56 protein-coding genes, 2 pseudogenes and 1 riboswitch (2 of these 59 running past the window's edge) are annotated in these 57,671 nt (G+C 37.5%); of the genes and pseudogenes, 13 read left to right on the top strand and 45 right to left on the bottom strand.

Features of this window, described 5'->3' with window-relative positions:
• Positions 1–627 carry the 5' portion of a sugar kinase gene (locus J2Z23_RS06750; protein WP_209973537.1) on the bottom strand. Its footprint begins 390 nt before the window's first position, so only the first 627 of its 1,017 coding nucleotides appear in the window; its start codon is at positions 625–627; the stop codon falls past the left edge of the window.
• Positions 628–1,260: 633 nt separating this feature from the next.
• On the opposite strand from J2Z23_RS06750, the gene J2Z23_RS06745 reads away from it, so the two are divergent.
• Positions 1,261–1,863, top strand: coding sequence for a class D sortase (locus J2Z23_RS06745; protein ID WP_209973535.1), 603 nt, complete (start codon positions 1,261–1,263; stop codon positions 1,861–1,863).
• A gap of 427 nt (positions 1,864–2,290) precedes the next feature.
• Here the strand turns inward: J2Z23_RS06745 and murQ are convergent, their stop codons facing one another.
• The 5 genes from murQ to J2Z23_RS06720 form a co-directional block, all read right to left on the bottom strand.
• Positions 2,291–3,190, bottom strand: coding sequence for an N-acetylmuramic acid 6-phosphate etherase (gene murQ / locus J2Z23_RS06740; RefSeq protein ID WP_057985652.1), 900 nt, complete (start codon positions 3,188–3,190; stop codon positions 2,291–2,293).
• A 26-nt stretch (positions 3,191–3,216) separates the two neighbouring features.
• Complete coding sequence (locus J2Z23_RS06735; protein WP_057985650.1) at positions 3,217–3,942, bottom strand: GntR family transcriptional regulator; 726 nt, start codon at positions 3,940–3,942, stop codon at positions 3,217–3,219.
• A gap of 388 nt (positions 3,943–4,330) precedes the next feature.
• Positions 4,331–5,986 carry an extracellular solute-binding protein gene (locus tag J2Z23_RS06730; protein ID WP_057985666.1) on the bottom strand — a complete coding sequence of 552 codons (1,656 nt, stop codon included), beginning with the start codon at positions 5,984–5,986 and terminating at the stop codon, positions 4,331–4,333.
• Between the two features lie 69 nt (positions 5,987–6,055).
• Positions 6,056–6,952, bottom strand: a complete 897-nt coding sequence (locus tag J2Z23_RS06725) for a carbohydrate ABC transporter permease (RefSeq protein WP_057985648.1) — start codon at positions 6,950–6,952, stop codon at positions 6,056–6,058.
• 24 nt (positions 6,953–6,976) lie between these two features.
• Positions 6,977–7,840, bottom strand: a complete 864-nt coding sequence (locus J2Z23_RS06720) for an ABC transporter permease (protein ID WP_082881176.1) — start codon at positions 7,838–7,840, stop codon at positions 6,977–6,979.
• A 572-nt stretch (positions 7,841–8,412) separates the two neighbouring features.
• On the opposite strand from J2Z23_RS06720, the gene J2Z23_RS06715 reads away from it, so the two are divergent.
• Entirely contained in the window at positions 8,413–9,375 is a 963-nt protein-coding gene (locus J2Z23_RS06715) for a lytic polysaccharide monooxygenase (protein WP_057985647.1), read from the top strand.
• A gap of 84 nt (positions 9,376–9,459) precedes the next feature.
• Here the strand turns inward: J2Z23_RS06715 and J2Z23_RS06710 are convergent, their stop codons facing one another.
• The 7 genes from J2Z23_RS06710 to mgtE all read right to left on the bottom strand — a co-directional run bounded on the left by J2Z23_RS06710 (position 9,460) and on the right by mgtE (position 17,616).
• A complete protein-coding gene (locus tag J2Z23_RS06710; RefSeq protein WP_057985645.1) occupies positions 9,460–10,497 on the bottom strand; it encodes a lactonase family protein in 1,038 nt (345 codons plus the stop codon).
• Between the two features lie 149 nt (positions 10,498–10,646).
• Positions 10,647–12,554, bottom strand: coding sequence for a beta-N-acetylhexosaminidase (locus tag J2Z23_RS06705; RefSeq protein ID WP_057985643.1), 1,908 nt, complete (start codon positions 12,552–12,554; stop codon positions 10,647–10,649).
• A 39-nt stretch (positions 12,555–12,593) separates the two neighbouring features.
• A complete protein-coding gene (locus tag J2Z23_RS22245; protein WP_238482644.1) occupies positions 12,594–13,142 on the bottom strand; it encodes a carbohydrate ABC transporter permease in 549 nt (182 codons plus the stop codon).
• A 12-nt stretch (positions 13,143–13,154) separates the two neighbouring features.
• On the bottom strand, positions 13,155–13,475 hold the full coding sequence (locus J2Z23_RS22240; protein ID WP_238482643.1) for an ABC transporter permease family protein: 321 nt from the start codon (positions 13,473–13,475) through the stop codon (positions 13,155–13,157).
• Positions 13,476–13,497: 22 nt separating this feature from the next.
• Complete coding sequence (locus tag J2Z23_RS06695) at positions 13,498–14,370, bottom strand: carbohydrate ABC transporter permease (protein ID WP_238456048.1); 873 nt, start codon at positions 14,368–14,370, stop codon at positions 13,498–13,500.
• Between the two features lie 143 nt (positions 14,371–14,513).
• Complete coding sequence (locus J2Z23_RS06690; protein WP_209973532.1) at positions 14,514–15,791, bottom strand: ABC transporter substrate-binding protein; 1,278 nt, start codon at positions 15,789–15,791, stop codon at positions 14,514–14,516.
• Positions 15,792–16,257: 466 nt separating this feature from the next.
• The gene (gene mgtE, locus J2Z23_RS06685) at positions 16,258–17,616 is read right to left on the bottom strand and encodes a magnesium transporter (RefSeq protein WP_057985638.1); all 1,359 of its coding nucleotides are present in this window, start codon (positions 17,614–17,616) and stop codon (positions 16,258–16,260) included.
• A gap of 231 nt (positions 17,617–17,847) precedes the next feature.
• Here mgtE and J2Z23_RS06680 point away from each other — a divergent pair, with 231 nt between their 5' ends.
• The 3 genes from J2Z23_RS06680 to J2Z23_RS06670 all read left to right on the top strand — a co-directional run bounded on the left by J2Z23_RS06680 (position 17,848) and on the right by J2Z23_RS06670 (position 19,690).
• Positions 17,848–18,135 carry a hypothetical protein gene (locus J2Z23_RS06680; protein WP_057985636.1) on the top strand — a complete coding sequence of 96 codons (288 nt, stop codon included), beginning with the start codon at positions 17,848–17,850 and terminating at the stop codon, positions 18,133–18,135.
• 171 nt (positions 18,136–18,306) lie between these two features.
• Positions 18,307–18,409, top strand: a riboswitch (TPP riboswitch).
• A gap of 111 nt (positions 18,410–18,520) precedes the next feature.
• Positions 18,521–19,210 (top strand): thiaminase II, encoded by a 690-nt coding sequence (tenA, locus tag J2Z23_RS06675; protein ID WP_057985632.1) that lies wholly within the window; start codon positions 18,521–18,523, stop codon positions 19,208–19,210.
• Between the two features lie 108 nt (positions 19,211–19,318).
• Positions 19,319–19,690, top strand: coding sequence for a YxeA family protein (locus J2Z23_RS06670; RefSeq protein ID WP_057995614.1), 372 nt, complete (start codon positions 19,319–19,321; stop codon positions 19,688–19,690).
• A gap of 18 nt (positions 19,691–19,708) precedes the next feature.
• On the opposite strand, the gene tnpA is transcribed toward J2Z23_RS06670, so the two are convergent.
• Both tnpA and J2Z23_RS06660 read right to left on the bottom strand, forming a co-directional pair.
• Positions 19,709–20,119: an IS200/IS605 family transposase gene (gene tnpA / locus J2Z23_RS06665; protein WP_057985628.1), complete on the bottom strand. Its 411-nt coding sequence runs from the start codon at positions 20,117–20,119 to the stop codon at positions 19,709–19,711.
• A gap of 314 nt (positions 20,120–20,433) precedes the next feature.
• Positions 20,434–21,534: a hypothetical protein gene (locus J2Z23_RS06660; RefSeq protein WP_057985626.1), complete on the bottom strand. Its 1,101-nt coding sequence runs from the start codon at positions 21,532–21,534 to the stop codon at positions 20,434–20,436.
• 179 nt (positions 21,535–21,713) lie between these two features.
• On the opposite strand from J2Z23_RS06660, the gene J2Z23_RS06655 reads away from it, so the two are divergent.
• On the top strand, positions 21,714–22,541 hold the full coding sequence (locus J2Z23_RS06655; protein WP_209973530.1) for a sugar phosphate isomerase/epimerase family protein: 828 nt from the start codon (positions 21,714–21,716) through the stop codon (positions 22,539–22,541).
• Between the two features lie 440 nt (positions 22,542–22,981).
• Here the strand turns inward: J2Z23_RS06655 and J2Z23_RS06650 are convergent, their stop codons facing one another.
• The 5 genes from J2Z23_RS06650 to J2Z23_RS06630 form a co-directional block, all read right to left on the bottom strand.
• The gene (locus tag J2Z23_RS06650) at positions 22,982–23,311 is read right to left on the bottom strand and encodes a hypothetical protein (RefSeq protein WP_209973528.1); all 330 of its coding nucleotides are present in this window, start codon (positions 23,309–23,311) and stop codon (positions 22,982–22,984) included.
• Positions 23,312–23,341: 30 nt separating this feature from the next.
• The gene (locus J2Z23_RS06645; protein ID WP_057985619.1) at positions 23,342–24,013 is read right to left on the bottom strand and encodes a hypothetical protein; all 672 of its coding nucleotides are present in this window, start codon (positions 24,011–24,013) and stop codon (positions 23,342–23,344) included.
• A gap of 388 nt (positions 24,014–24,401) precedes the next feature.
• Positions 24,402–25,394 (bottom strand): LLM class flavin-dependent oxidoreductase, encoded by a 993-nt coding sequence (locus J2Z23_RS06640; RefSeq protein ID WP_057985617.1) that lies wholly within the window; start codon positions 25,392–25,394, stop codon positions 24,402–24,404.
• A 255-nt stretch (positions 25,395–25,649) separates the two neighbouring features.
• Complete coding sequence (locus J2Z23_RS06635) at positions 25,650–26,291, bottom strand: SDR family oxidoreductase (protein ID WP_057985616.1); 642 nt, start codon at positions 26,289–26,291, stop codon at positions 25,650–25,652.
• Between the two features lie 91 nt (positions 26,292–26,382).
• Positions 26,383–26,799 (bottom strand): MarR family winged helix-turn-helix transcriptional regulator, encoded by a 417-nt coding sequence (locus J2Z23_RS06630; protein WP_057985614.1) that lies wholly within the window; start codon positions 26,797–26,799, stop codon positions 26,383–26,385.
• 444 nt (positions 26,800–27,243) lie between these two features.
• Here J2Z23_RS06630 and J2Z23_RS06625 point away from each other — a divergent pair, with 444 nt between their 5' ends.
• On the top strand, positions 27,244–28,251 hold the full coding sequence (locus J2Z23_RS06625) for an AI-2E family transporter (RefSeq protein ID WP_057985612.1): 1,008 nt from the start codon (positions 27,244–27,246) through the stop codon (positions 28,249–28,251).
• 254 nt (positions 28,252–28,505) lie between these two features.
• Here J2Z23_RS06625 and J2Z23_RS06620 read toward each other — a convergent pair whose 3' ends face one another.
• The 7 genes from J2Z23_RS06620 to J2Z23_RS06595 all read right to left on the bottom strand — a co-directional run bounded on the left by J2Z23_RS06620 (position 28,506) and on the right by J2Z23_RS06595 (position 35,349).
• Entirely contained in the window at positions 28,506–29,531 is a 1,026-nt protein-coding gene (locus J2Z23_RS06620; RefSeq protein ID WP_209973526.1) for an ROK family transcriptional regulator, read from the bottom strand.
• An 84-nt stretch (positions 29,532–29,615) separates the two neighbouring features.
• A complete protein-coding gene (locus J2Z23_RS22235) occupies positions 29,616–30,134 on the bottom strand; it encodes an MFS transporter (RefSeq protein WP_238482642.1) in 519 nt (172 codons plus the stop codon).
• Positions 30,100–30,822 (bottom strand): MFS transporter, encoded by a 723-nt coding sequence (locus J2Z23_RS22230; protein WP_238456046.1) that lies wholly within the window; start codon positions 30,820–30,822, stop codon positions 30,100–30,102. Before J2Z23_RS22230 ends, J2Z23_RS22235 begins: the two co-directional genes overlap by 35 nt.
• A 595-nt stretch (positions 30,823–31,417) precedes the next feature.
• Complete coding sequence (locus tag J2Z23_RS06610) at positions 31,418–32,230, bottom strand: ABC transporter ATP-binding protein (protein ID WP_064467498.1); 813 nt, start codon at positions 32,228–32,230, stop codon at positions 31,418–31,420.
• The gene (locus J2Z23_RS06605; RefSeq protein WP_064467497.1) at positions 32,230–33,261 is read right to left on the bottom strand and encodes a FecCD family ABC transporter permease; all 1,032 of its coding nucleotides are present in this window, start codon (positions 33,259–33,261) and stop codon (positions 32,230–32,232) included. The genes J2Z23_RS06610 and J2Z23_RS06605 overlap by 1 nt, the downstream gene beginning before the upstream one ends.
• Positions 33,258–34,298, bottom strand: a complete 1,041-nt coding sequence (locus J2Z23_RS06600; RefSeq protein ID WP_082881172.1) for a FecCD family ABC transporter permease — start codon at positions 34,296–34,298, stop codon at positions 33,258–33,260. Before J2Z23_RS06600 ends, J2Z23_RS06605 begins: the two co-directional genes overlap by 4 nt.
• Positions 34,291–35,349 carry an iron-siderophore ABC transporter substrate-binding protein gene (locus J2Z23_RS06595; protein WP_209973524.1) on the bottom strand — a complete coding sequence of 353 codons (1,059 nt, stop codon included), beginning with the start codon at positions 35,347–35,349 and terminating at the stop codon, positions 34,291–34,293. Before J2Z23_RS06595 ends, J2Z23_RS06600 begins: the two co-directional genes overlap by 8 nt.
• 908 nt (positions 35,350–36,257) lie before the next feature.
• Between J2Z23_RS06595 and J2Z23_RS06590 the strand changes: the two genes are divergently transcribed.
• On the top strand, positions 36,258–37,310 hold the full coding sequence (locus J2Z23_RS06590) for an NAD(P)/FAD-dependent oxidoreductase (RefSeq protein WP_064467495.1): 1,053 nt from the start codon (positions 36,258–36,260) through the stop codon (positions 37,308–37,310).
• Between the two features lie 3 nt (positions 37,311–37,313).
• A complete protein-coding gene (locus J2Z23_RS06585; protein WP_165602773.1) occupies positions 37,314–37,481 on the top strand; it encodes a hypothetical protein in 168 nt (55 codons plus the stop codon).
• A 216-nt stretch (positions 37,482–37,697) separates the two neighbouring features.
• Here the strand turns inward: J2Z23_RS06585 and J2Z23_RS06580 are convergent, their stop codons facing one another.
• Positions 37,698–38,069, bottom strand: coding sequence for a winged helix-turn-helix transcriptional regulator (locus J2Z23_RS06580; protein ID WP_064467494.1), 372 nt, complete (start codon positions 38,067–38,069; stop codon positions 37,698–37,700).
• 525 nt (positions 38,070–38,594) lie between these two features.
• Here J2Z23_RS06580 and J2Z23_RS06575 point away from each other — a divergent pair.
• A pseudogene (locus J2Z23_RS06575) lies at positions 38,595–39,438 on the top strand (aldo/keto reductase).
• A 99-nt stretch (positions 39,439–39,537) separates the two neighbouring features.
• A complete protein-coding gene (locus J2Z23_RS06570; protein WP_209973522.1) occupies positions 39,538–40,332 on the top strand; it encodes an SDR family NAD(P)-dependent oxidoreductase in 795 nt (264 codons plus the stop codon).
• A 276-nt stretch (positions 40,333–40,608) separates the two neighbouring features.
• Here J2Z23_RS06570 and J2Z23_RS06565 read toward each other — a convergent pair whose 3' ends face one another.
• The 9 genes from J2Z23_RS06565 to J2Z23_RS06525 all read right to left on the bottom strand — a co-directional run bounded on the left by J2Z23_RS06565 (position 40,609) and on the right by J2Z23_RS06525 (position 47,311).
• On the bottom strand, positions 40,609–40,884 hold the full coding sequence (locus J2Z23_RS06565) for a hypothetical protein (RefSeq protein ID WP_064467492.1): 276 nt from the start codon (positions 40,882–40,884) through the stop codon (positions 40,609–40,611).
• 156 nt (positions 40,885–41,040) lie between these two features.
• Positions 41,041–41,763: a cytochrome c biogenesis CcdA family protein gene (locus tag J2Z23_RS06560; RefSeq protein ID WP_209973590.1), complete on the bottom strand. Its 723-nt coding sequence runs from the start codon at positions 41,761–41,763 to the stop codon at positions 41,041–41,043.
• 177 nt (positions 41,764–41,940) lie between these two features.
• Complete coding sequence (gene mnmA / locus J2Z23_RS06555) at positions 41,941–43,056, bottom strand: tRNA 2-thiouridine(34) synthase MnmA (protein ID WP_064467490.1); 1,116 nt, start codon at positions 43,054–43,056, stop codon at positions 41,941–41,943.
• 90 nt (positions 43,057–43,146) lie between these two features.
• Positions 43,147–43,365: a DUF896 domain-containing protein gene (locus tag J2Z23_RS06550; protein WP_064467489.1), complete on the bottom strand. Its 219-nt coding sequence runs from the start codon at positions 43,363–43,365 to the stop codon at positions 43,147–43,149.
• A 172-nt stretch (positions 43,366–43,537) separates the two neighbouring features.
• A complete protein-coding gene (locus J2Z23_RS06545) occupies positions 43,538–44,998 on the bottom strand; it encodes a nicotinate phosphoribosyltransferase (protein WP_209973520.1) in 1,461 nt (486 codons plus the stop codon).
• 223 nt (positions 44,999–45,221) lie between these two features.
• Positions 45,222–45,599, bottom strand: coding sequence for a hypothetical protein (locus J2Z23_RS06540; RefSeq protein ID WP_209973518.1), 378 nt, complete (start codon positions 45,597–45,599; stop codon positions 45,222–45,224).
• Positions 45,600–45,780: 181 nt separating this feature from the next.
• Positions 45,781–46,320: a Sir2 family NAD-dependent protein deacetylase gene (locus J2Z23_RS06535; RefSeq protein WP_209973515.1), complete on the bottom strand. Its 540-nt coding sequence runs from the start codon at positions 46,318–46,320 to the stop codon at positions 45,781–45,783.
• Positions 46,321–46,424: 104 nt separating this feature from the next.
• Positions 46,425–46,766 (bottom strand): hypothetical protein, encoded by a 342-nt coding sequence (locus J2Z23_RS06530; RefSeq protein WP_209973514.1) that lies wholly within the window; start codon positions 46,764–46,766, stop codon positions 46,425–46,427.
• The gene (locus tag J2Z23_RS06525; protein WP_209973512.1) at positions 46,733–47,311 is read right to left on the bottom strand and encodes a hypothetical protein; all 579 of its coding nucleotides are present in this window, start codon (positions 47,309–47,311) and stop codon (positions 46,733–46,735) included. The genes J2Z23_RS06530 and J2Z23_RS06525 overlap by 34 nt, the downstream gene beginning before the upstream one ends.
• Positions 47,312–47,638: 327 nt before the next feature.
• Between J2Z23_RS06525 and J2Z23_RS06520 the strand changes: the two genes are divergently transcribed.
• The gene (locus J2Z23_RS06520; RefSeq protein ID WP_274387258.1) at positions 47,639–47,977 is read left to right on the top strand and encodes a winged helix-turn-helix transcriptional regulator; all 339 of its coding nucleotides are present in this window, start codon (positions 47,639–47,641) and stop codon (positions 47,975–47,977) included.
• 84 nt (positions 47,978–48,061) lie between these two features.
• Here J2Z23_RS06520 and J2Z23_RS06515 read toward each other — a convergent pair whose 3' ends face one another.
• A complete protein-coding gene (locus tag J2Z23_RS06515; protein ID WP_064467502.1) occupies positions 48,062–48,502 on the bottom strand; it encodes an Lrp/AsnC family transcriptional regulator in 441 nt (146 codons plus the stop codon).
• Between the two features lie 119 nt (positions 48,503–48,621).
• Between J2Z23_RS06515 and J2Z23_RS06510 the strand changes: the two genes are divergently transcribed.
• Positions 48,622–49,176 carry a cysteine hydrolase family protein gene (locus tag J2Z23_RS06510; RefSeq protein WP_064467483.1) on the top strand — a complete coding sequence of 185 codons (555 nt, stop codon included), beginning with the start codon at positions 48,622–48,624 and terminating at the stop codon, positions 49,174–49,176.
• A gap of 231 nt (positions 49,177–49,407) precedes the next feature.
• On the opposite strand, the pseudogene glsA reads toward J2Z23_RS06510, so the two are convergent.
• The 7 genes and pseudogenes from glsA to J2Z23_RS06475 all read right to left on the bottom strand — a co-directional run.
• A pseudogene (gene glsA / locus J2Z23_RS06505) lies at positions 49,408–50,326 on the bottom strand (glutaminase A).
• A gap of 262 nt (positions 50,327–50,588) precedes the next feature.
• Positions 50,589–52,172: a SagB family peptide dehydrogenase gene (locus tag J2Z23_RS06500; protein ID WP_209973510.1), complete on the bottom strand. Its 1,584-nt coding sequence runs from the start codon at positions 52,170–52,172 to the stop codon at positions 50,589–50,591.
• A gap of 21 nt (positions 52,173–52,193) precedes the next feature.
• Entirely contained in the window at positions 52,194–54,134 is a 1,941-nt protein-coding gene (locus J2Z23_RS06495; protein ID WP_209973508.1) for a TOMM precursor leader peptide-binding protein, read from the bottom strand.
• Complete coding sequence (locus J2Z23_RS06490) at positions 54,134–56,086, bottom strand: putative thiazole-containing bacteriocin maturation protein (RefSeq protein WP_209973506.1); 1,953 nt, start codon at positions 56,084–56,086, stop codon at positions 54,134–54,136. The genes J2Z23_RS06495 and J2Z23_RS06490 overlap by 1 nt, the downstream gene beginning before the upstream one ends.
• Before the next feature lie 285 nt (positions 56,087–56,371).
• Positions 56,372–56,584 (bottom strand): heterocycloanthracin/sonorensin family bacteriocin, encoded by a 213-nt coding sequence (locus tag J2Z23_RS06485; protein WP_209973505.1) that lies wholly within the window; start codon positions 56,582–56,584, stop codon positions 56,372–56,374.
• A 428-nt stretch (positions 56,585–57,012) separates the two neighbouring features.
• Complete coding sequence (locus J2Z23_RS06480) at positions 57,013–57,267, bottom strand: hypothetical protein (RefSeq protein ID WP_057985609.1); 255 nt, start codon at positions 57,265–57,267, stop codon at positions 57,013–57,015.
• 287 nt (positions 57,268–57,554) lie between these two features.
• Positions 57,555–57,671, bottom strand: the 3' end of a protein-coding gene (locus J2Z23_RS06475) for a YwqG family protein (protein WP_057995606.1). The gene runs 624 nt beyond the window's last position; 117 of the gene's 741 nt are visible here — the last part of the coding sequence; the start codon falls outside the window, past its right edge — the gene reads right to left on this strand; its stop codon occupies positions 57,555–57,557.

Genomic DNA, 57,671 nt, shown 5'->3' with positions numbered 1-57,671 from the left:
CCCAAGTATCAACATAGCATCTTTTTCATTCATCATCGCGATATCTGCTAATTCCAACATTTCTTCATAATGGGGTTTTGCTATTTGATACCCATTATTTCCCCATAACGAAGGGCGATAATTACAATCAAACACTACTTTCCCTCCAGCAGCCTTTACATTTCTAGCTAACTCTTTCATTTGAACACGGGCTTCATCATTCACAGATAATGTAATTCCACAAAAGTGAACAAAATCAATTGAATTAGCTATATCTTTAAATGAATAAAATGATCGTGGGGCTGTATTAAAACTACTCTCCTGTCGATTAGTGTAGGTCACACGACTTGATCGACTGCCAAAGCCGCTTTCTAAAAAGTACATTCCAATATAAGAACCACACCGATAAACAAAATCAGTTTCAATTCCTAACTTTCTAATATAACTATAAGCAGCCTCTCCTAATGCATTCTCTGGTAAAGTGGAAATAAGATATCCTTTATGTCCCATTTTTGCTAGCGCTGCAGCAATATTCACGCCTGTACCCGAAAATGAATACTGTAAAGTGTTTGCTTGAGTTAGTAATTCAGAGTTTGGTACTTGCAACCGCATCATAACTTCACCGAACGCTGCTATTCTTTTATTCATCGTCAGCCACAAACCCTTCTATATATAATTAGAATCTTTCATATTTTGAAAGAATCCCTAGTCTGAACAGCTAAAAGAAAAGTTATGATTTTTTTCAGCTCTTTTTCTATATAAAGTTTGTCAGTTCCTGCATTCCAGACTATTTCTACAAATTGAATGATAGCGTTCCCATATACAAATAAAAAGCTCCACGCAAATTTTAAATCTTTATGTGATTTGATCTTTTTCTAAGTACTATCTAATCCAAAAGACAAGCTTATCCTTTGTTATTCATTCCACTATTTCTATTTTATCACTTCTTAAGTGAATGACCCCTCCTTATATCTAACTCCATTATAGAACATTCGTTCCATGAACGAAAGCCCTTTCTAAAGCTTGCGCCAACCGACATTTATCTCCCCTTTATCGTTGGGCTGCGCCCTTCATACGATTGAAAGGGAGACTGCTTTCGGAAGTACGTTAAAGGAAAATAGCTTTGACAAGAATTTTCTTAAGGGCTCTGAAAAATGCGACAAATGGCGGGGATTGCCCTCCCAAAAGGAATAAAAACATGTATAATATAAGATACTTACATATCATCCCTATAATCAAGATTTTGCTTTTATTATTTTAAATGAAAAGGAAGGTCATGAGATGAAAAAAATCTTTCCACTTCTCCTTATTGTAGGAGGTGGCCTTTTAATTCTATTTAGTGTTTGGCGGATTTGGCAAGCTGATCAATTACAAAAGAGTGCGATTCAGGAAGCAAAGGAGAAACTCACTTCCCCCGTTCAAAAACAAGAATATTCACAAGAAGGTGAATTAGTGAATGTTGACTTCCAAGCAGACCAGGGAGATGTAATTGGAATTTTAAAGATTCCTTCTCTTGATAGAGAGTTACCAATTATAGCAGGGGTTGAAGAAGAAGATCTAGAACGTGGAGTTGGTCATTATACAGGTACTTCTTATCCTGGACAAGAAAGTCAAGTAGTATTATCTGGTCATCGGGATACCGTATTTCGCCAATTTGGCGAGTTAGAAATTGGCGACAGTTTTATTGTTGAAATGCCCTATGGTTCATTTGAGTATACAATTCGAAATTCCGAGATTGTTCCGGAAGATGATCTTACTGTAATCAACCCTGATGATTACCAAGAAGAAATGCTCACGGTCACGACTTGCTACCCCTTCCATTACATTGGAAACGCTCCTGATCGCTATATCCTTTATGCAACACCTGTGAAGGACGAGGAGTAAGAAGTCTCTAAGTTTTCAGGACTAAAGGGCAAACACCGTTTAAAGCAAGGACATCTTTAGAATTCTAAGAAAACGATTCACGGAATATTGCTAAAAAGGCGATATGGCTATGTTCGGCACCTTCAGGAGCTCTACCAAGTAAAGGTCCCTGAACCTATCAAAGGTGAATTTTCCTTTGATAGGTTCAGAACTTCTTTGTGAAAGCGACGCTTAGGTTGTTCCATCTATACTTTTTGGCGAATCTCTCAATAGTATGCTGCGAATCAAGATCCATTACCTCTATCTTCCTATCCTAACTAATTGAGAAAAACCCTCTACTTTTACCTTTTAGCAGAAGGCTCTCGTAAGCTATTTATTGATAACCGCTTCCAAAGAATATCCAAAATAACAGACCGTGCGAGACCAAGATGTTGAAACTATTATATATCTATTGATTTGTACTAAAATAATGCTGAATAGCCTGCTTCAAATGTCCATTTTTCTCTTTAATACAATGTTGTGCATGGGCAGTCTCGGCATTTGTTATTGCCGTGAAAATCGCCACTTTGAGATCTAAATCACATGCTTTAAGTAGTGAGCTTGCTTCAAGTTCCGATAGATCGGCAATTTCCATTAAAGTATGTTCTGCCCGTTTTATTAACTTCTTATTTAACAATTGCATATCAACCATTTGGTTTTGATATACTTTTCCTACCCGTACCATAGTGGCAGTCGAAAGAATATTCACAACCATTTTTTGTGCTGTTCCTGCCTTTAGTCGGGTTGAACCTTTAATCACCTCAGGTCCTACAATCACTTCAATACCACAATCACTTAATTCACTCGCTAAAGTATCTGGATTGCAACTAATTGCAATGGTTGTTCCTCCTTGGCCTTTTGCATATCGAATACCAGAGATGACAAAAGGAGTCGAACCACTTGCGGTTAGACCAAGAAACGTATCTTTTTCATTAAAATCATGCTGCTCTAGTAGTTCACAAATGATTTTTTCATCATCTTCAAGAGTTTCTAGGGGTTTCCACATTGCTTCATATCCACCCGCGATTAGACCGATCCAACGGCTTTCATCAATTGAGAAGGTCGGCCCAAGTTCTGCGGCATCTAAAACACCTATTCTTCCGCTTGTTCCAGCTCCAGCCACAAAAATTCTTCCACCAACTTCCCATTGCTTAACCATTAAATCAATCGCAAAAGCTATATCACCCAATGCCTGTTGAAGAGCACCATAAATAACTTGATCCTCCTCTATCATTAAAGAAGCAATTTCAAGTGAACTCATTTCATCAATATCCACACTATTAGGATTAACTAACTCTGTTACACTCATGCTATTTTTACCCCCCAGACAAAAAGTTAGTATCTCTTTAAATTGGTCATAAACTTATAACGATCTGCTCGATATGAGGATTTTACTATTTCAAATACTGTATCATCTTCTAAATGTGTTTTTCTTTCCATTAATAGGATTGGTGTGTCTGAAGAGATTTGTAAATGTCTTAACTCTTCTGCATTAGCAAGAGAAGCTTCAATCTTTTGCATTCCTGATGCAATTCTTAAATGTAGCTCATTTTCTATATATTGATATAAGGAATTCTGAACAATTTCCTCTGTAAGTGTAGGGACAATATGAGCTGAAATATAGGTACGTTCTAAAGCCATTGGAATTTCCTCTGCTAAACGAATTCGTTTTATTTCATAAACCTCATCATTTTCTTTTATATCCAATTCTTTCGCAAGATTTTCATCAGCCGAAATGATACCAAAGCTTAACAGCTTACTACTCGCCTTCATACCGCGAGCTTTCATATCTTCTGTAAAACTAGTTAGCCCTTGTAAGCTTTGCTCTAACTTCGGCGCCATTACAAACGTTCCCTTACCTTTTACCCGATAAAGAACCCTTTCATTTGCCAGGTTCGTAATTGCTTGTCGGACCGTCATTCGACTTATGCCAAACCTCTCCCCAAATTCTCGTTCAGAAGGAATTGCATCTCCTGGCTGAAGCTCACCAGTTTCAATTAACTTTAAAATATATTGTTTTAATTGGTAGTAAATGGGTATTGGTGAATTTTTATCAATCATTTTTATGCTCTCCTCTCTTGTATCTCATGGTGAGTAAAATAAATTTATTTACTTAAGTATAGCATATAATGTATAGATAACTATATAGGTATCTATTAATAATATGCTAATTTTCCATATTACATTAGGAATCAATAGAATATTAGGAATCTTCCATTCAAATATATTTAAGGGAGAACATAATAATGAAGATAGCATATTTCACCATTTACCGTTATAATCCTTCATCGTCATATACAATATACTGAATTATAGTTTTATCTATTCTTATTTTACATGAACTTTAAAGAAAGAGGAAGATTTCCTTTTTCTGTTTAGCTGTATCTTTATTAAAAGGAAAAGGGGGCCATCGTAGCACGTGATGGAAATCCCCCTTTCTCATTATACTTTAATTTCCAGCCATTTTCTTTAAATTTTCTTGCCATTTCTTTGTTTGAAACTCGAGAAGCTTAGCATGTCCTTCATTGTTTGCATTTTCTGCTGCATTAGCAAGCAATGTTTCCACTTCATCTTCACTCTTAGCATGTAGAGCCTGAGCTCTTAGCTCCTCCGCAATATCGTTTATGGTCTGTAAGATCATCCCCTCTTCTGTGTCCGGTAATGGATTAATATTTTCAAACTCTGTACCGTTTAATTGAGTTGGCCAGGTAACCTCGTATTGCCAATGTGTATCCCAACGGCGTTCTTCTAAAGGCAAAGTTTGGGTATAATTTGATTTTGCTGTATCAAGAAAATTAGAGTTTCCATTCCATTGGAAATTAGCTGTATCTTGGTCAATCTTTGCTGCCCCAGCTGTATCTGTACTATATTTTTCTGTGAATTGCGGATAACCATCACTGTCAAATCCATCCCAATACTCTCCCTCAGGACCAAAAATTAAATTGGACTGTCCTTCAGGTCCAGTTAACCAATCTAAGAAGGCAAATACTTTTTCTGGATCTTCAGCACTTGTTGTAATTACGCTTACATTCCATCCCATCATACTAAAATCTCCTGGATAAATCTTATCTTTGTCTAAACCTTCTTTATGAATTGGCCAAATCATAAAGTATCCACTATCTTTATTCTTCTTAATCAATTCATAATGAGCAGGTGATGCTATATCCGTTGGACTTGCTGCAGCATAAACAGCCACTTTCCCATTCATAACCTTCGCTTCAACCGAATCAAGATCTTGTGTCAGAGCATCTTGCGTAATAAGTTTTTCACGGAATAGCTTATTCGCATATTGTAATGATTCTTTATATTCCTCATTCTCAAAGATAGATGTAAGTTTGTCTCCTTCCGCAACCGCATGACGGCGAATATCTCCAGGTGAACGATCTTCAGCGAATGCAGAGTAAAGTACACTAACACCTTGTCCATCTACATGTGTTTCAAAGGGAGTAACATCAGGGAATTCTGCTTTGACCTTTTTTAAATACTCATACAAATCATCTGTTGTTTCTAATTTTGGTGAATCTAGTTTTTCATAAATCTCTTTATTTACAACGTATCCAGCATTTCCGAATGGCTTAGCATTATACCAATTTGGAAATTGATACAGTTTTCCATCCTCTGAACGAAGCATATTCAAACCTTCTTCACCAAACCAGTTCTTTAAGTTTGGATATTTATCTAGATAATCATCCAATGGCACTAGTACTCCACCCTGTCGTAATCTTTCTACATCTGCACCTTTATCTGTCCATATAAAATCAGGTAACTTGCCATCCGCAATCATTGTACCAAGTTTTTGGGCGGCATCTCCTCCACCATCAATTGCTTGCACATCGACCTTCCACTTTTCCTTTATATGTCCTGTGGAAACATCCTCACCCCACGGTGGCATTGTATACCAATCATAGTTACCAAACATTGTAATGTCTAATGGCTCACTACCTAGTTCAAATATTTCTCCATTTTCTTCGTCATCAGCTTGCTGTTTCGTATCCCCATTCTTGTTCTCTTCCGGCTTAGGATCAGTTGATGTTCCAGAATTACACCCAGCAAAAAGCAGTACCATAAAAAGGACTCCCACTAAGAAACCCCAATTTTTCTTCATACTCAATTTTTATCCCCCTTAATATATCAATATATTTATCTAAAGCTTGCGCCTTAAACCAATTACCCATTACTCCTTCAAGGAGCCAATTAGGACACCTTTGACGAAGTATTTTTGTACAAATGGATAAACCATCACTATCGGAAGTGTTGCGACCATCATAATCGCCATAGATAATGATTTACCCGTTACTGTGTTTAATTTAGACATATGTGCCGCTGCTCCAGCATCTACTTGACTCATTGCTTGACTTACTGTATTCGCCTTCAAAACCTTCTGTAAAAGTGTTTGAATTGGAATTAAATTTTCAGAGGAAATGTAAATGGTTGGGAAAAACCAATCATTCCAATGAAATACAGCTGTAAACAAAGCTAGCGTTGCTATTACTGGGCCGGAAAGTGGTAATACAATTCGAAAGAATGTTGACCAATATCCACAACCATCAATTTTTGCTGATTCTTCCAAACCTGCAGGTAGTTGTTGAAAAAAGGTACGAAAAATGATCATATTCCAAACAGATATCAAAGTAGGAATAATCATCACCCAGAAGGAATCCATAAGTCCAAGTGAGCGAACTAATAGAAATGTCGGGATTAAACCGCCACTAAAGAACATGGTAATTAAACAAAATATCATAAAAAATTTTCTGCCAATTAATTCTTTCTTTGATAAGCCATAAGCCAAGACCGCCGTAGCCATCACAGATAGGAAAGTCCCAACAATTGTCCGTAAAACGGATACAATAAATGCATTAATTAATCTTTTATCTTTAAAAACTAGTTCATAGTTAGCTAGCGTAAATTCACGTGGCCAAAAGGTTAGACCACCTAACATCGTATCTTGACCACTATTAAAAGAGATAACAAGTGAATTCCAGAAAGGATAGAATGTCACGAAAGCTAATAATGTTAAAAATGTGTAAATTACAGTTGCCATAACCTTGTCGCCAAGTGTTAATTTTACCAAGTTAACTCCCCCCCTTACCCCGCATTACCATAGGCTATTATCACTTCTTCTTGCAATCTGATTCGCCATTGTTAGTAAAGTAACACTAATCACTGCTTTAAACAGTCCAATGGCCGTTGCATAAGAATAAAGTTGATTACTAATTCCAACCCGATAAACGTATGTATCGATAACATCTGAAACTGGGCGTAATACTGCATTAGAACCAAGAAGTAAGAGATCCTCAAAACCAGCATTTAGCAAGTTACCAATTTCCAATATTAGGAATATAACAATAATGGGCATAATGGATGGAATTGTAATTAAAAACATTTGCTTAAATCGACTTGCGCCATCTAAAGCTGCTGCCTCATATAGTTGAGGATCTACACCAGCCATGGCGGCAATGTATACAATCGAAGCAAAGCCAATCGATTTCCATAAGTTTGTAGAGATAATGATCCCCCAAAAGTATTTTGGAATGGATAAAAAATTAATAGGTTCATTAATGAAACCAAGCTTCATTAATAAAATGTTTAAACTCCCACTTTCAGTTGAAAGTATCGATATCGCGAACCCTGCTACAATTACCCATGATAAAAAGTGCGGCAAATAGGTAATCGTTTGCACCGTCCTTTTAAAAGGCATGTTTCTAATTTCATTTAACATTAGAGCAAGAATAATGGGCGCTGGAAAACCAATAAGAATTTTCAACCCACTAATAGCCACTGTGTTTCTCATAATTTCAAAGAAACTAGAATCATTAAAAAACTTAATAAAATGTTTAAAGCCAACCCATTCACTACCCGACATTCCTTTAAAAATATTGTAATCCTGGAATGCCATTAAAACCCCATACATGGGAAAGTAGTTGAAAATGAGGATAAGTAGAAGACCAGGAATGACCATCAATTGCAGATCCCACTGTTTGAGAATCCGTTTGAATATATTCTGATTCTTTTTTTCTACTATGTTTGTCCTTGTCACTTTAGTTGCTTCTACTTTTTGCAAAAATACCCCCCTGCCTTTCTATATATTCAACAGTATATGTATGCTCGTCATGCTGTTAAGATGACTATACCAGATTTAAGAAATTATTCAATACCTTTTTAAAATTTCTTAATTCGTTATTTCTATAGTCTCTTTAAGCTGTCCTTCATTCCTCTATTTAAAAAAGTTTTATTTATAGACGGGATTTTCTGTTACCAGCGTTCGTTAAGTGCACTAGTTACCTAAATGAAAACTAGTCCCTTTATACCTTAAAGGAAACAAACGCCCACTGATATCAGACCTTTAAGACTAGGTAATTAGGCAGAACTAAATAAATATTCAGAATTAATCTTGATTATTGTTTAGATTTGTGATTACTTTAAGGGTGAATAGATTAGTTGTTTATTTTTTTACGAAAGGAGGTATAGGCCACTAGACTCGTAGTTGACTAATCTATTTATATTATAATTCATATTAAAGGAGAGTTTGCCTTGGAACTAAGAGTCCTACCGTCTAAAACGTTGTTTGTTATTTTGGGAGCATTGTTAGCGCTGACATTTATGATGGCCTTTTCAAGTAAAGCTTCGGCACATGGTTACGTAGAAGGACCAAAAAGTAGAGCTCTTCTCTGTGCAGAAGGAACAAATAAAGATTGTGGAGCTATTGTATATGAACCGCAAAGTTTAGAAGGACCTGGTAATTTTCCAAGTGCAGGAGTAGCAGATGGAAAAATTGCTAGTGCCGGAGGAGCTTTCCCGAAATTAGATGAACAGTCTGCAACCCGCTGGGCAAAAGTCCCGATGACAAGTGGAGCCAATACTTTTACTTGGAAGTTAACAGCAGCACATGCAACTGACAAATGGGATTACTATATTACAAAAGAAGACTGGGACCCTAATTCTCCTCTTAAGCGTTCTGATCTAGAACTATTTTGTTCCATTGATGATGGTGGTAAGCGTCCTGGATTTAGTGTAAGTCATAACTGTGTCGTTCCAGAAAGAACTGGGTACCATGTTATCCTTGCTTACTGGGAAGTTTTCGACACTGCTAACGCCTTTTACAATGTAATTGATGCTAATTTCGATGGTGGCTTTGTAGAGCCTGAAGAGCCGGGTGAACCGGACCCTGAAGAGCCAGGAATTGACGATATTCCTGTGTGGAGCCCATCTTCTGTTTATTTACAAGGGGATCGAGTATCCTATAATGGAGCAATCTATGAAGCTAAATGGTGGACGCAAAATGATAAGCCAGGTGAATCTCAAGTTTGGTTGTTAGTTGAAGGTGAAGAAAGTGGAAATAATGATAACGATAATACTAATATAAATGCATGGGATTCCTCTAAAGTTTACCTTAGCGGGGATCAGGTCCAATACAATGGAATCGTTTATGAAGCACAATGGTGGACCCAAGGGGAAACCCCTGGTGACAGTAGTGTCTGGAAAATCGTTAATTAATATAATTCAAAACTCATAAATTCGCCGCAAAGAAAAGATAGTAGACCAATCGATTCACGATTAGTGCTACTATCTTCTCTGTTTTTATATTTCTTGGATTTTAATACAGACAGGCCTATGAATAGAATAGGGATTTCCTATTTCTAACAAATTGCCATTCCCCTCCAGCTGAAAAGTAACAATATTATGAGTATGTTCATTAGCCACAAATATATATTTTTCGTCAGGACTAATAGCAAAGTTACGTGGCCATTCTCCTTTACAATTCGTATAAGCCTGTACTTCTAATAAACCATTATTGCTCACAAAGTAAGAGGCGATTGAATGATGACCTCTGTTAGAAACAAATAGGAATGAGCCAGATGGCGTTATATGTATGTCCGCACAATAATTCGCCCCTTCCCAGTCACTAGGAATTGTGGCGATATTCTGAAGCAGTTTAAAATTCTCTCCTTTGTTTTGATAACTATAGGTTAGAATACTGGAGTTGAGTTCATTAACAACATACACTCTGTTCAGACTAGGGTGAAAAGCAATATGGCGAGGACCAGATCCTTCAGGTGCTTCAATCTCCTCTATAAGATCAAGCTTACCCTCTATTGGATTGAATTCATAAATAAATAAACAATTTAATCCTAAATCGGCCACCATATATCGATCTGTACTTGGAATTTGTCTAATCGTGTGTGGATGAGAAGTTAATCCTTTTTCATTTGCGATCTCGGAAAAGTCAAATTCAGCACAAAAAGGCATTATTTCCCCATCCTGAGCCACCGGATGAACAATGATATTTCCTCCACCGTAATTTGCCGTAAATAGATATTGATCCTTCAGATTCTCTACATAGCAAGGTGCCCACCCATTCGTAGATTGCCTGTTCATCTCTTTCATGCGGCGTTCGTCATGATCAAGTTTATAACTTATTAGTTCACCCTTCTCAACTTCACTGACAGCAAATACATGACTTTGGGAATGATTAAAACTTAAAAAAGAGGGATTTTCAACCCCAGAAACAGCTGCAAGCTCTTCCCAATGCCCCTCTTTCCAGTTGAGCCAATGGATTGATTCTTGATCAGTACTCCCATAACTTCCTATGAAAATTTTATATTGGTCTGTTTTCATTAAGAACAGGTTCCTTTCCTATATTCTCTTTTCTAAAACAAAGGGATGGAGCAACATTAAAAAGGTCCAATCATGAAACTAGACAGCTTCACTCACATCCCTCTCTCTTCCGACCTTCGATTATGATATTCACCTCATGGTTATTTTTATTAATAAATGGGTAGTACATGGAAGAAAACATTTGGAGAAGCAATGCGATAATAATAGCTACACCAGCCAAGACTTGTTGATTCCTCAACACCAGGGACAAAATATAAACGTTCCTGTTCCAATTCCTCAATATGTTCAATTCTTTCCTCAACAAAATCATTGATCCTAGCAACCGTAGTATCTATACGATTTTTTAATCCACCATAACGAATATCAATTACTTCCCAGCCAAATGGCTTATTTATTTTGAACCATTGATTACGATGGGCCATTCGTAAATCTTCCAATCTAGCAGAAATTTCGGGCAACTCTTCTTCGGCTAGCCTATTTAACCCCTTGATATCTTTTTCATCGTAGGCCTTTTTAATCCTGATCCCCACATCCGCTTTTAGAGACAAAACAGTGGAAAGCTTTTCGGGAACATCAAAAAGATAGTCCAATGTTTCGCCATGGTTCCTAATTGACTTTATTTCCAATGATAATCTCTCATAGTAATTTTGCACATTATATCCTTCAATATGTTTATCAAATAATCCTAATAAAGGATCCTGCCATAGAAGAAATTTAGACGGATTGGTCTGTTCTTTATTATTCTCTTCGACTCCAGGTGGTGTATCTAAAGCATTTAATAGCATGAAAAAGTCCTCTTCCAAACCAGTGCAAAACTTCACCCTATCACGGAACTTCTCCATATTTACCTCCACTGAGTAAGCATGTTCAGCATATAACTGAAGACCTAAAAGGGCATTGAAGGGATTATTTTCATATCCATCATCTCCCCAAAGGGTAACATAAACATCCTTAACTCCTTCCTCCTTACAAGCTGATAGGGCAGCTGTTGTTGCTTGGAGAGATAAACCATAGTTCGTGGCAAATGTGTTCCATACCCAAATCCCTCCTGCAAATGCCGGAGTACGACCAAAGGCTTTATGCTTTTTCAAAATCTCTGTGTAATGACTTTTATCTGTGGCGTTATATTGCCAATACATTAATTGTACATTTTTTGGTGTCTGTTCAATTATATATTCCGGAATCTCCGTTGATGCACTATATTGATCTCCAGATGTTGAAGCCAACTTTAAGAACATGTCACTCCACATCATTGCCTCAAGACCATGTTTCTCAACGATCTCTAGAACACGTTCTAAATGTGTAGCCATTAATTCAAAACATGGCTTATACCCATTTTTATTTAGAAAGACTCCCCGGCCTAATTCCTCGGCCTCATCCATTCCGATATGTATTCTATTACTTCTAAATGGTGCTGTGACAGACGTTATCATATTTTCAATCAATGAGTAGGTATCTTCATTTTCTAAAAGTAAAGCCCCCCGTGTGTCTTTATAATGTGCCACGGCGCTCCATTTTAGAAATTCTTCTAAATGAGCAAGTGTTTGAATACAGGGAATTAGTTCAATGCCATATTGATCCGCATAGTCATCTAGCTCTTTTAATTCCGCTTGTGAATAGCGACCTCGCATATACCCAAAATATGGTTCATTTTGAATTTCATACGTATCTTCCATATACAACATGGCAGAATTGAGTCCCATTATTGCTAATTTTCGAATCATATCTTTAAAACTATCGATCTTTAACACAGCATTTCTTGATAAATCAAACATTGGGCCAATTGTTGAAAATTGCGGTTCTTCTTCTATTCTAAATGAAGATTGCTTTCTTTTAAGCTTGTCTAGAAAAAGGCTAAACGCTCTAAAGAAGTGAACTTGATCTCGATACATTATCTTACCTTCTCCTGCTTCATAAGAGACCGATAATTTTACTTGATCCTGTTTCTCGATAATTAAGGGAACTCCTTCCTCTGAAATGGTAAATCTTAATTCTTTTTGCAATTGACTAAGACCAGAAATAACTGAGGATACATCTCCAATTAATTTAATATTCAACTCATGACACCCACCTTTTAAATTGATGATTAAACTAGTTTATCCCTTGACAGATCCTGCAGTTGCTCCTTTTTCAAATGTATTCTGTGCAAGCAGATAGAATATCACAACAGGAACAACAGTCATAGTAATCGCCGCTGTCATTAAGCCATAGTCCGTTCCATATTGAGAACTCACTTGGGATAAGAGTACGACGATCGGCCTTACACTTTCATGTTCAACAAAAACAAGCGAGGAAAATAGATCGTTATAAGACCATAAAAACACAAAAGTCGCTACCGTTCCAAAAGCCGGCAAAGATATTGGCAGAAATACCCTCGTAAACATTTTCCAACGGTTACATCCATCAATAACAGATGCTTCTTCCAATTCGCGAGGAATAGTGGCCATATAACCACTTATCACGAGAATGGCAAAAGGTAGATTCCCCGCTGTTTGTGGAATAATAAGACCTAAGTGAGTATTGACTAATCCTAATTGAATCATCATTCTATAGACTGGAACAATTGTCGCAAATGCCGGAATCAATAGACTAGCAATCAGTAATGTTTGTAGGACAGATCTTAACTTAAAATTCATTCTTGCCATTACAAATGAAGCTTATCCGCCAAAGAATAAGACTAGAAAGACGACAGAACCCGAAATAATAAAGCTATTAATATAACTTTTGCCAATATTAATCGTATCGAAGGCGTTTATATAGTTTTGTAGACTTGGACTTGTGGGAAGGCTAAATGTATTGCTAATAATATCTTTGGATTCTTTAAATGAATTAAGAATCACCCATAACAATGGAAAAATGGTGGAGACCGCCCAAAGAGATAAAATAAGATAGACAAAAATCTTCCCAAATCTTGATTTTATTAAATACCGATCTTGAAACTTTTCCCAGTAGGTAAGTTGATTTCTTTCTATTTTCATATTGCTCACCGCTCTTCTTCTGTTAGTATGTGACTTCTTCGGACTTTAAAAGTTTATTCGTTATGAAGGCCAGAGACACACCAATCACTACCATTAAAACAGCTAATGTAGCACCATAACCGACATTACTGTCCTCAAAAGCCTTTTGATACATATATGTACCTAATACCTCCGAAGATCGCGCAGGCCCACCCCTGGTAATGATATAGACTAATTCAAAAATCTTTAAAGCACCTGTAATCGCCAAAACAAGGCAGGTTTTTATATCGCCTACAATTAATGGGATTGTAATTTTTGTTAACTTTTGAAAGCCTGTGATCCCTTCTAATTTAGCTGCTTCATAAAAATCTTCTGGAATCTTGCCGATGGCTGTAAGGAAAATAACAAAATAAAACCCAACATAACTCCAAATTGTTGGAATCGCAACCATATAAAGAGAAGAACTTTCCGTTAGCCATAATACACGTTCGAACCCTAGACTAACGAGTATTTCATTTAATAATCCATTTCGATAATTATAAATCAATGTAAATAACAACCCTATTGCTGCCCCCGATATTACAACTGGAAAGAAAAATGATGTACGGAAAAAGCGAACTCCATGTTTGATGGAATCAACCATAACAGCTAATACAAGAGCAATTCCCACTTGGAAAACAGCAACATAAAGCATTAATTCCAATGAGTTTAATGTTGCTCCCCTTGCAATTTCATCGGTTATTAAACGCTTATAATTATCTAACCCGATAAAGGTAGAATTGAAAAAGCCATCCGTCTTAAAGAAACTTTGATAAATATTCTCAAAGAATGGATAGTATAGAAAAATGGCTGTGATAAAAAAGGCCGGAAATAGAAAAAGGAAAATAAATAACTTGTCGCCCTTCATACGTTTCATTTAAGGAACTCCCTCTTTTGCTTTCAGTCTTGGAAATGGGACTTCTCCCAATACATGTATTGGGAAAAGCCCTTTTATATTACTGAATCAATGATGTAATTAAATGCTATAACACACTCATGTTAAACATTGTCAGGTATCAATTACTTCATCTTTGCAGCTTCGTCAATAACCTGCTGCCCTGTCTTTGCACCACTTACAACTTCTGGCACACTAGTACGAATATGTGTGAAAGCTTCCGGTAGAATACGGTCGTTGATTGGAGACTCAACCGCTGGCGCCTCACTAGTTAACTCATGTCCTACTGCTATATTAGGATCAACATCTGTGAGTTGACCTTTTGCAGGAATTTGACCTGTAGCTGCCGCAATTCGAAGAATCGTATCTTCAGAAGTTAAGTAGTTAAATAGATCTACAACTGCGTCTTTTTTTGTATCGTCATTATATGCCTTCGTACTGATAAACCAGCCTTGTGATGCACCACCTATTAATTCACCTGTTTCACCTTTATCTGATTTAATCGGCATCGGGAGAACGGTTACATTATCAGCAATTCCAGCTTCTTGAATTCCTCCCCATGCCCATGAACCTTCAAATAGCATAGCCGCTTGTTCTTGATGAAACAGATTTTGTGCCATCGCAAGGTCGATTGTGCCTGCATCTTTTGGGAACGCACCTTTTTTTGCATGCTCTGCAATTAAATCTAAGCCTTCCGCCCAAGCGCTATTTTTTTCTTCTAAAGTAGCACGATAATTTTCCATACCACCGGCAGCTAAAGCATAATGCTCTACCACATAGTAGGAATCTTCTGTAGATGCAGCAATTTGAATAATATCTGTTTTCGCGAACTCTTCAATTGCCTTTTCGTATTCCTCCCAAGTTGTAGGAAGAGCAATACCATTATCTTCGAACAGCTTTTTGTTAGCAAAAATTGCTTCATAGAATCCTGTTTGTGGAGCCGCATAAATCTTTCCATCTTCTCTTCTTTGTTGTTCTAACATCGAATTATAACCAGATAGGTCAATGCCCTCTGCATTTTCTAAATCAATTACTTTGCCTTCTTTAATAAGACCTTCTGCATCTACCGTATTAAAGTAGAACATAATGTCTGGCTCATTATCTGATGAAAAATCGGTATTAATTTTGGTACGTATTGTCCCTGCATCAGCTGACTGTGACTCATTTGTTATTTTTACATGAGGATTTTCTTCTTGGAACTCTTTTAATACTGCTTCGAAGACTTCTCCAGCAGGATCTGTACCAGCCATTGTTGTGACAATACGGAGCTTAACAGCTTTATTGTCGCTTGCTTTATCACTACTGCCAGCTGTCTCACTATTGTTTTTTCCACCACCGCAAGCTGTTAATAGCAATAGTATCGTCACCATAATACCTAGCAACCTAAACTTTTTCTTTGTCATAAAAAATTCTCCCTTTTTTATACAAACAACCAGTTGTCTATACAGATATTATAATAAATATGTCTCTAGGTCAATTGTAATTTGGAACTTTTTTCATTAAATCTTAATTTTGTCCACTACTTTTCTAATCTTCAGGGAAAAACCTTACATAGTTATACGCAGGAGAAGCCCTTTCTAATCTATCAATTACTCGAGGATTGAAAGGTACACTTACACATCAGGTTTCTCTAATTGTATAATGGACTGACATGTTTCAAGATATTTACCCCTAATCCCCTAGTATAGTGGAAAACCCTTTTCAATATATTATTCTATGAAACAACTTAAGTATCCACACTAATACCAAAGACCTGGTTGTTATAGACTATATTACCATGACTTCAAAAAAAGTCTAGACCTAAATTCACATAGATAAAGGAGTATATGACTCGATTCCACCATACACTCCTTTTTTCATTATGATTAACTATACTAACTTGTCCAAAAAGAAAGAAGCTATTGAAAAGTAAACGAACAGAGAGAAAATATCGTTGATCGTAGTAATTAACGGCCCAGAGGCAACGGCCGGATCTATTCCAAACTTATATAATATTAGCGGAATAACCGTACCAGCTAAAGTCCCAATAATTAAGGTTAATAACAAGGAGCCCCCTACAACAATGCCAAGATACAAATTCCCTTGCCATATAAAAGCGATTAATGCGATAGATAATCCGCAGATAATTCCTATCATTACTCCAACCCATGCTTCTCGTAAAAGTAACTTGACCGCCTTTTTCAATCCAACCTCTTGCTCCGCTAATCCTCTGACAACAACAGCTAATGATTGTGTTCCAGTGTTACCGGTCATTCCAGCTATAAGGGGCATAAAAAAGGCAAGAGCTACAACCTGTTCTAATGTCCCTTCAAACTTAGCGATAATACTCCCTGATACAAGACCGATAAATAAAAGGGCAACTAACCAAGGCAAACGTCGGAGTGTCGCCGTTAAAGGCCTAGTCTGAAAATCAATTTCTTTACTAGCTGTTGAAAGCTTACCATAATCCTCACTTGCTTCATGAATAAGTACTTTAATAATATCCTCAAACTTAATAATTCCAATGAGGCATCCTTCTTCATCCAGAACCGGTAAAGCACTAAGGTCATATCTTTGTAATAATCGAGCCAATTCTGCTCTTTTTGTGAGAGCAGATACACAAATCATTTGCCTATTCATAATATCTTTCAGTTTTTCGCCTTGAGCAGCAATGACTAAATCCCGATAAGCAATTATTCCTGTTAGATGGTTATTTTCATTCAGTAAATAAATATAATGTAAACTTTCTGAGTAAAAGGCTAGTTCTCGCACTTGCAGAATAGCCTCTTCTACATTGAGAGAATCTTGCAAAGCAATATATTGATTACTCATTAACCGGCCTGCGGTCCCATCTGGAAACCCTAATTTTGTCTGAATGAAATCAGCTTGTTCATTCCCTAGTCCCGATAAATAACCCTTTAGATGGACATCCGGATATACTTTCAACAGGTGAGCCAAAATATGCCCATCAAGTAGTGCTAAAATTTTATTAGCTTTATCTGGCCCAATCTTCCCCAAAGCTTCCATTTGTTGCGTTGTACTGAGTTTCTTTATAATACTGGCAATCATTGAATCATCTAAATGCTCTAAAAAAGGGGCTCTATATTTTTCTGGTAAGCTTTGAAAGATCATACTTAAATTATAGGGATGCTTCTCTTTTAAGAGATCATTTACTTCCTCAAACTTTTCACCATTCATACATTCAACAACTTTCAGTGCTAAATCCTCGCATTCCCTATCATTTAACATTCGAATCCTCCTCTGTTTCTCATTATCCACCTATATCCCCTTTTTGAATTACTCAAACTATTTTGCTCACTGTTAGATTATTCATTATATATACCTATCCGCACCGTTAATCCCTTTAACCTATGACATTATTACTATTTAAATCTGAAAGCTATTGAAACACTTTGAAATACATCATATGATAAAGAGGCTATCTTATTTTACTTATTAATGATGAAATGGGGTGTTATAATGGACAACACGGAAAAAATTATTATTCAAAAAGAGGAGTCAAATGGACTTGCCACGGCTGCAATGGTGTTGGGAATCATCGGTATTATACTAGGTGTAATCCCATTTGTCGGTTGGTTTATGTTACCCTTATGGCTACTGGCTATTATCTTTGGATTTATCGGCATGCGTAATCCTATCAAAAAGGGATTTGCCATTACAGGAATAATCTTGGGAACTCTCACATTTGTTTATAAAATTGGATTCTGGGTTATATTGCTTATCACATCTGCAGCGTCCACCTACTAAATGATGAGCAAAAAGGCAATAGGTTAAGCATTCCTACCATACATTTGGCAATGTCCTATCGTTCTTAAGCTAAACTTTATACAGACAGAATTTCGCTATTGTAGAGTCAGCATTTGACATTATAATTTATTATGCTAAGCTTAATATGAATTTTTAAAAAATTAAATCATTTGTTTCTGCTAGGGGAGCCATATGGCTGAGATTAAAGAACTCTTTAGGACCCTTAGAACCTGAACTGGTTAATACCAGCGGAGGGAAGTGGAAATTTTTTAACCTTAGAGAACCCTTTAGTTTACTATGAAAAAAGAGGGCATTCTCTTTTGGATAAAAAACACCCACCCTTCTCCTATCAGTCGGAAACGATGCACTAGAGGAGGATTTTTTTATGCATTTTACAGATGAATTAAGACAAGCCACTGAACAAAGTTGGGAGCTCAGCTTGCATCACCCCTTTGTCCAGGGGATTGTCCAAGGGGATTTACCGCTAGAAAAATTTAAGTATTATATTCTCCAGGACATTTACTACCTGAAACATTACGGAAAAGTCCATGCCATGGCAGCTGCACAAGCGGATGATTTCAGTCACACCGCTTTATTAGCTAAGAAGGCTCAATTAACAGCTCAAGCGGAGCTTACTGTTCATGAAGAACACGCTAAAGTATTAAATATCACCAAAGAGGAAATGGAGCATTTCCGTCCAGCACCAACTGCCTATGCCTACACATCCCATTTATATCGAGCCGCACTTTCTGGTAGCTTCGCCCAGACTATCGCCGCGATGCTACCTTGCTATTGGCTTTATGCAGATATCGGAAAAACATATGAGCACACTGCACCTAATAAGCCTATTTACAAAAAATGGATCGAAACTTATGCAAGCGAATGGTTCCAAACCTCCACTCAAGAGCAAATAGACCTGCTAAATCAAGTTGTTGCAACTGCTAGTGAGACAGAAAAGGAGAAAATTAAAGAACAATTTGTCATCGCAAAGGAATATGAACTAGCTTTTTGGGAAATGGCTTATCAAGAGGAAAAGTGGTTATCTGAAAAACAAACGCAAACGATTCAATCATAATACTATAACCCTTACAAAAATGTAATTTGCTTGTAAGTAAACTAAATCGCTCCCTATGAAACTCCTTGTTAAACTTTAATTAAACAAGTAAAGAAAGGAATGGGGCGCATGAAGAGCTGGATCATTGGTTTACTTACTATATTCATAATAGTTGGAGGCTTGGTAGCTGCCTCTCTCATCTTCCATAATGAGGTCACAGATCGTTTTAATCCTCTTGTTCCGCAGAAGGATGTCTATGTACAAATAATGGAAAAAGGCACACCGCGTTCCCAAGGTGGTTATGATTATACGCTTTCCGGTTTTGATGAATCGGGAATAGAGCGAAAAGTCACCTTCTATGCCGCAGAGGAATTGCGAAATTCGGCCTATCTTCGAGTTGATGCTAAGGGGAAATACATTAAAACTTGGGAAGAGGTCCAGTGGGAAGAGCTCCCAAATAAGGTAAGTGAAAAATTAGAAAACCAGGCACCTTCTACTTGAAGAGCCTGGTTTTTTAGATCAATGGTTTAAATGGTTTTCCCCTCTACCTTGATCAACAATATATTCAAAAACGTTATTAGATCCAATATTTCCTATAGTTGTTAGCATATATCCTGAACTCCAGAGCGAAAAGCCAGCATCACGATGACCCGTAGTTCGTTTCCATGATATCGTTGTTTCTAACTTAAAGTTATTAATCATCTGTGATAGCTGAACCTGTGGTGTGGCAGAAAAAATAATAGTGAGATGATCTTCCTCTCCATTTACTTCTAAAATCTCGCATCCCCACCTTTCGAAATGAAAATCAGCCAATTGCTTGAACTTCCTCATCATTTCCATTGTAATAAAGGTATGCCGATTCTTCGTGACAATCACTAACTGATACGTAAGTAAATATAAGGCGTGCCGATTGCTATTTAATGACAACATAGATCACACCTCCTATTAATATTCAGATGGTAAATATCTGAATATTAATAGATTAACATTTTTTACCATTTTTAAAAAGGGGAAAGTAGCAAATAGATAGGGATTATGACAAATTTCAGCACTATTTTAGAAATTCCCGATTCTTCTATGATAAGTATCACCCCTTTAAGACCCAAAACTATTCATACTTACTAATTACTTTTAAATTTATTCCTTTGAGTTTTGCCATGATTATTATTTTAAAAATCCAATTTCTTAATTCGATAGGTTCTCTTCTCTATACTAATCATTATCTGTATCTTCCTAGTTCTGTTTCAATAGACAAACTCGATATCCTCTGCTCTTTCAAGCGAAGCAAAGTCCACAACTTCAACTGTTCTCCTAGCAAAGTAGGACACCTTTTCTCGTGTCTCTAGCTCTTTCTCTGTAAAGAACTGGTCATCAGGATTATTCGGGGAGTATACATGGTGTACTACTATCCTTTTAATTGGCAGTTCTACTGTATTGATTTCCCTAATGGCCTTAAATAGATTTTCTCTATCATTTTCGTCATCATAACGGAAAAAATCGTGATTATCGTTTAAGTTTTTATTTGGATATAAGTTCAATCCATAGGCATAACATTGTTCATACTCTACAATCTCATCACATTGCAAGCTTTGATTATTGTCATTATTAAAGCCATAGCTTTGCAATTGAGGTAAAATCTTTTGAACTTGGCCTTGGTCATCCTCTATAAATTGGTAGACGAACTTGGAGATATTACGAGCAGCAAGTTGATTTCCTAAATCCTGTGGAGACTGGTAATGAGCATCTATAACCAAATCTGCTCCTTGGACTGAAATTTCCTCTAGTTCATACCCCTTTTTTGAAACTTCCGCCTGTAATTTCTCAAACAAAGGAATCGCCTCAAATAGCATTTGCAATGTTTCCTGATCTGCCATATTCCTGTTTTTTGGTAAGGCGATATAGAACTGTGGGTCATCCGCTTCTTTTCCGAATGAGAGTTCATGAAAGCCAAATTGTTGGAGGTCATGGAATAACTCGGAATTGTGATAGATCTGATTTAAATCAAATCTTTGTTTAATCTCTTCATAATTGTCACCTGTAATTTTGCCAAATGTATTAATACTAATATCAAACTCTAATTGATCTCCTTCCATTTGACGAACCCGAGCATCTCGAATACGTAATCCCTTACTACCAGGGTCACGTCCCTCATTGCTTAATATTTCTACCGTAAAACCATGTTCTTTCTCTACATATGCGATAATGTCTTCGTTCGAATAACCAAATGAATCTTTTACTTTTTCTATTTCATGGGAAATTTTATACCCCACCAGTACAACAGGAAGAACAAAAATTAAGAAGACAATCCCAATAACAATGGAACTAATAATGATTGCTTTTTTCATTTTGCATCCCCACCAAATTTTAAATAAGTAATTATATCTTAACAAAATTCTTAAGATTTATTAAACGAAAAAAGGCATTAGCCATAATGGAGAAATAAAATACATAGAAAATGAAGGTGTTCCATCATTTAAATCGAATTATTTACAATATGGTTTTTTATTTGGAAGGGGTTTTCTGTATGTCTTATTTATCTATCAGTACTTGGAGTTTACATCGCTTGCTTGGCCCTTTACGCTGGACAGCCTGGGACGACAAGCAAAAAAAGCATATTACTAACATTGAAGAGCAGGATGCTGTCATCGATCTATTAGATTTACCAGCTATTTTAAAGGAAAAGGGATTTCAGGCATTTGAACTCTGCCATTTCCATTTTCCACTGACAGATGCTCTCTATTTGCAAAGGTTGAAGAAGGCTTGTGAAGATGCTGGAATACGCCTTTACACCCTTTTATTGGACTATGGAGATCTTTCATCTTCAGATGGATTACGGGTAGAAGCAGATATTCAGCTTATCAAAGAATGGATTGATATTGCAGCAGAAGTGGGAGCAGAACGTGTAAGAGTAGTCGCAGGCGACGCCTCACCGGATGACAAGGAAGCTTTAATACGTGCCTCCCAACATTTCAATGAACTTGCCACCTATGCCCATAGGCAAGGGGTCAAGATCATAACGGAAAATTTCCGCTCTCTCTTAAGCACAAGTGAGAATTGCCTTCATATAGTTAATCAATCTAATGACCAAATTAAATTAATTACGGATTTCGGAAATATGAACGGAGCCGTAAAATATAATGAACTAGCGGCAATAATTCCTTATAGTGATTCCATCCATGCAAAACCTCAATATGATCCAGATGGGATACCAGATAAAGAGGAATTTAGACGTTGTTTAGATCTTTTAAAGCAAGCTAACTATAATGGGCCAATCGTAATCATCTATGATGGACCAGGAGATATGTGGGAAGGAATTGAACGAGTGAAGAAAATTGTTGAAGCTTACTTATAATAAGCCACACCGTCCATTGAATTCATCAGCTAATCAACTCTGCGTTAAGATGATGGATCCTTCTAGTTCCCGAAATAAAAAAGGCTCTTATCACAGGTGTTCAGAATGCCTTTGCCTTTGTAATCGCCTTCCCCATAGGTTTAAAATATTTTTGTTTATTAAACGAATAATCGTAAAATATTTAAACTGGGATGACGCCAGAACGTCATCCCAAAATCGCAACCATATCTAATAAAATTATTGCTAATATGTATCTTCAATCATTCTTGCGAATCTATTTCCAATTCCTTCTCCACTGACTTCTCTATCCAGTCACCGCTAGTAACACTAATAATTATTTGATCAGCAAATAAGGTTGTAATGATGTTCACATCATCTATCTCCAACGTACTGCTATACTTCTCTCCAGAATCATAAGAGTCCTCTAACTCCTTTATTAACTAAACAATCTTATCCTCAGAATCACCCACATATTGAGCAAGTACATTTAAAAAAGTAACATTTTCCAAAAGTGAATCGAAATTCGAAATCAATGTATTTTCAGATACAACTACATAAACATCTACCTGTTCAGGGTCTAGTTCAGTTTCTCTCTTTAAATCCGCTTGTAGTGAATTAACATCAAATGGAAGTGCCGTTAACTTTTCTTCCTTTTGAATACTCTGTTTGCTATCTTTTTTATGTTCATCCAAGCTATTCTCTTTTTCTACCATATTATTAGAACAGCCTACTAAAACAATTGCTAATACCAACAATATTACCTTTTTCATATGCACCTCTAATTTATACATTCATTCTGACTAATGGGGCAAAGTGAAACTTACTGTGTCATTGGAAAGATGGCCGGTTCTACCCGTCATTGGATTAACAAGTTCACCATACCTAATTTCCACCTGTTGATCTCTCCACTTCTGATAATAAGGGCCATCCAAAATATATACTGCATACACTTCCCCGCTATTTCCTGCTGGTATCTCCATCTCTTCAGTACTGAAATTAAAATCAAATGGGAGCGGTGCTTCTTCACCTGCCATAAGTTCTGTTACATTAATCTTAGAAATAAGTTCAACACTATTATTTTCGAGTGCGAAGTCAGCAATTAAGAAACGAATTGTATTTTCTCCCTCTGAGAGACGATCTTTCCCCTTTGAACCAGGTGTAAACTCGGTAATTTGATATCCTTTAAGAGTTACATTTACATCACCAAGTGCTTTCGTTTCGTCAATTTGCTCATTATTAAATACAATCTTCATTTCCCCATTACTATCAATTATATTTTGATTGTCGTAATACTCAATGATCTCGGATAAGTCTATATTAGTTTCTTCGATATCAATCTCAGAATCTACCACCGTAGGAGCATCATTAATCTTTGCCTCTTCATCAGTCGCTTTTTCATTATCAGAACAAGCACTTAATAGTAAAAACATGACTGAAATCATAAAAAAATAGCTTAATTTCTTGTTAAACAAAATCGTACCTCCATTATAACTGTTTTAGACTTTTACCAGAAGATAGGGTTACTTTACAGTTGCATTGGCCTGATTCAGGGAATACATCACTTAATAACATTCATGTATCTACCGCTACCGTCATTAGCTGCAACCTAAGCCTATCTTAATTATAACAATTTTTTTAAAAGCAGAAGTGCGAAGAGCAAAGGGTTGAGGCTAATTTCACACTACTCCAGTACAGTACAAGTACTCTCTCATTATGTATTAAAGCTGAAAACAAAAAACTGACTGTCTAATGAAGTCAGTTTCTTGCTATCTTTCACGGTAATTTAACCTGTTTCCATTAATATTTAAGTTGTTTGTCTAGGCTTAGATAAAAAGTTTTATTGCGTTTTAGCAAATACTCTTACAATAATTCTCTTGCCAATAAACGATAAACATTCAGACGCTTTTCCTGTGAATGAGGAATACTGACAATCATTGCCTCATCAAATCCATAATGCTCCTGTTCTTCCTGTAAAGACATCGCAATTTCTTTCACATCTCCAACTAAATGGATTTTCCGATTTTCTTGAATGATCATATGATCCATTTCCGTCAATGGATAATCGCGAGCTTCTTCCGGTGTCAAAACGGGTGTAATTTTTCCTCTCATAAACAGTAAACGCCAAATATCTTGAGGTTTGGCTTCAAATTCAGCCTCTTCTTTTGTTTCCGCTGTTGTAACCATATAGGAAACGTTGATTTCCGGTTTCTCCATAAAAGCGGAAGGTTGAAAGTTCGTTTTATAAGCATCTAATATCGGTTTGGACAATTCTCCATTGAAGAACTGGGCAAATGAATAACCAACTCCCCTTTTCCCTGCTTGAATTGCACTATTTCCAGTAGAACCTAACAACCACGCTTCTGGCAATTTAACTTGGGATGGCGTAGCGATGGTTTTGCTATATAAATTATCATCTGGTACTTCATCATTAATCAACTGCAACGCTGTATCAAATTTATCATACATATTATTTAACATTGGCTGGCGCCCTTCAGATAAAGCATAAATGGAATTTTGATCTCCTCCAGGAGCTCGACCAACGCCAAAATCAATTCTGCCTGGCGAAAAGGCACTTAACGTTTTAAACACTTCAGCTAATTTTAAGGGTGAGTAATGCATCATCATTACTCCCCCGGTTCCAATCCGCAATTTTTCCGTTCTAGCAGCCAAGTGTGCTGCCGTTACCTCAGGAGCTGAGCTTGCATAATCATTTGTTCCATGATGTTCTGCCATCCACATTCGATGATAGCCCAATTCATCACCTAAAATGGCCAATTCCTCCGCCTTCTTCAACGCATCTGTCGCCTTATTTCCCTTTGTAATCGGAGCTTGATCTAAAATACTTAATTTCATTAATGAACATCCTTCCAATCGGCATATTCTATCGGAAACTCTAAATTTCATTTTAATTAAAAGGGGAATCAGAAAATAATGATGGATAAGTGTTTTGAATACAGCAAATGGATGCGCGGGTAAGTGTCAAATCTCCTCATGCTTCGCCTTCCAGGGCCTTGCTGATCTCCTACCTCTCGCAGGAGTCTCGCCTATTCCATTTGCTAGGATGGCTTATCGCTTCATATTTTCAAACAGGATAATCCGAATACCCATTTAAAATTTATTCAGTGCTTCTAGGATCAAATCTTCACCTGATACTAGATCAAATGAGCGGTTAAACGTTCGCTTCATCGGTAAAGCAGTCATAATTGTTCGTGCTACATCTTCCCTTGGAATCGAACCAGATTCTAAACTTTCCGCAATAGAGATCTTTCCAGTACCAGGCTCATTTAATAATCCACCAGGACGGATGATTGTATAAGTTAAACCACTCTGCTCAAGGATTTTGTCCGCATGATGTTTGGCCACCATATAAGGTTTAATGCGACTCCACTTTTCTCTCCTATGGGCATGTATCGCACTAACCATAATAAAGCGTTTGATGCCTGTTTTCTGTGCTGCCTCGATTGTTTTAGCCGCTCCATCTAAGTCGATAAGTAGGGTTTTATCAGCACCTGTATGTCCCCCAGACCCGGCAGTGAAGACGACAGCGTCACACCCTTTAGCTGCTTCTGCAATCTCATCCACACTGCCTTCCAAGTCTGCTAGTCTCGTTTCCACACCTAATTCTTCAAAAGCCTCAGCTTGTTCACTCTTCCTAACCATCGCTCTTACTGTATGTTCTTTACTATCTTTTAATAAATTGACAAGATGCTGTCCAATCTGTCCGTTTGCCCCAACTACAAATACTTTCATAAATCATCAAGTCCCTTCATTGTTAAATAGTTTACTTCAGCTATTCATACGCTTATGGTTCAAAAATCGCTAAGGATACTAAGCAATAAATTTACGATAAATTTCTAGCCATTTTTTCCAAAAGTGCTTTTAATAATAAAAGTTCATCGGATGACATTCCATCCAGTAATTTATCCTGTTGCTTTCTCCAAACCTCTTCGATCGGCTCCTTTAAACCTTGTCCCTTAGGTGTTAAATAAACTCTGTTAACTCTGCCATCTAAAGGGTCCCGTTGGCGGTAGATTAAACCGTAATTTTCTAACGCTTTAACCATGTTTGCTACAGTCGGCGGTTCACAATTCAGACGTTCACTTAACTGGCTCTGTGTAATGCCATCCTCTTTCCACAATCGACATAATAGTTGGTCTTGCCCTATATGAAGATTTAATTGACGAAGCTTCTCCGAATACCCCCGACGTTTTTTGTTCGAAATTTCATCTAGTATTTCCCTAATTTCTTCCTCTATCAATCGTTCACCTTCTTCCGGAAAATAGTTAGTATGCTAACCATATCGATATTTTCTTTTCACTTCAAGCAATTCATCCTAAAGACGAAATAATTGTCGTTTGTAAAATATACATCACATAGATTCTCAGCTGGGAAAAACAGATGTGCATCTTTAACATTTTAAGTCTTAAATCATTGATATACTAAGTTTAGCGACAATAGCGCAAGAATTAGAAGGGAAGTATCCTTTTGTGTAGAATTTAAGACTGCTCATAGAATCGATTCCTAGTTCAACTAAGACTCTACCTAAAAACAGCAGTATATGATCCGATCTTATATAGAGGAGGAGCAAATGATCATTTATTTTATTTTAGACTATGATCATACTTGTATTTTTCGCCTCATAAGTAGATACTTAATATAGAGATAATTTTTTAAAATTAGGTTATAAGGGGAAGCATTTAATATGGAAGCGATGACGAGTTTTTTCCAAAAGAAGGGCGTAAAAAGGTTTATTATTTTTGCTTTAATCGTACTTATTCTCTTTAGTGTTAGAAGTATGATGAATCTTATTCTACTCACTTTTATTTTTTCATTCTTAATGAATGGCCTTGTTGAATTTACAATTGCTCGTGTAAAATTAAATCGCACTCTACTTGTGTTATTGTTATATACCATTATCGTTGGAATGCTAACAGTTGGAATTGTAAAGTATTTGCCAATAATCTCTATGGAAATTAGTCAACTGATCAGGCAAATTACAAACTTTTCAATTCAGCCACATGATAACATGGTCATTAATTTCATTGAATCAATTATCTCTAGTGAGCAGATTACAACTTATATAGAAAATGGTTTTTCATTTTTGCTCAAATCGTTTTCAGATATTAGTAAAACAAGTGTTCAAGTATTAATCGCGTTATTATTAAGTTTATTTTTCTTACTTGAAAAGCCACGACTAATTGAGTTTACAAATAAATTTAAAAATAGCAAAATTGCTCCGTTTTATAATGAAATTGAGTTCTTTGGTAAAAAGTTTTCCCAAACGTTTGGAAAGGTAATTGAAGCACAGTTTATCATTGCTCTTATCAATACTTTCTTAACTGTCATTGTATTGATGATCCTTGGATTCCCGCAAATTATTGGCTTGGCTATTATGATCTTCTTTTTAGGCTTAATTCCTGTCGCAGGTGTAATCATTTCACTTGTTCCTCTAACAATCATTGCTTTTACAATAGGAGGATTCCTAAAAGTAGTATATTTATTTATCGCCATTATGGTCATTCACGCTATCGAAGCTTACATATTAAATCCCAAGCTCATGTCTTCAAAAACAGATTTACCAGTATTTTATACATTTATCGTATTAATTTTCTCACAGAACTTCTTCGGAGTATGGGGACTGATTATCGGGATTCCAGTGTTTGTTTTCCTTCTGGATGTGTTAGATGTAACAAATAAGAAAGTAAAATAAGATATAGAGCTTCTCACGATTGTCCTATCGGTGTGGGAAGCTCTTTTTTCATTTGCTTTGACTATTTTTCCGTTAACTTCTCTACAAGCGGAAATGAGGTTGGGAAATAAGGGCTAATAGGAAGTTGGTTGGTCACAGGACGTGACCGTCTTTAACCGATCCCCGCCGAAGCCTACATATATTTCCTACGTTCTGGTAATGCATCGTTCGTCTTTGCTACTTGGCATTTTAATTATGTCCTAGCCGCTCGACTTTTACTTCGTTATTACGTCCATCATCCGATCAAGCCCCAGACTTTGTAATCCAGATAAATAATCTTGTTTCCAATCGCTCGTCGTAAGCTCTGGGAGATGTTCTCTTGGAATATATTTTGCACAAAGCTGTGCAATTTTTTTGAGGGTTGGCTCTTCAACCTCATCATTACAAAAAATAAAGGTATGGGGATTCAGGATAGCTGTAAAAGACACAATTAATCTGCTAATGGCATCAATCTCTTCATCAGAACGGATCAATCTCTTATTAAATCCTCTGCCATTTTTTAGAACCTCTCCAAAATTTCGATCATCATACTGAGGGATAAATGAAATCTCTCCTGAAAAATGGGTACTCCCCCGTACGATGTCACCATTTATCATGATTCCCGCTCCTGGTCCATTTTGACCGGAATATAAGTAGACTAGAGAGTTATGGCTCTTAATCCTATGACGATCATGATATCCTCGTACTGCTGCATTCATATCATTTTCTATTACAACCGGTATAGTAAGTTGATCTTCCAAATATCCTTTTAGGTCAACATTTTGCAGCTGCTCATAACCTGGTATGTAAAAAATGTGTCCATTATCAACAGAGCCAGGTACACCAATAGCTATAGCACTAATGCTTGGATGTTTACCTATTATCCCTTGGATATAATTGGCAAGGATTTCCAATTCAAGATCCACCAATACACTTGAAGTTTTTCCGCTATCCCTTACTTCCCCCAGACAGTTAAAAACAATATACTTAGTCTCTGTTCTCTCTAGAAAAATGGCCAATCCTAACATATACTCCGAATTGTATGCATATCTTTTTGCCCTCCTTCCACCACTCGAATCATCAAGCCCTACTAAAGAAAGTTCATTCTTTTCTTCCATTTCAGCTAATAATTTACTAATTGTTGGGAAACTAAATCCTAATTTTTCGCTAAGTTCAACTTTTGTAGCACTTCCAAGTTCTAAAAGAGTCTTACGAATAGCATGAATAATAGTCACCCTCATGGGCTTTGGATTTAGATTCATTGGGATTCCTCCTTATTAAATATGCAGTAATTTAAACAAGCTAAAAATTGGCCCTTCGTTTCTATTTATCTCATTAACTGTTCCTCATTGATGACTTTTTCCAAGAGGCTTTGCTGCATGAGAAAGCAAACCAGCAACCGCGACAGCAATTAACACGACAAACAAAGCACGGAGTAGACCGATATATTCACCAATAATCCCTAAAATAGGCGGACCAACGAGAAAGGCAAAGTAACCTGCTGTCGATACAGCTCCCACTCTGGCCGCGACCCCGCGTGGATCATCCCCAGCAGCAGACAAGCCTACGGGAAAACCGAATGCAGCCCCAAGTCCCCAAAACACAATTCCAACAATGGCAAAAACATAACTATGCCCCAATATAACGAACAATAAGCCACCGAATGCGAATAGTGCAGACGTGCGCAGAACGGTCACTCTACCAAACCGGTCAAGTAATTTATCGCCAACTATCCGACCTAGAGTCATAGCTGCAACAAATAAGCCAAAAGCAAATGATCCCATAGCTGGTGTAACATTATATCCATCCACCATAATAAGGGGCAACCAATCATTTGCCGAACCTTCCACAAAATGCCATTCCAAGTACCACGATTCCGATCAAAATTGTACGCCTTTCCCTCCATATCGCCATGCGTTCCTGCGTACTCATTGGTGGATTAACTGGATCATCTCCAATTTCCTTTCCTGTACCTTCAGGAATAAGCCGATAAAAATATGTAACAGACACTAAGATTAGCATCATGACGAACATCAAATGGATTGGAACTATTATACCGAACTTGATTGCAGCTGCACCTAACATTGCACCCAGTAGTGTCCCTAAACTGAATGCAGCATGGAAACCAGTTAAAAGCGATTTTCCGACGGCTTTCTCAACGGCTGTTCCCTCCAAGTTCATTGCCACATTACATATTCCATTTCCAAAGCCAAAGATTGCTAATCCTAAAAATACCACGATGCTAAAAGTGATCCAGAAACTTCCTATTCCGATAACGATAAGTCCGATCGAACTAATCACTAAACCCGTTAAAATAACATAGCGTCCACCTTTATGAGCAATAAAATGGCTGGCACTTGAGAGGCCGAATATTGAGCCTACTGCCAGTCCAAAAATAATCCAACCCATTTCTGCTGTCGTAGCTCCGAGAGCATCCCTAATATTCGGTGTACGTGATACCCATGTTGCTACAGCAAACCCGGGAAGCGCAAAAATAAAATAAGTAGCAATACGCCATAATTGTATTTGACGTCTGCTTAATGAGTGATTCATATATATTCTCCTAAATTGTTTAAGCTTCTAAGCTGCTAATATATTCTAACTTCTAACTAAGTTAAAAGAGCTTCAGACAATAATTGTCGCTTGTGTAAAGGCTGTCAATCCTATTTTGGAGAAGAATATAGGATGCTGAATGCCTACGCTAAACACTAAAAGTCTTCTGAAACATATTTAGTAATAACACTTATTAAACGAATTTAATAAGTTAACATTCTATCATAGATTAAAAAGTTTCACAATCAGTATAATAGGGGTAATGAAATGAAGATTTACGCGGGATAATTATATGTAGAGTTTGAAGGATTAGAAGAGATCAGTCTGATTAAGATGCATAGCATATAAAAAAATAATTCACCCCATGGTAATACTGTAACTTTACATCGGCTTGTCATAGGAAATAACTTAAGATTTCGTTTAACCTTTGGTGGATTATTTTCTCTTGTGATCAATTAATTGCTTGTATAGACAGATAAAGATGCCTATTTGAGAGCAATATCTTTTTTACAAAACATTGATATAACTCTTCTTATAATCTATCTACCTCGGAACCTTTCCTATACTAGAAAATTAAATGAAAGGCTCCGGAGGATCAAAATTTTTCATGTTGAACATGATGGCGTCCTATCGGTACTACAGAGGGAGAGCCTGAAATTGGGTCTTTGACCACAATACAGTCGAGTCCGAAAATATCTTTAACCAATGTGCTTGTAATCACCTTCGATGGCTCACCCTCAGCGATTAGCTCCCCTTTATGGAGGGCAAAGATATTGTCTGCATAACGCGCAGATAAATTAATATCATGAAGAACCATTACAATGGTCGTGCCGTGTTTTCGATTAAGATCTGTTAGTAGATCGAGAATTTCAACTTGATAGGTAATATCTAAAAAGGTTGTCGGTTCGTCGAGAAATAAAATGTCTGTTTGTTGCGCTAGGGCCATCGCAATCCAGACTCGCTGTCTTTGTCCACCGGAAAGTTCATCAATATTATGATTGGCAAGTTCCATTATATTCATAATTCTCATCGCTTCGGCTACCGCCTCATAATCCTTTTTAGTCCATCCGCTAAGCAAGGATTGGTGGGGAAATCTTCCCCGTCCAACCAAATCCGCAACAGATATTCCCTCTGGAACGATCGGGGATTGCGGTAGTAGCCCTAGAACTCGAGCCAATTGTTTCGGTGGGATCTTAGCAATTGGCTTTCCATCAAGCGTGATTTTTCCTGACGTAGGCTTTATTAGTCTTGCTAGTGTTTTCAGAAGCGTAGATTTTCCACAAGCATTCGCTCCAATAATAACACTTATTTTATTACTTGGAATCTCAAGACTTACCCCGTGGATAACTGTTTTATTATCATAACCTGCTACTATTTGTTCTGCTTGAAAGTTATGTGTTGCTGTCATTATAATTCCCCCTTTTGATTCATCCGGATCAGCAGGTAAATCAGATATGGTGCGCCGATTATTCCTGTTATAATGCCCACAGGGAATCTAACCGTGAAGGCAAATTGCCCGATTAAATCAGCTGCCAAAACTAAATTAGCGCCGACAAGGCCCGCTGGGATAACATTTGAGAAGCTAGTTCCAACTAACCTTTTTGCAATTGGCCCCGCAAGAAAAGAGACGAAAGCGATAGGCCCCGTAGTGGAAGTAGCAAGGGAAATCATGCAAACAGAACTTAAAATAAGTAGAATTCTGGTCCTGTCTGTATTCGCACCAAGAGAAGTGGCGGATTGTTCTCCCAATTCTAATATACTTAGGTGCTTTCCTAGTAGTATAACTAAAGGTGCAAGGATCATAACTGATATTATAAGTGCTGGAAGCTCATGCATTTGAGAGCCATTAAGGCTGCCGCTAAGCCATCTAAGCGCGGCCGGAATGTCCTGTTCTGCGCCAACGAGTAAAAGATAGGATACTACGGCGTTAAGCATCGCCTGTATACCGATTCCAATAAGGATTAATCGCCCGATTGAAAAGGTCTTTCCCCTGGATAAAATATAAATTAATGTGACTGTAGCCAGACCTGCAATCACCGAGGCAATGGAAACAGCAGCTCCACTTGCATGAAGTATGACAATGCAAAAAACAGCTGCAGCGCTCGAACCGGTAGTAATCCCGATGACATTTGGATTTGCTAACGGATTACGCAGCATAGTCTGGAAAATGTCTCCGGCAATCCCAAAAGCAAATCCGGCAAATATGCCTGCCAACATTCTCGGCAGACGTATCGTATTAACTGCAAAAGACACACCTTGGATTTGCTCCCCAGAAAGTGCGCGGATTACATCATTAACCGAGTAGATGGTGTTCCCCAATAAAAGCATAGCACAACACAAAACACATGAAAGTACTGCAAGGAAACTAGTCACAATTATCCACCGACGGTGTCTTTGGCGTCTGCCTGCCATAATAAACCCAACAGATTCGTTTTTCATAATGAACTCACTTTCGATCTCATAGCTAATATTATTAGTAATGGGGCCCCGACAAAGGCCGTAACTACCCCAACTTCAAGCTCTCCAGGGCTACCAATGAGCCTTCCGCCTATATCTGAAATAGTCAGTATGATTGCACCTGAAATAGCTGACATCGGTATGACAAAACGCAAGTCAGGACCAAGAAGAAGACGCATGACATGAGTCGATAATAGCCCGACAAAACCAATTGGCCCCGCTAATGCTGTTGCTGCCCCACATAAAAGAACAGCGCCAAGAGCGGCAATGAGCCTAATTATTCCCGTGCGCACACCTAGTCCAGTCGCAACGTCGTCTCCCAATGCCAGTGCATTTAGTGCTGGAGCGGAGAGAAGAGCAATCATAATTCCGGCAATTAGAAAAGGAGAGAAAGTAAAAATCCCATCCCAGGTTCCCGAACCAACACTACCTACTTGCCAGAATCTAAATTGGTCCATAACATGGGAACGTGGAATCATGATAGCTACAACTAATGAAGAAAGAGCTGCACTTGTAGCGGCCCCCGCTAGAACAAGCTTAATGGGTGTAGCGCCGCTACGCCCCATCGAGCCAATTCCAAATACGAGGGCTGCAGTAATTGCAGCACCGACTAAAGCTAGCCATATATATTGATTTGCATTACTTATGTGCAAAAATGCCATTCCACAAACAACAAATAATGATGCGCCTGTATTAACTCCTAATATACTTGGGTCTGCGATTGGGTTGCGGGTAACAGCTTGCATTAACGCTCCTGAAACTCCAAGTGCTGCTCCACAAAACAAACTAAAAATTGTCCGAGAAATTCTCTTCCGAACTACATTTGCTTCGTACGAATCTATATCTTGATGAAATAAACCATCCATTACACCATCAAAGCCCACCATTCGAGAACCGAGTACTAAGGAAGCAAACACGCATACAACAAGGAGAACAAAACTAATCACCAGTATGGTTGCGAAATGCTTGGGCATATGCAAGCTTGATTGTTTACCTCTTAAAACAGATGAACTATTCATTTAACTTATCAATAGCTCCTCCAATTAATTCTAGATAATCATCGATCGTATAAGATATTGAAAGCGGATTTGGAGTTCCAGCAGCTACTAAAGGTGTATCACTCTCAATAAATGCGACAGAACCTCTCTCGATCGCTGGAATTTTACCAAGTAGTGGATCAGCTTTAATAGCTTGATACAATTCCTCATTACCATATCCAATTAATAAATCAGCATCATAAAGAGCTTCAGCATTCTCAGCGCTTAGATTTAAAGAATAACTAGTAGGGTCCGTAATCTGCTCTGTAACACTTTCAGGATACTCCATTCCTAACTCATGTAGGAAAGAAACACGTGAATCTGCCGGTGTATAAATATGTAATTTAGACATATCATCAGCTGAGAAGTTGACCCAAACAACCCTCTTTCCTTTAATCTGAAGATATTCATTTAACTTTTCATTAACCATGTCTTCAATATCTTTAATAAGTTGGTCACCTTCAGCTTTCATGCCCATACCATTTGCATTATAACTGACTTGCTCGCGCCATGTAGTTGCCCACGGTGCATTCGGGTATGCTACAACGGGAGCAATTTGACTAAGAAGCTGGTAGTCCTCCTCCGTTATTCCCGAGTAGGCTGCAAGAATTACGTCAGGCTTTGCATCTGAAATTGCCTCAAAATCAAGACCATCCGTATCTTGGAATACATTTGGATCCGTTACACCGAGTTCTTCAAGCTTTTCAGCAGTCCATGGCAATAGCCCGCTGTCATCTTGAACACCGAAATTTGCAGCCGAAAAGCCTACAGGTACAACTCCGAGTGCAAGAGCAACATCATGATTTCCCCATTGAATCGTTACAACTCGTTCAGGCTTGCTTGGTATTTCAGTTTTGCCGAAAGCATGCTCGATTACGATTGGATATTGAGAATTTTCCTCTGGTGTAGAAACGGTTTCTTTTTTCGTTGACTCAGTCGACGAATTTGATTCAGCTGAACAACCAACTAGTAATGCCATGAACATAGCAAAAAAAACAAATGACAGTAATGAAACCTTTCGTTTTGCAATCATTTCCATACCCTACCTTATTAAATGTATTTTTTAAATAAAACTATTTGAGTCCATTTCATCATTGCTTATTAATGTTCAATACACGAACATTATTGTTAAAGGAGATTGAATTGTTAGTCATTGTATTTCCCTAACTTAAGTTGATTGGAGCAGAAGGTGACGACTCCTGGGGGAATTAGCGTGACAGGTGAGATCCCGCAGGAGCATATATAGCGACGAGGAAGCTCACCGCACGCCCCCGGAAAGCGTCCACTGAAGCGTAAATCAACGTTGTTCGGATTTGAATGCTAAAATCTCTATTATGAAATTGATTCATTTAACTACCAGAATATAATTCCGATAATTTGGCATTTTGCAAATTATTTAATGACAAACCTATATCTACTTTTTTATTGATTTAAAGAAAATCATTCCCTCTCCATTTAATAATGATAATCATTATCACTTAGTTTACGATTTCTCCGATTTATTGTCAATTAAAAATTATTAGATTTATTGTAATTGCACAGTTTATCATCTTCAATGTTAATCACCTGCTAATCATAGCTCCAAATTCTCAATACATTGTTTAAGCTTGTTATCATTGCCCGTAGTCGATATTCATAGCTTGTCTCCCAATAGAACTAAATCCGTTGTTGAATCATTTAAATTCATCTGCTATCATATCTTATGATAGTGATAATCATTTTCAATTGATTGGTTTACTTTGGATATATAAATTTTCCACATGAGTCATTAAACTTATAGAACAATGAGCTTTGAGATCATTGAACGGCCTTTTGGATAGGTGTGGACGACATTAAAGACGTTCGCTATTTTCAGTATTTTCCGTTTTATTATAGGTAGTGCCGTGAACAAGAAATTTACCAGACAGCCTACCGAATATAACGTGACAAGGAGACGTTAATATGAATACAGACCAAATTTTTGATGTGACAATTATTGGCGGCGGTCCAGCGGGGTTGTTTGCATCCTTCTATAGTGGGTTACGTGAGTTAAAAACTAAAATTATTGAGTTCCAACCTTTTCTCGGTGGCAAAGTTCATGTATATCCTGAGAAAATGATTTGGGATGTAGGTGGGCTAACACCTGTTACAGGCACCCAGTTAATTGAGCAAGTGGTGACACAAGGTTTGACGTTTGATCCAGAAGTTGTGCTCGGAGAAAAGGTGACTTCTCTGTCTAAAGATGAAAAAGGTCAGTTCATTCTACATACGTTATCCGGTGAGAAGCATTATTCTAAAACAGTTATTCTTGCTGTAGGCGGCGGTATTCTGAAACCAAACAAACTATGTATTGATAATGCCGAGCGATTTGAACAGACTAATTTACACTACTCAGTTAAATCTTTGGCCCATTTTAAAAACAAAACAGTTCTGATTTCGGGCGGCGGTAATTCGGCAATTGATTGGGCCAACATGCTAGAACCGATCGCAAATAAGGTATACTTAACTTATAGAAAAGATAGGCTGAACGGACATGAAGCTCAAGTAACACAACTACTTAACAGCACAGTGGATTGCTTGTTTAATACAACAATAAAAGATTTGATCGCATCCTCTGATAATAAAAAAATTGCAAAAGTCTTATTGAATCGCGGCGAAAACGACGAAAAAATAACAGTGGACATCGATGAAGTTATTATTAATCATGGATATGAACGAGACAGTGACCTACTAAAAAATAGCGAACTGGATATTGCCATGGAAAATGAATACTGCATAGCAGGAAGTCCAATGAGTGAGACTTCTATAGAGGGCTTGTATGCCGCGGGCGATATCTTGCACCATCAAGGTAAGCTCCTCCTGATTGCCGGCGCATTCCAAGATGCCGCCAATGCGGTAAACAAGGCGAAACAGTATATTACACCTGATGCAACATCTTGGGGGATGGTTTCTTCCCATAATGACTTATTTACCCAGAAAAACCACGAGATTATCAAACAAATGTATACGGTGTAAGCAGTGAAGTACCCAACCTCCACTATTATGACTTACTTGAATGAAGATGGCGTTACAGAAGAAAATTCAAATGGTATGATGAGTGGAAACCCATTCGAACGCGGCAATGGTGGGAAAGGCCCGGAACCTTTTGGACAAAATAGTGAACAAACATTCAAAAATAAAGAATAAAGCATTAAAGTAAAAATTATTGGACAATCAGCCAAGCCGAGTGAGAGTTTGGCCGATTGTCTATTGTTCTTTTCCGCTAGCCCTTGTGAACATCTTGTTATTTTAAACTTAGCCAGTTATCAAATAATATTTTCTCTTTTGAGCAAATTAGACCACATCATATTTAGAGAAAGCCGCGAAATCGTTGAATTTAACGTTAATTACTTCTAGCAAATGTTACTTCAGGTTATCATTTAAAATACTCTTCTCTAATACAGCTGATTTATCACCATATACTTTGGTAATATGATTTTCTCCCCATACACATAATGAATTTAAAATACCTTCTAAGCTTCGCCCATATTCACTTAGCTCATATTCCACCTTTGGAGGAATTTGATGATAAATAATGCGGTTAATAACTCCATCCTCTTCTAATTCACGTAATTGTTGAGTTAACATTTTTTGTGTAATATTTGGCATCAGACGTTTCAATTCACTTGTACGTCTTTTTCCATGTGTTAGATGGCAAAGAATAACACATTTCCATTTTCCACCTATTACTTCCAATGTTGCTTCAACAGAGATGTTATATTTCTTTCTATGCATTTATATCCTCCTTTTCATAGGAACTAAAAAGTACCTATATTACTTTCTTGTATCTACATTACTTTAAAGTGCGTACTTTTCCTTATAAAGGATATATATCATAATAACATTTGCAGGAGGGTGTATATTATACTTTCTTTCAATCTTTATATTTCATTGAAGCAAAAGGATCCATTTATAACAATCAAAAAGGAGGTTAGAATATACACTAAGTAAAAATTCGTTAACTATGATTTGCTTTAGCAGCTACTGCTCCTTTACATTCGGGATGGCAAGAAATGAGCAGTTCCGTATTGCTACCTTTGATCGCAATTAACTCAAGGATTCCAGTGATCGTTGTTGATTAACTGTTATTAATATACCTTAGGGCTAACAATTGGAGCCCTATTTTTTTGCTGGATAATTATATGTCTTGGATTAGAGGAGTTATAAACTCTACTGCAGTCTTAAAAAGATGTAGTTAAGCATTGGAATGTAAGATGAAGTGAATATTATATAAATAGATTGTTGGAGGTTTTAAAGATGATGGTAAAAAACTTACAAGATACAACAACTTTGCATAATGGTGTGAAAATGCCTTGGTTTGGATTAGGAGTTTTTAAAGTCGAAGAAGGTCCTGAATTGGTGAACGCAGTAAAAACAGCTATTAAACATGGCTACCGCAGTGTGGATACAGCAGCTATTTATGAAAATGAAGAGGGTGTTGGCACAGGGATCCAAGAAGCCTTAAAAGAAGCGGGTATTTCAAGAGAAGAGTTATTTGTTACTTCAAAGGTTTGGAACTCGGATTTAGGATATTAAGCCACGATTGCTGCTTATGAAACGAGCTTAAAGAAACTTGGACTCGAATATTTAGATTTATATTTGATTCATTGGCCGGTTGAAGGGAAATATAAAGATGCGTGAAGAGCATTAGAAACTCTTTATAAAGAAGGTCGAGTAAAAGCAATTGGTGTAAGTAATTTTCAAATTCATCATTTGGGAGACTTAATGAAGGATGCTGAAATTAAGCCGATGGTCAATCAAGTAGAGCGCCATCCTCGATTAACTCAAAAGGAGCTGCAAGCATTTTGTCAAAACAACGGCATTCAGCTTGAAGCATGGTCACCATTAATGCAAGGTCAGCTGCTAGACAATGACGTTTTACTGGAAATTGCGAACAAGCATAAGAAATCTGTCGCCCCAAATTATTTTGCGTTGGGACTTGCAACATGGGATTGTTATCATTCCAAAATCAACAAAAGAGCAGCGAATTGTTGAAAATGCGAATGTGTTTGATTTTGAATTGACGAAAGAGGAAATGCAAATCATTGACGACTTGAATCAGGATTATCGAGTCGGTCCAGACCCGGATAATTTTGACTTTTAATATGAAGCGTTAGGATACACTTTTTTTTGAGAAATAGGTGGCTCCTCTTATGTTAAGAGGAGTAATCCATATTGAAACAAGAATCTGGGAGGAACCTGTATGAATCTGAATTTAAGTGGTAAAACAGTACTGGTTACTGGGTCTACATCGGGAATTGGCAAAGCAATCGCCATGTCATTAGTAGCGGAAGGTGCTATTGTACTTATTAATGGACGGCGTGGAGAAAAAGTCAACCAAACGATAAAGGAAATCCAAACAAAGTATCCTGATGCTATCCTTCATTCAGTTGTAGCTGATTTAGGAACAAAACAAGGGTGCCTAAAGACTATTGAGAAGCACCCAAAAGTAGACATTCTTATTAACAACTTGGGAATTTTTGAGCCTGTTGAATATTTCGATATCTCTGATGAGGATTGGTTTAAGCTATTTGAAACTAACGTCATGAGTGGTGTTCGACTTACTCGACACTATCTAAAACAAATGATTCAGAAGAATGAAGGCAGAGTTATCTTTATCGCTAGTGAAGCTGCCATTATGCCATCTCTAGAAATGGCTCATTATAGCGCAACCAAAACAATGCAACTCTCACTTTCCCGTAGTTTAGCTGAGCTAACTAAAGGCACAAATGTCACTGTCAATACTATTATGCCTGGTTCCACATTGACAGAAGGTGTGGAAACGATGTTAAATAGCCTTTATCCTAATGAGAAATTGACAATGGAAGAAGCTGAAAGACGATTTATGCAAGAGAATCGGCCAACCTCCATTATTCAGAGGCTTATTCGTCCAGAAGAAATTGCCCATCTCGTTACCTTTTTAAGTAGTCCCCTATCTTCCGCTATTAATGGTTCCGCGTTACGAATAGATGGGGGATTAGTTCGTAGTGTATTTTAATAACAAAAAAATACTAGCATAAGACTGTGGCAAAGTTTGTAACCTGAAAGTGACCTGCATTTTTCTCATTATACAAGCTGAACAATCTGCTCAAATTAACATATAAGTTTTTGAAAAGATTGTTCAGTCTTATTATTTATTACGTAAAAATTATCTTACAAATTATTTATACAGATGGTGGAATTCTAAAGCGCAAAGCTCATGCATATTGACTGCTCTCTATTGTCTTAGTTATCTTTAACAGAGATCCCCTCACTTTCCATAATGGAGGATTTCTCACTCCATTTGTGTATCTAGCCTTTCCCAAAACCTTTTCAGCTTATTTACTAATCCTTCTTTTCCAAACTTCCCATCCCCCTTTTCATTGCCATATACAAATTCAAGAAAACAAAGGATATATTTTCTTCTATCCACAATATTTAAAATGTCTTTATTATAAAACCACTGCTCAATCGTGTTATAAACTCCTCGATTTATTCCATAAAGATCTTGGCAATATCTAAAAAAGTGCAGATCCGTTTTATTAATCACTTGCTCGTGAGTCTGGTTCATATAAATACCTTCCAATCCATTTTATGAGACAAAAAGAATATTCTAATTACCCCATATCGAACTATCGCTTTTAAATCTAACTATGACAACTCTTCACGCACTAAAAGTAAGTATTTTTAGTAATGAGAAACATACGATAACTTCGGTAATTAAAAACTAAAAACCTTGGAAATCTCCAAAGATTGGTGTAAATAGCGAATTAATAAGTTGAAATTGATCAAAAAACAAAATAACACCCATTAGAATCATCACACCACCACCAATTTTCATAAAAGTACCAGTATGTTTTTTTAACCATGTAAGTTTAGTAATAAAAAATGCCATTAAGAGAAACGGAACACTAAAGCCTAATACATAAGAAGACATATACCATAAACCCTGTGATGGATTTGCCCCAACAAGTGCCAATGTAGCTGATAATATTGGCCCTGTACAAGGTGTCCACCCTAATGCAAAAGCAAGCCCAATTAATATTGTCCCAATGTAACCCGATGGCTTATTTTGAAAATTAAGCTTATGATCCTTCATCAAAAACTTTGGCTGTAATATACCAACAGTTACGAGACCAAAGAAAACGATTAAAATCGCCCCTATTTGCCGAATCAAATCACCATATCGCAAATACCAATTTTCTATTAGAGTTGCACTTCCTGCTGAACTTAATCCTAGCACTAAATAAATTATTGAGAATCCTATTAAAAAAAGTACTGTATGAATAATCGCTTTTCCTTGCCCTCTCAGTTTACCACTTTGAATATCTGAAACACTTATACCAGTGATATATGACAAAAATGCTGGATATAACGGAAATACACAAGGTGATACAAATGTTAAAACTCCTGCACCAAATGCAAGAAAAATGGAAACATCCGTCTGCATGACTAATCTCCTTTGCCAATCGTAATATTTATATAAAAATGGAGACCAACATTTCTCCATCCCATCATGTGCGACTTTATTTATCATCACCATAACGTCTCTATACGATTAAAGATAGTAACTTTCATCCTTTTTATCTTTCCGCTTTAATGCCTAACAAAGAAAAACTGTAGTTTGTTAACCTACATACGTTAATTGTTTATTCTCACGATACACTTGATCAATTGTTCCTCCACCGAGGCATTCTTCCCCTTGATAGAAGACCACTGCTTGTCCAGGTGCTATCGCTCGAATCTGCTCGTGGAAAATGACTTTAACTTTGGATTCATCCAACCGTACTACCGTTACTTTATTGTCTGGTTGGCGATAACGGAATTTTGCCGTACACTCAAATGTATCAGGTATATCTCCATTTGAAATCCAACTTACATTATCGGCAAGGATGCTATCAGAATACAGTTTTTTATGGTGGAAACCTTGTCCCACATATAGTACATTTCTTTCGATATCCTTGCCCATTACAAACCAAGGCTCGCCATCTCCACCAATCCCTAATCCACGCCTTTGTCCGATTGTGTAATACATTAATCCTTCGTGTTCGCCTACCACTTTGCCATCAAATGTTTCCATATTTCCCTTTTGCGCTGGTAAATATCCTTTTAAGAATTCTTTAAAATTTCGTTCACCAATAAAGCAAATACCTGTAGAATCCTTTTTGGCTGCCGTCACCAAATTAGCTTCTACAGCTATTTCCCTCACACGTGGTTTTTCCATATCACCTAGTGGGAATAACACTTTGCTCAATTGTCCCTCTGTCAATTGATTAAGGAAATATGTTTGATCCTTATTTTCATCTTTTCCCCTTAACATATGAACTTTTTTGTTTTCTCTAACCACTCTTGCATAATGTCCTGTGGCCACATAATCTGCTCCAAGGCTTATAGCGTAATCCAAAAATGCTTTGAACTTAATTTCCTTATTACATATCACATCAGGATTCGGCGTTCTTCCTGACTTATATTCCTCAAGGAAGTAGGTGAATACCTTATCCCAATACTGCTTTTCAAAGTTAACAGAATAATAAGGGATATCCAATTGATTACAGACACGGATAACATCCTCATAGTCTTCTGTAGCTGTACAAACGCCAAATTCATCTGTATCATCCCAGTTTTTCATAAATACTCCAATGACATCATATCCTTGCTCTTTTAAAAGCATGGCCGCAACGGATGAATCAACTCCACCTGACATTCCTACAATGACACGTGTATCTTTTGGTGCTTTCTTCATTTCGCTTCATCCCTCCTCTGAAAATACTTTCTATCATTATTAATAATTTCTGCTATTAGGGAAGGGAATTTGATAAACACTCTTACACTTTTAGTCTTTCGCTGTTAAATTGCGAACCTTTTCGGGTGTTACATCATTCCCAAGTCGATCCAACACCTTCAGTCCCGTGAAAGTATTGAGAACCTGTCCACGTATTTGGCGTAAATAATCTTCTCTGAGTACTTGTTGTTCAATTTTTTCTTTATTTGTCAAACCTTGTTCACGTTGCTTCTTTGCTAATTCATTTATTCGCTGTAATGAGTCAATCATTACCTCACCTCTCTATTTTCTATCATGCTTATTCAATAATTTTCGTATGAAAAGCAACGTTTCATCTAGCTTAGCAGCAATAAACTATTCTGTCCTTCTCGTCTCAGCGTTTCAACCAAGTCGGTTTGAAAGAATGCATTATAGTTTATCTTAGGTAAGTAAATGACCTAACTTATAAAGGTGTTGGTTGTCGGTTGGCTTTTTTGACTTCCTCGATGTTTTTCATTTTGTTATCCCAACAAGCTTGGCTTAAGACCACAGGATATTCCTCAGGATTTAAGGAGCGTTTGTACTCTTCCCATAAAAGGTTTAGCTGGTCGTCGGCATAGGGTTGAATCTCTTGTACCCGTGGACGTTCATACACAAGTTTCCCCTGTTCAAAAATATCCTCGTGCAAGTCTTTGGCTGTAAAATTGGTGGCAAATTTTCCAATATACGTATGCACAGGATGAAACATGTGTAATTTGGCTTCTTTTTCCGGCTGTTCAAAGTTTAAGGTGATATAATCTCCTTCTGTTTTTTTCGTATGATTGTTAATAATGCGGTATACCTTTTTTAATCCTGGTGTCGTAACCTTTTCAGGGCTTGATGAAACTTTGATTGTATCAATCATCTTTCCCAGGTCATTTTCAATGGAAACCATTTTGTACACAGCACCTAATGCCGGTTGATCAAATGCCGTAATGGCTTTCGTCCCAACTCCCCATACATCAATTTTTGCTCCTTGTGCATTAAGGCTCATAATCGTATATTCATCAAGATCATTTGAAGCGAAAATTTTCGCATCAACAAAGCCTGCTTGATCTAATAATTTTCTTGCTTCTTTAGAAAGGTAAGCTAAATCTCCACTATCTAGACGAATGCCGAGAAAGTTTATGTTGCTTCCAAGCTCTTTGGCGACTTTGATTGCCGTTGGAACACCTGATTTCAAAGTATCATAAGTATCCACTAAGAAGACACAATCTTTGTGACGTTTTGCGTATTTATGGAAAGCAATGTATTCATCTCGATACGCTTGAACAAATGAATGGGCATGTGTTCCTGAAACAGGGAGACCGAATCGTTTTCCCGCTCGAACATTACTTGTACTAGAAAATCCACCAATATAAGCCGCTCTTGTACCCCATAATGCAGCATCTAATTCATGTGCACGTCTTGTTCCAAACTCTGATACGGGTTGCTCACCAACTTGTTTAATTCTAGAAGCTTTGGTTGCAATAAGGGTTTGATAATTTACGATATTTAGCAAGGCTGTTTCGATGAGTTGCGCTTCAATTAAAGGTGCTTCGATACGAAGAAGTGGTTCGTTACCAAAGACAACTTCCCCTTCTTTCATGGCGCGAACATTTCCTGTAAAACGAACAGTCCGTAAAAATTCCACATAGTCATTTTGAAATCCTAATTCTTTTAAATAATTCAAATCACTTTCGGAAAAGCGAAACATTTGTAGATATTCAATAATTCGTTCAAGTCCTGCAAAAATTGCATACCCATTTCCGAATGGTAACTTTCGAAAATACAATTCGAATACAGCTTTTTTGGTATGAATATTATCTTCCCAATAGGCTTCCGCCATATTGATTTGGTACAAGTCCGTGTGAAGGGCTAAGCTATCATCTATATTCTTTTCCATAATAATTTCCCTCCTAAACTAATAAAGTACGGTCGGACTTGCTCACAAACTTCATTCAGTAGAGAAGTACCCAGGTCATACAGACGAAGATATACAGAATGGCGATCTGAGTCTGCGCTCCTCCCAGTGAGTACTAATAATCTTTTAGGGGCACTTGAATTAAATTTAAGGCTGTTGACCCTCCAAAAATCTTGAAAGGAGGGTCTTACCACCACGAGTATTTCTATGCATTAGTTTCGCTACTTTTACATAAAAGATCTTTAGCAAAGTCAACAAGTTGACGTGCTTCCTCTGTCCGAAGAAACCTTACATCCAAACCATCAGGGCCTAGACGGAATCGATCCAATGCATCAGCATCCTTAAAGACCTGATACAACAGGATTGCTCGTTCATTTAAATTAGGCGACTTTTTAATCTCTGACAAACCAAGTGAATCATCTTGATCATGGTAATAAGTGATGTAATAGGTTTGCTCATCATATGGTAAATCGTGCTCATGACAATAATTTTTGTAATACTCTGCTCCCCGACTTCCATGTCCTTTATCAATCCCATCATCAAGGCGGCGGGAATCATGGAATACAAGGAATATAAGTAGCATATTCTTCTTGATTGGTTAGATTCATAAGCGGTGCTTTAATCAATTGGTTTCTGGCACCCACTCCAAATTCGAGTATGACTATTTTTTTACGATGAGCATTATCAATAAAATCTTGATAAGCTTGAAAACTATTTTGCCAAGCCTCGCCCTTTAGAAAATTCCGATCGGCCTCAAGATGGACTTACATTGGCCCACCACATTCCGGACACGTTGGAATAAGATCAGCAGGGATTTTTCCATCCACTTGTTTTGTAACCATTTCGCTTAATATTTCATCACCCGGATAAATTTGATCATGACAGCCAATAGTGCACTGTAGATTGCGACCATTCCCTTCTATTTCGAAGAGACGATCACTAGGAAATCCTGCTTGTCTAAAATGATCATCTATATTAGAGGTAACGACAAAGAAATTTTTATCTTTCACTAGCTCATACAGATTCTTCATAACCGAACTAGCTTCCTGTTTGTATAAAAAGTAGTTGTACATTCGGCTAAAGAATGCCCACTTTTCTGCCTCGGAAGGAAATGGATAAAAACAACCCTGAATGATGCTACGAAAACCATATTTTTCACGGAAATCTCCAAAATTCTCTAGAAAGGCTGCATTGTCTGCAAATATATGAATACCCTCCGATATGGATAGGCCATTACTAGCACCTATTACAATACTGTCAGCCTCTTGCATTTTTGCTATAATCTTACGAAACTTATCTTCCATATGGATCCTCCATCCTAATTAAATACTGATGTCATACGAAACTAAATATGACTTTGCCTATTAAAATTTAAAGTACGGTTATAGGGAGGGAGCTATTAATCCTGTTAAATCACATCTTGCTTCTTAACACTCTTCTTTTTAGCTAGAACATCTTGCATTACTTGCGCTATATCTTCATTAGCAGCAAGTCCCTTATCCTTTAGTTCTTTTGGTAGCAAATTGTGCTCCGGATTTGGATTGATCGTAATGTAGTATGCATCCGGCCAACTATAAGTCATATTCCAGAAAGGTTCCTTAATAAACATCGGAGTCATTAGACCAACGCCTAGTTCAAGAAAGAGAACCTTCTTATTTTCATTTTCGAGAAGAAATTCGCGATATTTCCTATGTTCATCTCTATATTTCTCTCCCTCTAGAAATACAAAGGAACGTACCCACAGTTCCATAGAGCCACCACATTCCGGACAGGTGGGAACCATGCTGGACGGAATCTCCGTCCCTTCGATATGTGGTTACATAATTCCTTAGCTTGTTCCGCATAAGGATAAATACCATCGTGACAAGGACTACTACACTGTAGATAGGTCCAGTTACCCTGAATGGCACTAACTTTTTCTTCCGGAAATACTTGTAAAAATTGAGTATCCTGATTTGTCGTAAGGATATAATAGTTTTTGTCTTGCAGAATTTCATGTAAATCCTTATAAGGCTGGCCGACTGGAACTTCCGCTACAAAATTGATCAGCGTTGCAAGATAGGCCCATCGTTCTTCTTCAGTGCGGAATTTATAGTAAAAGCCACCAAAGATATTGGTAATCCCATACTTTTTAGCAAATGCATTAAAATATTTTCGGAAGTTTTCATCATCCCGATACCAGTTATATCCGGCAGCCGCAGACATACCAGCGGCACCGCCAACTACAATCGCGTCAGCTTCTTCAATCTTTTTGAGTATGGCATCTATATTGGCTTGATATTGTTGTGTTAACATATTTTATCCTCCCACTATTATTCGTTCATTAAATAACATTCAGCTAGGCTTGGCCTTAACCTAGTTTCTAATGCATTATATAGTGGTATATACTACCAAACAAGTATGCACTTTTAAGATATATACTATCCATTTGGATAGTGTTATTACAATCCATATCAATATAGCATCTATAGTCCTCTCCCAAAAACATGTTAAATTGGGATGTCTAATCTATTTATTGTTTAGAAACATACTTTACTGGAATATAAATGTATTATATAGTTGGTATTAATTAGTGAATAAGTATGCACTGTTCTGATGTATACTATCTAGGAGGATAGTGTAATGATGAAAACCCATAAAGTAAATATTCCCGACGGCCAAGAGCCTTTTTTCAACTACACACTTTCAATTATTAATGGCAAATGGAAACTGCTAATTATTTACCATTTATCTAGAAATGGCGTGGTAAGGTATAATGAGCTTCAACGTTTGCTTGGAAAGATAACTTATAAAACCCTCAGCTCGACATTAAAGGAAATGCAAAATGATGGCTTAGTTCATCGTGAGGAATATCCACAAATTCCTCCAAAAGTCGAATATAGCCTTACTGAAAAAGGGCAGACACTTTGGCCTTTAATCCAAGAAATGTGCCAGTGGGGAGAGCACAATCAAGGAAATTAAAAGAACAACAAAAGGGTATAATGTCTCAGTATTTGAGGCATTATACCCTTTTTTCGTCTTGTTAAAATAAGTAAGCACTTCTTTTTATGTGGCAATCAACGGACTCTGTTGTTTAATCTCTTGGATGGATAAATGTATACTATAATTTCCAAATTTGAGAAGTCTATCTAAAAAAAGATTTAATTGGTCCTGTGATTTAACTTTTATTTTTAAATGGTAACAACCTTCTCCTGATACTCGGTGAACTTCCATTACCTCATTTCGATCATGAACAAAACGTATAAATAAATCATGATTTGCTGTTTTCATATATATAATAACAAACGCTGTATAAGAAAGTCCTAGTTTCAATTCGTCCACTATTACAGAGTATGCTTTAATGACACCACTATCTTCAAGCTTTTTAATTCGGTTTCCTACCGCTTGTCCCGTCATATGAATTTGTTCTCCTAAGTCTTTCCATTGAATACGAGAATTTTCGTTTAACAACCGTAGGATTTGAAAATCAATATTATCAAGCTCCATCATTCCATCCCTTTCACCGTGAAAGTACTTCATTTAAAAGTGTTTCACCAGATTATTCAAATAAACTAAGGAATCTTTTATCATTATATTGTAACAAAAAATCCTATGAGGTGATAAAAATGAGTCAAGCTTTAATTATAGTTGATATTCAAAATGACTATTTTTCAAATGGAAAAATGGAATTAGTCAATCCAGATAAAGCTGCCGCTAATGCTGCTAAGGTTATTGATTGGTTTAGACAAAATAACAAGGATAATATTTTTCATGTTCAACATATCGCAGGTAGTCCTGAGTTAGGCTTCTTTCTTCCAAATACAAAGGGAGCTGAAATACACGAAACTGTTCTGCCATTAGAACACGAAAATATTATCGTTAAACATTTCCCTAATAGCTTTTTAAAGACTGATTTAGAAAGAAAATTAAAGGAAAAAGGTGTAACCAATGTCATGGTTGTAGGTATGATGACACATATGTGTATTGATGCGACAGTCAGAGCTGCAGTGGACCTAGGCTATGAAACTACACTTATTGAAGATGCGTGTGCTACAAGGGACATGACTTATGAAGGTAAGGTTGTGCCAGCCGATCAAGTCCATTATGCATTTGTCAGCGCGCTTGAAAGTATGTATGCTAAGGTAATTTCTACTGAGAATTTCCTGAAACAAAATCGCTAAGCAATCTTATTGAATTATGCTTAAACCAAAAAAAGGTAGTTGGAGTCCTTATTCCAATTACCTTTTTCAGGTTGATAAACGATCAGCAAACTCTTTTTTACCAATTTCATAAGTACTCGTTGCGCCCCTGATGGCAGCCTATTCCTAACATATTTATTCTCCTTGTTGATAAAAGCGAAACGATCATTGGAAAGACCCTTGCATAAAAAAATATCAAGGTGGTTTCTCACATTAAAACATACTTAATTGATAGTTCTTAGATAAAAGTTCAAGGAGTTTGATGCCAGCAATACTATTTCCTTTGTCATCCAAGGCTGGTCCAAATATGCCGATTCCAAATTTACCGGGTACAGCCCCCATGATTCCTCCTGACACTCCGCTTTTAGCGGGAATTCCAATTTTTATTGCGAATTCCCCAGAGGCATTATACATTCCACATGTCACCATAAAGGTTTTGCAAATTCGGGCAATATTCGCTGGCATAATTTGTTTTCCTGTTTGCGGATCGCCCCCATCTAAGGCGAAAACGACTCCGATTCTAGATAAGTCAAGACAATTCATTTCTATTGCACATTGTTTCGTATATAGGTCGATTAACGGCTCAACATCCTCATCGATGATACGATGCTGCTTTAGAAAGTAGCATAAGGCTCGATTTAGATGAGCAGTTTCAAATTCCGAACGTGCAATTTCCTTATTATATTGAATCGTATCATTACCAGCTAATTCCCGAATAAATGTTAACAATCTTTGAAACCGTTCATCCACCGAATTTCCTTTAATCATATGGGTAACCGCTAATGCCCCAGCATTAATCATTGGATTAAGCGGCTTAGATGGAGTCATTGATTCTAGCTTTGCGACAGAATTAAATGGATCTCCCGTCGGTTCCATTCCCACCCGTTCGAATACATACTCTTTATTTCTGTAGTGCTAGACTAATGACTTTAGAGATACTCTGTAATGAGATTTTCCGCTCAATATCGCCTGCAGATATACAACGGCCATCAGGATAATTAATCGCAATTGATAAATCATGAGCATTTACTTTTCCGAGTGCTGGTATATAATCAGCAACTTGACCATGCTTTGTAACAGTTCTAGCTTCTTTTACTAATTTTTTCAGTTCATCACTTGATTGACAAGGCATCATTCATCACCATTTCGTAGTATTGACTAAATGGAGTCTGAGTATTTATAAATGTTGAGAATAATTAAGAGGAGATTGAAGATTTATTATCTATTGTAGTGAGTTTACTGGCTCTTCTTGTGACTTTTAAAATATCTTTATGATGAAGGATTTAATAAATGCCCCGGGTTGTATGCACGAAAAAAGATGATAGCCTCCTTCAAATTTCCCATCGTCATATGCATCTTTCAAGGATACAAAAGTTCTATAATCCTGGTCTTACTTAACTTTGCAAACTCCCTTTTAGCCAGGAGCGTGGACGATATGGACCAATCGGAATTTGAATCAAACAGGTCTTTCCTTTTGAATCAATCCTATAAACCTGATCACAGTTATTCGCGTCAAATCCGAGCAGTGGATGCCCACCCATCCCTAATGCGACCGAAACTAAAAGCAGTCGTTGCACGAGAATACCCGCCTCCATCTGTTGTATGCGATAACCCCTATATCCCAATTGTTCTTTAAAATAGTCCCTTTCCCCAACAACATGTAAACAAAGTGGAACTTGATATAGATTCACAGTAGGCATTGTTAATCCGTTTTGTAATAACTCCCGGTAATCCCCCATGTTTATAGTTCGAAGAGTATGTGTATTACTGTTATACGAGTAAGTACCATTTGGTATCCTTTCTACGTTATAAAAGCTACCATATAAGGACATACGACTCTCGATATTCCCATATGTTTCGTCAAGGTCATTCTGATATGAGAAGGTAAGTGTTTCCTTTAACAAAGTTGATAGTTGTGTTTGATTCACTTTTCCAATCATGAAATCGAGATCAGGTGAATGCCGCTTCCTACAAACAGATGCGAGATCGTACGAAAAATCCTCCATAAATGGCAGTAAGATCATTTCTGTACCTAAAGAATGTCTTGCATTATGATTACTTTTTAGCTTCACAAATGACTTCGTTGTTTCATACATTGATGCTTCATTAACTTTATTCAACGTTGGGAAAGGAATGACTCTTTTTGAACGGTTATAGAGAGTATGTTCCAGTAATGGCAATTCCCCACATAATTCAGTGGCTGAAGCAACTTCTTTTTTGTTTATGTCTTTGTCGATATAATTGATAGATTCATCAGTAGATAATGAAATAACTGCATAAACACTTTCATCCTGTTCAGACAATCCAAGCAGATGATTGAGCGCTCGGTCAAGAAATTGGTAGCAAACTCGTGAAGAAAATCCCATCCGATTAGCCACTTCTATAGATTGCCCAATTAGTACACCGGCATCTAGCCCTTGGAGCCGATATGAAAAATTATTATATTTATAAAAGTTCTTCCAAAAAACTGTCGAAATAAAAATGGTGCAAAAACGACCAGAAGTATCATTGCCATTTTTAATACTTCTGGCTAAGTAGAAATCGTAATCTCCTTCACGTACCAATACAAGGCGGTGATGCGCCACATCATAATGGTAGATGCCCTGTGGAACATCTTCAAAATTTACATACACATATATTTCATTAGGATAAAGAGCCCCTCCTGAAGGAACAAATCTGCGCATCGATTGGACAAAGCTCACATCTTTTTCATTCATTCCATTATTTAACGGGGACTGGCAATATTGGGTAAGTCCATAAACATACCATAAGAAATGACCAAGCTCCGCCAAGCTCGGCTTTAGATGTGTTTCCCTTTTCTCAAATAGTAAAGGCACATCCCCGGAAAGTGGAACCACCGGTAAACCGCGATACAATTTATAGGGTAGTGGTGCATCTTCCCAATCCACTTGCCAATCTGGCGGAGTAACTTTTTCTGTGTTAAAATGCAGATCATGTAGAAAGGTTTCTAGATCCATACTAAGCCTCCTATTCTACCATTACGGGAACGGATGTGGATTTGGATTTAGCTGATCATACGTTAATGGTGCCTTCGTAAAACCTAGTTCCATCGGTACTTTAAGTACCCTCTTTAGCCCTTTCACCCGGGTAAGATGATGTCCGAACGTCATTGGTAACATTCCGGGAATTAACACTTTTACACAGAATAATCCGTTCCGCCTGGTGATAGGTGTCGTTTGATCAACCACAATGACCTCAAGGTTTAATTGTTGGAATTTCTGAAGAATATCTTGAAGATCATCCTTCAAATCAATATTTACTTGTGGCTGCTTAAATTCCTCAGCAAATGTACGTAATGGACGATTGTCATCCAATAAAAAATTTAACCGTTCCTCTGCTTCCGACAGACCGTAAAGAAGACCATGATCCTCCATCGTACGCACGGCAAACGGATCTCGTAGCATGCCTTCATATTTTTGGCGGTTTTCCTTCAGTTTTTTATCTTGCGTAGCCATTGTTCCTGCGAGTTCATAGATCGTACTTTTTACAGCACTAATAGGATCAGGGTTAGCTGCAGCTGCACAGATGAGATTTAATCCCTTTGACCCTCTGTTCTTTGCCACCCCGAAAACGCTCGGAAGCTTGTGCTCCATCGTTGAATTATAAAAATAAAGGTCATATTCTGTCACTTCATGGAATCGGTCGACCATCAGCTGTAGTTCTTTGTCACCGGTGGATTGAAGATTAAGACGCGGAAGAGGAAGCTGTGCATACCAGGTTAACAAAAATGAATCCCGTTCAACAACTTCCATAATGCCATGAAAAACAGCTTCTTCTAAACTACTTCCCAACGCACATCCATTTGAAGTTTCATAAACAAATCCCTCTCCATAGCCCAAACTGTAATAAGCAAGTAACTCGGGAACTAAAATGGGGCGTTCAGTTAAAAACGAATAGCCCCAAACCCAATTCATTAGCCGATCAGGATGAAACGGTTTAAACGGAAAATCGGGCTTTTCATATTGTTCTATTTCATGTAAACCTACTCCTATAGGATTTAGTGCGTCATTCTCTAATTGACGATAACTATTATGAACTACTGTCCGCTTTCCACGAGGCATGATCCCACAATATCTCTCTAAGCCTTCCAAAATGGCAGTTTGCTCACTCATTTCATAAGAATGTGACCTTCCTGCTACTCCTTCATCTGCTCCAAATAACGGCATATTGACTAATACATCCGCAAATGGCAATGTGAAGTCCTGGACTTTTCCATTCATAATACCAGTACGTTCATCGAGATAATCCTTGGCTAATACTGCTTTAAATTCATCTATCGAACGGCAACGGTAATCATCCACGCTTATTTTTGGACGTGATGTCAACTTGATTTGAGCTCGTTCGGCTGTATCATCGGGTAAATGACTGCAAATTGGACACGATGGATCAGGCAAGAAAAGATGACTGGAGTTCGTTAATGTTTTTAAGTTCGTAATGAAAATCCTCTCTTCCAAATTGCTGGGTATTCCTTGAAAGAATTTCTGTACTTCGCTACATATTAAATTTGCCATCTGTGATAATCCAGTTTTGGATACCCAGGCATCCTGCCATGAACTCGCCTCTACTTTCATCTTCATCTGAAACTCCCACATCTCCCGACTATCGGCTCCAGCTATTATGCGGCGTATATCCGCACAACGTGAACATCCCGGTGTGTCTGGGCGTTTAAGTGGGCCAATGATACCTTCGCCAAACGAAGCAAATCCCCGAATCCATGGGATACATGCGGATCCAAACCTTTCTTCTGCTGCTTGATGAACAGATGGAAACCAAGCATCGTGCAGTACCAGGGCCAGTTTTGTATCTTCAGGGATTTCCTCTAAAATGCTTTGATGTTTGACAATAAAGTTATCGGACAATTGATCATAGACAAAATCGGCTAATAATCCCTGTCCGTTAATTAAAATATGAGTAGCCATTAGGACTCACCTTCCCTTATCTGCACACCAAACACTCCGGCCATTTCCTGTTTCATAAAAGATTCGAATGTAAGATCATAAACGAGTAACCGTTTGCTGTTTTGTCTTAAAGTCTGAAGAGCGGATTGTAATAGCTGCAGCTGTGTCACTTCATCATTAGAAGGGATTTCAAGTTTGATTTCCTCTTTATTAATAAAAACTACTGGCGTTATCTCTTTCCTCATTTTAGAACCTACCTGATCCTGGGTATCCAAAATCGCCTGTTTCAAGGCATTTCGCATGCCTAATGTAAGATTTAGACCAACACTAGAATACCAGCGTCCATTTGATCTTACCCCTATTACAGGAAAACCCAACAGACTCTTATTCAAACCGATTGTCGGTGAACCGTTTAAGCTAGTAAGGGCATTAAAATAATATTTACATCGCCTGTCTTTCATTGATTCCAACGGCATATAAATCGTATTTAGTTGATCAGTCTTTCTTTTTGTTAATTCTTCATTCAAATAGACTTGCAGTCCTCGGCAAATAGCCTCCTCAATTGTTTCTCCAGCACCGATGCCAATATATCCCTCAGCTATATTTGTGCTAACCTGATGATTCCCTTCTCTAAACTTCAAGGTATCGACCATTTGTGTAACATACATTTCAATTCCAGTCAGACCCGCTTCTCTTTTTGCGTCCTCATGTGTCAAGCCCGTACAGACAACTTCTGGCAAAAGCTCTGCTGGTCCTTCAGACATCGGATTAACAGCCTGAACATAACACTGTGCGAGTGGAAGTTGTGGCAAGTTCCGTTCCGCCCACGTATGAAAAATCCCCACCTTTTCGGAGGATAATTGACTAAAATAACCCAGGAGATCACTAGGTTGATGATCTCTGTCCAATTCCTGTTCAAGCCTTTCATCAAGATCTTCAATAAGTTGAGGGGCAAAACTTCTAGATGTAACTAATGGATGGGTGATAAAGGATAACCATTCCCCTTCTAGCGTTTCAAGATCAAGCAGGTAAAATTGGTTGCTTTGATTTGTATCAGCAATTCCTGTAATACTCTTAAACATTTCAAATACAGCGACATTTGCCAAAATGGATCCTGTTGTAGTAGAAAAGGGCTGATACGACTGTTCCGTGCGTAAGACGGATCGATGGACTCTAAGCCATGCCGACTCCCAACACCCTTCCGATTCCGGATGATATAAAGGACCAGAGATCCCCACTTGCTGTAAACATACGGCAGGAATAAATGCCTTCCTTTCCTCTTTGCAAACGGAGTTAAGTCCCCTTAATTCATTCACATCTCCAGACTGTGAGCCGTATAAAATCCAATCATAAGGTTGCACAGCCTCTTTCCAAAAGTCTTCACCAGCTCCTATTTGAAAGGGAATCTCCACTACCTCAGCCTCTGGGTCCATCTTGCTAACATGCTGAACCAATTCATTCAGCCGTTGCTTACTTGTATCAACTGGATCCATTACCATGACATTTACTTTGGGGAGCCCTGATTCGATTAATGCCGAGGCCAACGAAACTAGAAAAGGACCCGAACCAACAGCAAGAACTTTAGATTGTCGATATTCTTGAAATCGATACGCTCCGGAGTCCACAAAATTCTCTATAAATTCAACTTGTGAAGTATATTTTTCGAGAACAGAACGATTTAATTGGTGGGGAGTATCTTTGCTAGCATCCCGAACAAAGCCATTATTGTATAATGTTTCTCCAATTTCATAAACCCTATTACGATATGGTGGCGTTAATCCCTTTGTTAAATCTTCCAATGTTTGCTCGCCATCAAACATTGGTATTAATTTTTCAATCCATTGATAAATCGTATTCCCTTTCATTCGGAATGAACTTAAATTATTTCGGAAATATACACCACCCTCTGGATCTGGGAGAAAAAATGTATCCCTCTTCACCTTTAGACGAGTGGATGAGTTAAGTTTAAACATTTATTTCCTCCTTATTCCTAATTGTGACGAATCCCTCATTAGTATTTTATGTACTCGTGGCTGTCCACTATGATAAATAATAAGAGCGAAAATGCTTCTTATGAAGAGTGTCGTTTACTAGCAAAGAAATATAGTGACGAAGGGGCCGATATTGATTGTCGGAGAAGGAGTTGCAAAATTTGCTACTCACTGACCACCGGGGCAAGGGCTAAAAATAATAGGATTCCCCTGCACTGATTATGCAGGGGTAATTTCCTTTTATAAAACAAACACTTTTTCTCTGACTTAAATAAAAAATCCAAAACAACCAAAACAGCCAAAGCAACCAAAACAGCGAAAACCGCCACAGCGAAAACAACCACCACAACGGCCGCAACGGCCACAAAGTCTACTATCAACCTGGAGCGGATAATGGTTCATATGCTCCATAGGGACTAATTCACCCACATGATAATTGTCCATTCCTAATGATTGCAAATCGTTTTGATAATACTGCATTTGGACCTCCCCTTTGTCTTCTATAATTATGGTAAACCGGCAGCGAGAGTCAATTACTATTCGTTGACATATAAAACATCTCTCTCTTCAACACAATATGATACTTTTAGGTGGTCGTTACTGATGTAAAAGCCTATTTCATCTTATTTGATCCATAATGAAGGATTATTATTTCCCGGTGGAGGTTTAAAGAACTTTATGATCATGGTTAAACATTTCAAGGCTCCTAAACTGAATAGTTTAAGAGCCTTGAAATGTTTAAATATTAGTGATTCGTGAACTATGATAACGAAATGTCCCTTTCAGATCGTATTCTTTTTTAAAATTACTATGGAATGATATAAAATGAAGTGAATGACGAATGCGCCCACTGGTAACAGAAATGGAATAAGCTCAGGCGAAGCATCTGTTATATTATCATCCCGGTGTTACATCAAAGATAATAATAGATCATCTGCTTCACATTCATTATTAACAGCGTGTAATTCCATTGCATATTTCAGCGTACGTACCGCTTCTTCGTATGATAAAGATACGTATATCTGTTCCATGCTTAACCGAAAGGAATGTAATGAGCGAATCATAATTTCTCGGTGCATGCAAATACTGCCTGTTTCGGCTGCAGCCCTATGCAAAATTGTTGCGTTGTAGCCTACCGCTCTACAAGGTATTCGTTCCGTCATTTCAATTAGTCTCCATAATTATGAACCAATATACAGTTTATTTTCTGAGAAGATCGCTGAGTATCCACGTCTGTACAGCTCAAAATATGCTCTGAACGGATCACCATTCAATCTATAACGATGCCACTGAAAGATAATATGAAATCCAGTAATCACTGACGTCGGCCACATTTCCCGGTGTAACTGTCGTTATGATTAACAATAGATAAGTGGGGCTACGTTCAATTCTCATACGTTCTTAGGACTTTTCTATAAACTTTGGAACGAATAATCGTACTGATATCTCACTAGCAACATTGCCAATCATACACTACTTTTGAAAAATCCCTATTTTTCAGAGCGTCCTTGGGAATAGAGAAAACACAATTCCCAGCATCCCCAAACATAATACCGCATTCCTCATC

The organism is Lederbergia galactosidilytica (assembly GCF_017873565.1).
GTDB classification, from domain to species: Bacteria; Bacillota; Bacilli; order Bacillales; family Bacillaceae_C; genus Lederbergia; species Lederbergia galactosidilytica.
Note: the sequence above shows the minus strand (reverse complement) of the source record. Positions and strands in the feature narration are given on the sequence as shown.

Coding starts and splice junctions, on each gene's coding strand:
- J2Z23_RS06745 (WP_209973535.1), top strand. CDS start 1,261: ATGAAAAAAATCTTTCCACTTCTCCTTATTGTAGGAGGTGGCCTTTTA.
- murQ (WP_057985652.1), bottom strand. CDS start 3,190: ATGAGTGTAACAGAGTTAGTTAATCCTAATAGTGTGGATATTGATGAA.
- J2Z23_RS06735 (WP_057985650.1), bottom strand. CDS start 3,942: ATGATTGATAAAAATTCACCAATACCCATTTACTACCAATTAAAACAA.
- J2Z23_RS06730 (WP_057985666.1), bottom strand. CDS start 5,986: ATGAAGAAAAATTGGGGTTTCTTAGTGGGAGTCCTTTTTATGGTACTG.
- J2Z23_RS06720 (WP_082881176.1), bottom strand. CDS start 7,840: ATGGTCATTCCTGGTCTTCTACTTATCCTCATTTTCAACTACTTTCCC.
- J2Z23_RS06710 (WP_057985645.1), bottom strand. CDS start 10,497: ATGAAAACAGACCAATATAAAATTTTCATAGGAAGTTATGGGAGTACT.
- J2Z23_RS22245 (WP_238482644.1), bottom strand. CDS start 13,142: ATGGCAAGAATGAATTTTAAGTTAAGATCTGTCCTACAAACATTACTG.
- J2Z23_RS22240 (WP_238482643.1), bottom strand. CDS start 13,475: ATGAAAATAGAAAGAAATCAACTTACCTACTGGGAAAAGTTTCAAGAT.
- J2Z23_RS06695 (WP_238456048.1), bottom strand. CDS start 14,370: ATGAAACGTATGAAGGGCGACAAGTTATTTATTTTCCTTTTTCTATTT.
- J2Z23_RS06690 (WP_209973532.1), bottom strand. CDS start 15,791: ATGACAAAGAAAAAGTTTAGGTTGCTAGGTATTATGGTGACGATACTA.
- mgtE (WP_057985638.1), bottom strand. CDS start 17,616: ATGTTAAATGATAGGGAATGCGAGGATTTAGCACTGAAAGTTGTTGAA.
- J2Z23_RS06680 (WP_057985636.1), top strand. CDS start 17,848: ATGGACAACACGGAAAAAATTATTATTCAAAAAGAGGAGTCAAATGGA.
- tenA (WP_057985632.1), top strand. CDS start 18,521: ATGCATTTTACAGATGAATTAAGACAAGCCACTGAACAAAGTTGGGAG.
- J2Z23_RS06670 (WP_057995614.1), top strand. CDS start 19,319: ATGAAGAGCTGGATCATTGGTTTACTTACTATATTCATAATAGTTGGA.
- tnpA (WP_057985628.1), bottom strand. CDS start 20,119: ATGTTGTCATTAAATAGCAATCGGCACGCCTTATATTTACTTACGTAT.
- J2Z23_RS06660 (WP_057985626.1), bottom strand. CDS start 21,534: ATGAAAAAAGCAATCATTATTAGTTCCATTGTTATTGGGATTGTCTTC.
- J2Z23_RS06655 (WP_209973530.1), top strand. CDS start 21,714: ATGTCTTATTTATCTATCAGTACTTGGAGTTTACATCGCTTGCTTGGC.
- J2Z23_RS06650 (WP_209973528.1), bottom strand. CDS start 23,311: ATGAAAAAGGTAATATTGTTGGTATTAGCAATTGTTTTAGTAGGCTGT.
- J2Z23_RS06640 (WP_057985617.1), bottom strand. CDS start 25,394: ATGAAATTAAGTATTTTAGATCAAGCTCCGATTACAAAGGGAAATAAG.
- J2Z23_RS06635 (WP_057985616.1), bottom strand. CDS start 26,291: ATGAAAGTATTTGTAGTTGGGGCAAACGGACAGATTGGACAGCATCTT.
- J2Z23_RS06625 (WP_057985612.1), top strand. CDS start 27,244: ATGGAAGCGATGACGAGTTTTTTCCAAAAGAAGGGCGTAAAAAGGTTT.
- J2Z23_RS06620 (WP_209973526.1), bottom strand. CDS start 29,531: ATGAATCTAAATCCAAAGCCCATGAGGGTGACTATTATTCATGCTATT.
- J2Z23_RS22230 (WP_238456046.1), bottom strand. CDS start 30,822: ATGAATCACTCATTAAGCAGACGTCAAATACAATTATGGCGTATTGCT.
- J2Z23_RS06610 (WP_064467498.1), bottom strand. CDS start 32,230: ATGACAGCAACACATAACTTTCAAGCAGAACAAATAGTAGCAGGTTAT.
- J2Z23_RS06605 (WP_064467497.1), bottom strand. CDS start 33,261: ATGAAAAACGAATCTGTTGGGTTTATTATGGCAGGCAGACGCCAAAGA.
- J2Z23_RS06600 (WP_082881172.1), bottom strand. CDS start 34,298: ATGAATAGTTCATCTGTTTTAAGAGGTAAACAATCAAGCTTGCATATG.
- J2Z23_RS06595 (WP_209973524.1), bottom strand. CDS start 35,349: ATGATTGCAAAACGAAAGGTTTCATTACTGTCATTTGTTTTTTTTGCT.
- J2Z23_RS06590 (WP_064467495.1), top strand. CDS start 36,258: ATGAATACAGACCAAATTTTTGATGTGACAATTATTGGCGGCGGTCCA.
- J2Z23_RS06580 (WP_064467494.1), bottom strand. CDS start 38,069: ATGCATAGAAAGAAATATAACATCTCTGTTGAAGCAACATTGGAAGTA.
- J2Z23_RS06570 (WP_209973522.1), top strand. CDS start 39,538: ATGAATCTGAATTTAAGTGGTAAAACAGTACTGGTTACTGGGTCTACA.
- J2Z23_RS06565 (WP_064467492.1), bottom strand. CDS start 40,884: ATGAACCAGACTCACGAGCAAGTGATTAATAAAACGGATCTGCACTTT.
- J2Z23_RS06560 (WP_209973590.1), bottom strand. CDS start 41,763: ATGCAGACGGATGTTTCCATTTTTCTTGCATTTGGTGCAGGAGTTTTA.
- mnmA (WP_064467490.1), bottom strand. CDS start 43,056: ATGAAGAAAGCACCAAAAGATACACGTGTCATTGTAGGAATGTCAGGT.
- J2Z23_RS06550 (WP_064467489.1), bottom strand. CDS start 43,365: ATGATTGACTCATTACAGCGAATAAATGAATTAGCAAAGAAGCAACGT.
- J2Z23_RS06545 (WP_209973520.1), bottom strand. CDS start 44,998: ATGGAAAAGAATATAGATGATAGCTTAGCCCTTCACACGGACTTGTAC.
- J2Z23_RS06540 (WP_209973518.1), bottom strand. CDS start 45,599: ATGCTACTTATATTCCTTGTATTCCATGATTCCCGCCGCCTTGATGAT.
- J2Z23_RS06535 (WP_209973515.1), bottom strand. CDS start 46,320: ATGGAAGATAAGTTTCGTAAGATTATAGCAAAAATGCAAGAGGCTGAC.
- J2Z23_RS06530 (WP_209973514.1), bottom strand. CDS start 46,766: ATGGAACTGTGGGTACGTTCCTTTGTATTTCTAGAGGGAGAGAAATAT.
- J2Z23_RS06525 (WP_209973512.1), bottom strand. CDS start 47,311: ATGTTAACACAACAATATCAAGCCAATATAGATGCCATACTCAAAAAG.
- J2Z23_RS06520 (WP_274387258.1), top strand. CDS start 47,639: ATGATGAAAACCCATAAAGTAAATATTCCCGACGGCCAAGAGCCTTTT.
- J2Z23_RS06515 (WP_064467502.1), bottom strand. CDS start 48,502: ATGGAGCTTGATAATATTGATTTTCAAATCCTACGGTTGTTAAACGAA.
- J2Z23_RS06510 (WP_064467483.1), top strand. CDS start 48,622: ATGAGTCAAGCTTTAATTATAGTTGATATTCAAAATGACTATTTTTCA.
- J2Z23_RS06500 (WP_209973510.1), bottom strand. CDS start 52,172: ATGGATCTAGAAACCTTTCTACATGATCTGCATTTTAACACAGAAAAA.
- J2Z23_RS06495 (WP_209973508.1), bottom strand. CDS start 54,134: ATGGCTACTCATATTTTAATTAACGGACAGGGATTATTAGCCGATTTT.
- J2Z23_RS06490 (WP_209973506.1), bottom strand. CDS start 56,086: ATGTTTAAACTTAACTCATCCACTCGTCTAAAGGTGAAGAGGGATACA.
- J2Z23_RS06485 (WP_209973505.1), bottom strand. CDS start 56,584: ATGCAGTATTATCAAAACGATTTGCAATCATTAGGAATGGACAATTAT.
- J2Z23_RS06480 (WP_057985609.1), bottom strand. CDS start 57,267: ATGACGGAACGAATACCTTGTAGAGCGGTAGGCTACAACGCAACAATT.